Raw genomic sequence first — 56,402 nt, 5'->3', positions numbered from 1 at the left:
CTGGAAGAAAAGCCTGTTCGGTGACATGCATGCCTATGGGGAGGAGGGCGTGCGCTTCTACACCAAGCAGAAATCGATCATGCAGCGCTGGTCGGAGAGCATTGAGCAGGGGGCCGAGTTCGCGATGCCTGTCTCCAAATAACCTGAGTTTCAAGCTTTACCGCCTGCGCCGGGAGTGGGCTTTGCCCTTCTCGGCGCAGGGTAAAACAAGAATAAAAAAGGACGTGCCATGAGCGCTGACATTGAAAAACAAGTGACGAACAAAATCTTCTGGCGGCTGTTGCCGTTGCTGATTTTGCTCTACATCGTTTCGTATCTCGACCGTGTCAACGTCGGTTTCGCGGCGCTGACCATGAACGCCGATATCGGTCTGAGCAGCGCGGTCTTTGGATGGGGGGCCGGGTTGTTTTTCATTGGCTATTGCCTGTTCGAAGTGCCCAGCAACCTGATGATGATCAGGGTCGGTGCGCGGCGCTGGATTGCCCGTATCCTTTTTACCTGGGGGCTGATTGCCACCTGCATGGTGTTTGTCGAGGGGCCCAGAAGCTTCCTGACACTGAGGTTTTTGCTGGGGGTGGCGGAAGCCGGATTCTTCCCTGCGGTCATTCTTTACCTGACCTTGTGGTTCCCGGTACGTTATCGAGCCCGCATTATCTCGACCTTCATGTTGTCGATCCCGATTTCCCTGGCAGTCGGCGCGCCGATTTCAACCTTGCTGCTGGAGCTCGATGGCCTCCTGGGCCTCAAGGGCTGGCAGTGGTTGTATATCGTCGAGGGGACCCCGGGCATTCTGTTGCTGGGTGTGGTGCTCAAGTGCCTACCGGATTCGCCACGGCAGGTGCATTGGTTGAATGATACGCAGCGTGAATGGCTGGCCCGTGAACTGGCAAACGATATCAAGGCCAATCCCCCCAGGCTCGATAGTAAGAATTCACTGTGGGAGGTGTTTCGCAGTCCCGCCATCCTGGTGTTGTGCACCCTGTATTTTTGCGTTGCCGCAACCAATCTCGGGCTTTCGATGTTTTTGCCGCAGATCATCAAACAGCAAGGCTACAACGGCATGGCGATTGGTTTCGTCGCGGCCATTCCTTATGTCGTGGGCTGCATCGGCATGGTCACCATCGGCCTGCTTTCCGACCGTCTCAACAAACGCAAACGGTTCCTGATCATCGCGCTGCTGTTCCTGGCCGGTGGCCTGGCAATGGCGGGGTGGATGCCCGGCAACTATCTGGCAATCCTCGGCATGTGTGCCGCAACCATTGGCATGATGGGCTTCAAAGGACCGTTCTGGCCGTTGCCGTCGCTGTACCTGAGTGGCAGCAGCGCGGCAGCCGGTATCGCATTGATCAACTCCGTGGGCAACCTCGGTGGTTTCTTCGGCCCCGGGCTGGTCGGCATGGCCAAGGACATGACGGGTAATTTCGAGAGCGGGCTCTACCTGCTGGCGGGGCTGGCGCTGTGCGCCTTGTTTCTGACCGTTGTTTTTGTCTCGGACCCTGATGAAGTCGCGCGACAGAAGGCCTCTGCCGAGTTGGTCTTGCCCAAGCCGTGAGTGTGGCGGCGATGCGGGTGGAGAAATACCCAATAAGCGCGGTGTAGGCCTCATTTGGCGGTCAGGTCAGCGCCGGCCAGCCCCGCAGATATGGGCAACAGGACTCTGAAATATTTACTGGATCACCGCGCTGAGCAGCTATTTGATCTAACCTCTTGATGCCACCGTATGAGGACAGCTCTACCACGCTCGGTCTTCTTAGCGTTGCGGTTCCTACCGAAGGTGGGCAAATCTGTCTAATAGAATCGGCTGCTTGACGGGTTGCATTTGTTTTTACTCCGAGCGGTTTAACGTGGATGGGTTATTGCAATGATGCCGGTTAACGATCAAGGAGATTTCAGATGCCTCAAGTAAAAGCAATCGGCAGTCACGCGGTGGCATTGGTAAAAGATGACGTTGTTTTTGAGGACGTCTCAATATTTTTTATTATTGCCCACGGCATAAAAGTTGAAGGAAAGTTTATCAGTAATTTCAGTATTTACTTTCCATGGGGGGTTGATAATTTTGGCTGGTATGACACGGACAATGGGTTCCCCTTGCAAGAGATCTATAGAAATCTGCGTCAAGGTCGGCCGCAGGGGCTAACACCGAACCTGAGTTTAAAGTCGGAGCTGGCACCGACTCAAAGTCCACTCGACATCTTATTGTCAGGCATCTTGCCGACAAAGACATCTGTTCGTGCCTCATGGGAAGAACCCTTGCTGACAAGAACGATCTGTGAAGTACCTAATATTAATTTGACGCCAAAGGATCTCACACCGGTTTTTTGCGAAAAAATGTTGTTGAAGTATTATCTGGATGGTGGGACGGAGGACGTCGGTATTGTCTGCCTTAAAAAAGATGAAAAATTAGATGACGTATTAAGGCTTCTCGGCGTAGCGCTGAAAATGGACAAGTACTCGGACGTGTTGGCGATTTGCCTGTGTTGTAGTGTGGCGTCTGGCGACGAGGGCAATGCCCACAACAGAGCAGATGGTTATGTCCAGGTTCTTGATTAAACACGATCAGCGCCATGGCAGCCCCCCGCCCAAATGGCAACCAAACCTTGCGAGAGCCAATCGGACCCCGGCGGCTTGCTGCTTTGTGGCGCGCGGCCAGATCGGCACGTAGTTGTGGTGTGCCGATGGCGCTCATGCGGGGGCAACTTTGCCTGTCGGTCGTTGAGTTTCAGTCGTTCAAGGGCTGAGGAAGTCCTGATAGTTGGCCTTGGTAATGAGCTGATAAGGAATGGTCAACTGTGCTGTATAGGGTTCTTTGCGGACCATCTTCAGTGCTAAATCAATGGATCCGACGGCCTGGCGTTTGTTGTCCTGGTAGACGGTTACCACCAGTTGATCCCTCTTGATTGCATCGAGGCCGGCGGGGCCGCCATCGCTGCCACCCACCAGGATGTCCTTGCCCGGGCGCATGCCGGCTTGTTTGATGGCCATCGCCGCGCCAATGGCCATTTCGTCGGCATTGGCGGCCACGGCATCTATTTTTTTCCCCGACAGAATCCAGTTATTCATCAGGTCCATGGCCTTGCCACGCTGCCATTCGGCGCTTTGCTCCTCGACCACGTGGATGTCCGGATAGCTTTTAAGCACTTCCTTTACACCCTGGGTACGGCTGTGGGTGGCGTCGTTGGAGAGCAGGCCGAGCATGATCGCCAGATTGCCTTTGCCGCCCATTTTTTCCGCCAGGTAGCGCATTTGTATTTCGCCGGCCTTGATTTCATCCGAGCCCACATAGCCGACGCCGGGTGGCAGTTCAGCCAGGTCGGGGCGGCGGTTGACATAGACCAGGGGGACACTGGCCTTGCGCGCCTGGTCGGTTATTTTTTGTGTGGCGGCGGTATCCACCGGATTGACAATGATCGCGTCCATGCTCTGGGCGGTGAAGTTCTGTACCTGATTGAGCTGGCGTACCACATCGCCCTGGGCGTCTTCGAATTGCAGGGTGACGCCGGGCAGTTCCTTGGCGTGGGCGGCCATGTAGTCGCGCATCTGCGCCAGGAATACATCATCGACCTGGGCAATGCTGACGCCGATACGGATATCGGCCAGTGCCAGCGGTGTGAAGACAATGGCAAGCAGGAAGGTCAGAAGTCGTTTTTTCATGGTCGCACTCCGGTTTTGTTGTTGTTTTTGGATCGTTTGGAAACAGGGTCAGGCCTGGCGTTTGGCATGCATTTGCGCCACGCGCTCGGCAAAGGTCGCGTAGGGCCAGCGTTCGTTCAGCGCTTGCCACATCAGTTGTTGCCCGGTCTGCGGGGCCAGGCCGTGCAGGGGTGGGTCGGTGTCGAGGTTGCTGGGAAAGGAATAACCGTCGGCGCAGCTGGCGATCACCGCAGCCAGTCCGGGTGCGTCTAGTACTTGATCCGCCCACTGCTGCAGCAAGCAGGGGTAGAGCGCGAGCATCATGCGTTCGCGGTTCACAGTTTCCATGGGCTTGCCGAAGGCCGAGGAAATCTGCAGCAGGTTGGCCATGCGTTGGCGATCCGGCGTGAGGTTGCTACCAGCGGCGTGGAACAGCGCGGGATTGAAGAACAGCAGGTCACCCTTGCTCAGCGGCAGTTGCACCGCCTGCTTTTGGAAGTAGTCGATGAACTCGGCGCGGCGCCAGGCCAGGTAACCCAGCGCGTACTGTTGGGAAAACGGCAACAGCAGGGTCGGGCCGGTGTCCAGCGGCATGTCGGAGTGGGCCACGGCGCCCTGCAATGTCAGGTACTGGGACAGCACCTGCAAGGGCAGAGGAAAACGCTCGACTTCAGCGACCGTCTGGAACCCCAGGTGGTAATCACGGTGGGGTTGCTGGGCCTGTCCACCGGGGTGCACCACGTTGACCTGGGCGGTGACCTGGAAGTGCGGACCCAGCCAGGCTTCGGCAATCAGCCCCAGCAGTGGGTTGGCGTAGTACTCGATGAAGGACGATGGCGAGTGCAGGGCGGCCTTCTGCAATGAATTCCAGATACGTCCGTTGCTGCCGGCCTTGGCGAAGTGGTCGCTAGCCACGCCCTGGGCGGCCTCCTCGGCGAAGATCGCCTCGAATACCCGGCTGTGGCGATCAACCACCCCCAGGTCGCTATAGCCCTGGCGCACCACCATGACCCCCGGGCCGTCGCGAAACAGCCGGTGCAACTCGTTCAGCAGCGCGTGGCGGTCAGCGTTGCGCAAGGCCTGCGCCTGATAGATCGGCACATTGCCCTGCACCTCGCTGCAGTGGGGGTAGTCCTCGGGGCGGGCCTGTTGTTCGCACAGCCGGGCGAAGTCGTGCAGTTGCACGGAGTCGGCCCGGACAAAGGCTGACAGGGGCTGATTCATCGGGTGTTCTCCGGCAAGCTCAAGGGCTGCCCCGGGCGCGGCGCGCTGTCGTCGCCGCAGCCGATCACGCCTTGCTCCAGATCGATCACCGTGCCGGTCATCATCCCCGACTCGCGGGACAGCAGGAACGCGACGCTTTGGGCGACCTCCTCGGGCTTGAGCAGGCGGCCGAAGGGCTGGGCGTGCTCGGCCTTCGCCAACCAGCCGTCTTGGGCACCATGGTAGCGGCGCTGGATCTCATCCTCGTGGGGGGTGTCCATCCAGCCGATATTCAGGCCATTGACCCGGATGCGGTTGCGCAGGGCGCTGAAGGCGACGTTTTTGGTCAGGATCGCCAGCGCGCCCTTGGAGGCCGAGTAGGCTGTCAGGTAGGACTGGCCGCCGTGGCCGACGATGCTCTGGATATTGACGATGGCGCCTTCCACGCCCTGGCTGATCATCAGCTTCAGCGCTTCCTGCATGAGGAAGAACGGCGCTCGTACGTTGACTGCGAAGAGGCGATCGAACAGTTCCGGAGCCGTGTCCAGGATGCTCCCGCGATCCGACATGCCGGCGCAGTTGACCAGCCCGTGCAGGGTACCGAAGTGGGTGCGGGCGGCATCGATGACCGCGCGGCAGTCGTCGATCTGCTCCAGGTCGGCCTGGACAAAGAACGCCTGGCAATCCAGTTCCGCCAATTGGCGCACCTGTGCCTGACCCTGTTCGGGGCGTCGCCCGCAAATGATCAGGCCGGCCGCACCGCGGCGGGCCAGGGTGTGGGCCACCGCGGCACCGAGGCCCTGCGTGCTGCCGGTGACGACAAAGTACTGGCCATTGAACGAGGTGGCGAGGTTGCTTTCAGACATGCGCTTCTCCTGGTTTTTGTTGTTATCAAGGTACCGGCTCGACGCTCGGCGAAATTGAGACTAGCATCGTGCTGACCTCGATAACGCCCGAAAAGACCTCAAAAAAACCTCAGGCTGAAACCATGATCGAACGCGCCAAACACTTCTCCATCAAGCAACTGGCCACCCAGGCGGGGGTCAGCAAGGCTACGGTCGATCGCGTACTGCACCAGCGTGGCAGCGTGCATTATCAGACCCAGCGCCGTATCGAGCAGGCCTTGATTGAGCTCGAAGCCCAGGAAAAGAACGGCCTGGCGGTGGGGCGCACCTTTCATATCGATGTGATCATGCACACGCCGCGCCGCTTCAGTGCGGCGGTGCGGGCGGCGATCATCACCCAACTGGCGAGCCTGGCGCCGTTTCGCATTGCCCCACGTTTTCACCTGTTCGAAGAAATCGAACCCCAGGCGATGCACGACCAGTTGTTGCGCTGCCTCGATATGGGCAGTCAGGGCGTGGTGCTCAAGGCCGCCGACGAGCCGGCGGTGAACCTGGCGGTCAAGCAGTTGGCCGCGGCCGGGATTCCGGTGGTGACCCTGGTGACCGACCTGCCCCACAGCGAGCGCATCGGCTATGTCGGCATGGACAACCGCACCGCCGGACAGACCGCCGCGTACCTGTTGTCACGCTGGCTGGGGCCGCAGTCGCAGGAGGTGGCGGTGGTGATCGGCAGCGAGCTGTTTCGCGGGGAGGAAGAGCGCGAAATGGGCTTTCGCATGTGGCTGCGTGGCCGCGCCGCGCATTTGCGCGTGCTGGACATCAGCGGTGGCTACGGGGTGTACGAACGCACCCTTGAACGAGTGACCGAGGCGCTGAGGCAGCATCCCGACCTCAAGGCGGTCTACAGCGTGGGGGGCGGTAACCGGGCGATCGTCGATGCGTTCGCGGCATCGGCGCGGCCGCTGGAGGTGTTTATCGGCCACGACCTGGATGAGGAAAATCGCCAGTTGCTGGCCGAGGAAAAAATCGCCGCGATCATCGACCACAATCTGCAGATCGATGCTCGCCATGTGTTCCTGCACATCCTGCAATTTCATCGGCTGTGGAAGGACGGGCCGATCGCACCCTCCCAGGTGCAGATCGTCACGCCGTTCAACCTGCCTTACTGAGCGGCATCCGTGCAGTCCATGTTGTCTTACTGTGGACGAACGCCATCGAACGCATCCTGCAGCAGTTGGCGAATCGCTGCTGCCTCGATGGGCCGTGGGTTCCAGTAAGGATTGGCGAGGGCAATGTCCGTGGCGCGATCCAGGTCGGCCTTGGTCAGGCCCAGATCCTTGAGGCGTGTCGGCGCCCCCAGGGAGCTGGAGAGGTCGAACAGGGCGGCCGCGGGGCTGCAATCGTCGACGTTCAGCGCCCGGCAGATACGCGACAAGCCTGGCGCCGCGGACTGGTTGTAGGCGATGGCGTGGGGAAGCACGATCGTATGGGTCTGCGCATGCGGCAGGTTGAAGCTGCCGCCCAGGGTGTGACAAAGCTTGTGATGCAGGGCCATGCCGACGTTGCCGAGCACGGTGCCGCACAGCCACGCGCCATAGAGGCAATCGCCGCGGGCATCGAGGTCGGTCGGGTTGCGATGGATGCGTTTCATGCCTTCGGCCAGGGCCCTGATGCCTTCTTCGGCCATCAACGACATGACCGGATTGCCATCCTGGGCGTACAAGCCTTCGGCCGCGTGGGCGATAGCGTTCATGCCGCTGGTGATCGACATCTCGAGGGGCAGGCTGACGCTGAGCTCCGGGTCGTAGATCACCGTCTTGGGCAGCACCCGCGGATCCTTGCCGGTACGCTTGAGGCCGTTCTCGGTCAGGCCGAAGACCGGGGTCATCTCGGAGCCGGCGTAAGTGGTCGGGATGGCCAGGATCGGCAGCCCGGAGTCCATGGCGATGGCTTTGCCCAGCCCGGTGGTTGAACCGCCACCGATGGCCACGGCGCAGTCGGCTCCCAGTTTGCGTGCGACTTCACGGGCTTCCCGTGCCGTCTCGATAGGAACGTGCATGACCGCCTTGTCGAAAATATCGGCGGCCCGGCTGCCGAGCAATCGAACGATGTTTTCCGCCTGGGCGCGTTGTTCCGGCGTGCAGAGGACCAGCGCCCGCTTGGCGCCTAATCGATCGATTTCCGCCTCCAGTTGCTGCAGCGAGCCTTTGCCAAAAATGACGCGCGACGGCTGACCGTTATAGATGAAGGGGGGCGTTGACATTGGGCAGGTCTCCTGGGGTGGATGCAGGTGCTGGACGCTGGACGATAGGCGTGGGTTGATAGGCAAGTAGCTGCCAATGCGCTGCCGTCTTGAGCCAGACGCTGAGGGTTCGGTTATTGAGGGTTTTGGCCACGCCGTGGGAAACGATATCGGCGGACATTTCGCCAAAGACCAGGGCGGTATCGCCGACAGTGCGCACTTCCTGCACGACATGTTCTATTCGGTGATAGAGATAAAGACCGTTGCGACATTTATTCAAGTAACTGGCCAGCGTGTCCCGGACACCATTGGAGTGCACATAAACCAACTCGTTATGGGCCAAACGCTGGAAAGCTTCGAGGTCGCCTTGTTGCATCGCCTGGTAGCGTTGTTGTTCTAATGAGCTGATTAAAGCGATAAGGGACACGTTGTCGTTCATGCTGACCTCGAAACGGGAAATAACCATGCGCTTAGCTGACCGCATCCTTCGCCAGGACGAAATCGAAGGCCAAGCTATAAAACGGATCGCGACTCAGTGTGCCGGCCGGGGTCATGCCGGCGTCCTGTCGTTGCCATTCGGTAATGAGTGAAGAGCGCACACCAAACACCGCATCTGAATCCAGATAGGGGTCACCCTCGCGAAATACCTGGGTGGTCAAGCGTTGATAGCCGGCGGCGCTGACGGTGAATTCCAGGTGGGCCGGCCGCCAGGCATGGCGGTTGAGAGCGCTGAGCAGCTGGCCGACAGGGCCGTCATGGGGGATACGTTGGCTGTTCGGTATCGCCGTGCAGAAGTGGTATTGGCCACGTTCATCGGCCTGTAGCAGGGCGCGTTCGGCCAGGCTGGCGCCAGCGGCCAGACTGATTTCCAGGGCCGCGTAGGGGATGGGATTGCCCTTGGCATCACGGACGGAGCCATGCACGTAGCCTTTCGGGCCATCCAGTTCCCCGCTGAGGTCGGCGCCCAGGTCGTGGACGCTGGGCTCGTGCTCGGGCAACACGTGGAACGCCGCGGCCTCGGTGCAGCCGGCGGGTTTCTTGTCGTTCTGTGCGAGCACCAGGGTCGATAGCCCGAGGACGTGGGATAACAGCACAAACTCCTGGTGGTCGGCCGAACAGGTTTTGCCGACCTGGCTGAGAAAGTCGATGCCGCTCTGCCACTCTTTTTCCGTCAGTTTGATATCACGGGCAAAGGCGTGCAGGTGTTGCACCAGGCTGGTCATGACGGCGCACAGGCGCGCATCGGCCGTACCACTGTTATTGGCCAACACCGCCTGGGTGATGGTCATTTCGTCCAAATTGCGCATCTCGACTCCCTGAACTTTTCCGGCCCATCGGCACCGCGGCATTTTTTGCGATGTCGGTAACTTCACTTCTCAGGCCACTGCGCCGCACGTTATAGTTCCGCTGGATGTAAGAAAAGTCCGTTTCTGGAATTCTTTATTTCATATGTGAAAAAATAAGAAGGGAGCACACCTTGGATCGACTGACCGAACTGGAGCTTTTTGTCTTGACCGCGGAAGTCGGCACCTTGAGCAAAGCCGCGGAAATACTGGGCTTGTCCAATGCCGCCGCGAGCCGGCACCTGGTGGCGCTGGAGCAGCGTCTCAATGTCCGTCTGATCGACCGCAATACCCGGCGCCTGGCCTTGACCCACTCGGGCCATCAGTTCTACACCAGTTGCAAAAGCCTGCTGGGGGAATTGAAGGAGGCCGAAGCGTCACTCAGCGAGTCGTTGGTCCAGCCGGTCGGCACGCTGACCATTACCGGCTCGATCTCGTTCTGCATGTTGCACATTGCCCCGCTGATCCCGGCCTTTCGGAAAATGTACCCACACATCACCGTGAAGGTGCTGGGTGAGAACCGCTATTTCGACATCATCGACAGCGAAATCGACCTGGCGATCAGAACCCGCGAGTACGAGCCCGACTCCAATATCACCATTCGCCGCCTGGCCGAAACGCGCCGGGTGTTGGCGGCGTCGCCCGGTTATCTGCAACGCAAGGGCACGCCGAAAACCATCGCGGATCTTTCTCAGCATGACCTGTTGATCTACAGCCATGCCAACCAGCCACGGGTGATGCGTTTTACCAAAGGTGCGGAGGAGGTGGCCCTGAAGGTCGAGCCGATACTGGAAACCAACGATGGGCAGATTGTCCGCGCCGCCGCCCTGGCTGGCGGCGGTATCCTGGTGCAGCCCAAATACATCATCAACGCCGATCTGGTGGCCGGGCGCTTGATTCCAGTGTTGGATGATTGGGATCTACCGAGGTTGACCATCAATATGGCCTTTCAAAGCCGTCGTTATATGCCTGCGAAGTTGCGCGTCTTCATCGACTTTTTGCTGGCCGACTTTAACCAACATGAGTACGAACGCTACTGGACACGCTAAGGCGGTTTTCCGCTGGGCGGAATTCACATTTATAGTTTTGCTGGGTATTCACTGCAACTTTCAGGTCCTATGATCCGTGGCGCTGGTGCTGGAGGACTTTTATGTTCGACACGGCCCCGGCTTCCTTTGAACGATTATTAAGTTGGCATTATTGAGCCCGGCTTCAATTCGCCTGCGCGTTAACAACAAGACTAACAATAAGGAAACGTCACGCCATGAAAAACTTTGCCAAGTGCACGGTTGCGGTCAGCTTTTGCCTGCTGATTCCCGGTTTTGCCTGTGCCGCCGATGAAGCCTTTGCCCAGGACTCCCGCTGGATGACCGGTGACTGGGGTGGGCAGCGCAGCAAGTGGCTGGACCAGGGTGTCGATATCGAGTTGGGCTACACCGGAGAAATGGCCGCCAATGTTCACGGTGGCTATGACAAAAACGTCACCGCCCGCTGGACCGAGCAATACGCCGTCGGCTTCAAGGCCGACCTGCAAAAAATCCTCGATTGGGAAAACACTCAGTTTCAATTCACGGTCACAGAGCGCGATGGGCGCAACCTGACCAACGATCGGGTGGCCGATCCGCGAGTCGGCGCTTATTCGTCGTCGCAGGAAGTGTATGGCCGGGGGCAGACCTGGCGGTTGACCCAGATGTGGATGAGTAAGGCCTGGCTTGATGGCGCCCTGGACATCAAGGCCGGTCGCTTCGACGAAGGCTCGGATTTCAACAGCTTCCCCTGCGACTTTCAGAGCACGCCATTTTGCGGTGCTCAGGCGGCCAACTGGATCGGCGACATCTGGTACAACTGGCCCGTCAGCCAATGGGCCCTGCGCACCCGGTATCAGTTCACCCCTGAGGTGTACGCACAGATCGGCGTCTTTGAGCAAAACCCTTCCTATCTGGAGAGTGATAACGGCTTCAAGCTCAGCGGCAGCGGCACCAAGGGCGCGGTGATCCCCATTGAGGTGGTCTGGAGTCCGAAGGTCAACGGGCTGGCGGGTGAATATCGGCTCGGCTATTACAAGAGCACGGCGAAGGCCGACGATGTACTGGATGACGTCAACGGTAACCCGCAGCCCCTCAGTGGCGATGCCTTCCAGCAGCATTCCAGCCGGCATGGCTACTGGCTGGTCGCCCAGCAACAACTGACCGCCCGGGATGGCGACAGCCGCCGCGGCCTGTCGGTATTTGCCAACCTCACCGCCCACGACAAGGCCACCAGTCGCGTCGACCATTTCATCCAGGCGGGGATCGTCTACAAGGGCGTTTTCGACAGTCGTCCCCTGGACGACCTGGGTGTCGGAATCGCCGAGGTCCATACCAACCCCGCCTATCGTGAGCGAGCCCAGTTGCAGAACCAGCAAAACGGTATCAGCGACTACGACAATCCGGGCTATCTGCCGGTGCAGTACAACGAAATCAGCAGCGAGATTTACTACGGCGTGCATGTCAGCAATTGGCTGACCGTACGCCCGAACCTGCAATACGTGAAAAACCCTGGCGGCGTACGTGAGATCGATGCGGCGCTGATTGCCGGCCTGAAGGTGCAGGCCAAGTTCTAGAGCCTCGGACGGCTATCACCGCGGACAAAGCGAGCGCCGCCAGCCGGTGGCGCAGTTTTCCACCCAGCGGAAAACACATTTGCCATCCAGGCATTTGTTTTCCGATTCAATCGCAGTAGTCTCACTTCCACTGAGCGTACACATAATTTCAATAAAGGTTGACCTCATGTCGAATCACCACACTGCCGGTAGTGCATCGTCGAAAATTCTCTGGCGTATCGCTGCCATCACCACCATGGGCTCGCTGGGGTTCGGTTATGACACCGGGGTCATCTCTGGCGCGCTGCCGTTCATGGCGCTCGATGCCGGTCACGGCGGACTGGGCTTGAGCCCGGTCTCCGAGGGCCTGGTGGCCTCGGCGCTGATTTTCGGCGGCGCCTTTGGTGCGCTGTTCGCCGGGCAACTGTCCGACCGCTATGGTCGCCTGGTGGTGCTCAAGGCCCTGGCCATGCTCTTTGCCGTGGGCGCCTTGGGCACCGCGGTCGCGCCGACGCTGTGGGCCATGGTTGCCACCCGCTTCGTGTTGGGCATTGCGGTTGGCGGCGCATCCTCTACCGTGCCGGTACTGATCGCCGAGCTGGCGGCACCACGGCACCGTGGACGGTTGGTCTGCCAGAGCGAATTGATGATCGTCTCCGGGCAGTGCCTGGCCTATATCGCCAGCGCCGGCCTGGCGCATCTGTTCGACAGCCCGTCGATCTGGCGCTACATGCTGGCGATCGCGCTGATACCCGCCGTGCTGCTGTATATCGGCATGCACTTCGTGCCCACCTCGCCACGCTGGCTGGTCAGCAAAGGGCGCATCGCCGAGGCGAAAACCACGCTGACTGGCATTCGCGATACCTCCCTGGAAGTGGACCGTGAGTTGCAGGCCATCATCGCCCAATGTGCGGTGGAGCAGCGCCACGCCAGTGTCCTCAGCACACTCAAGGAGCCTTGGTTGCTGAAGTTGCTGGCCATTGGCATCGGCCTGGGCTTTGTCATCCAGTTCACCGGCGTCAATGCCTTCATGTATTACACGCCGATGATTCTCAAGGAAACCGGCATGGGCACCAACGCGGCCCTGATCGCGACCATTGGCAATGGCCTGGTGTCGGTCATCGCCACGTTGATCGGGATGTGGCTGATCAATCGCATGGGCCGCCGTTCCATGCTGCTGATGGGGCTGACCGTGGTGGTCATGGCGCAGATCTTCCTTGGCTTGGTGATCAACTTCATGCCGCACTCGCTGCTGCAAAGCTACCTGGCTTTGTCCGGTGTCCTGGCGTTCCTGTTCTTCATGCAAATGTGCATCGGCCCGGTGTACTGGCTATTGATGTCGGAGCTGTTTCCGACCCATGTCCGGGGTTTGATGAATGGTATTTCCGTCAGTGTGTTCTGGGTGTTCAACGCCATTGTCGCCTTCCTTTTCCCGGTCCTGCTGAGCACGTTGGGGGGCATGACCTTCTTCCTCTTCGCGGTGATCAATATCGGTTCGATCATCTTCTGCACCCTCTGGCTGCCAGAGACCAAGGGACTGACCCTGGAAGAGATCGAACAGCACATGAAACAGCGTTTGAGCGGCCGCCCATGGCGGGCCGGCGAAGCCACCGCGTACTGACCGCCGACCCGGCGTTCGGCTTTGAAACCTGCACGCCGGCTTTCAAGAATAACGATCAAGGACATCAGCTCATGACTGCGCACCTGGATACCGCCACGCCTATTGGTGGACTCTTCGAGGAACAACGCTCCGCCGAAATCGTCAACGCCCGGATCAGCGCCGATGCCGATCCGCGCCTGCACGAGGTCATGGCGGTGCTGACCCGGCATCTGCATGCGGCGATCAAGGAAATCGAGCCGACCCACGACGAATGGTTCAAGGCCATCGAATTTCTCACCCGGACCGGGCAGATGTGCACCGACTGGCGCCAGGAATACATCCTGCTGTCGGACGTGCTCGGGGCCACCATGTTGGTGGATGCGATCAACCACCGTCGGCCCCAGGGCGCCACGCCCAATACCATCCTTGGCCCGTTCTATGTCGCCGATGCGCCTCGTTACGCGAATGGCGCGAACATCTGCCTGGACGGCAAAGGCCAGCCGACCCTGGTCAGCGGTCGGGTGCTGGACACCGCCGGAAAGCCGATTGCCGGGGCGACGCTGGACATCTGGCAGACCAACGACGATGGCTTCTACGACGTGCAGCAAAAAGGCCTGCAACCGGACTACAACCTGCGCGGGTTGTTCACCACGGATGCCGACGGCTGCTATGCCTTTCGCACGGTCAAGCCGCGGCATTACCCGATTCCCGCCGACGGCCCGGTGGGCAAGTTGCTGGGGCAGTTGGGGCGGCATCCGAACCGCGCCGCGCACCTGCACTTTATCGTCACGGCCCGCGGTTACGACCAGGTCATCACGCACATCTTCACCCCCGACTGCCCGTACCTGCACGAGGACACGGTGTTCGGCGTGAAGAAAGAACTGATTGCCGAGTTCACCACGCAAACCGATGCGGCCACGGCCGAACGCTACGACTTGCCGGTACCGTTTTTGGCCGTCAATTGGGACTTTGTCCTGGCCCCGGCCTGATTGATCGACCCTTCGTTCCCTTATTGGATGAGTGACTGTCATGCCCGATAAATCTATTGAACTGCTTGCCGCTTACTGGACCCTCGCGGGTGACACTTACCCTGGCGCGCCCAGCGAGATCAGCCCGTTCTCGCTGCAGGCCCGGGCCGAAGCGGCGGCCAAGGCCGGCTGGCGCGGCATGGGCTTCGTGCATGCCGACCTTGTGCACAATGTCGCCAAGCTGGGTATTGCCACGGTCCGCAATATTCTCCAGGACAATGGCATCAAGCATGTGGAAGTCGAATTTCTCGTCGACTGGCACCTGGACGGTGCCCCGCGTGCGGCCTCCGACAAGATCCGCGATGAATTGCTGGAAATCGGTGGGGAACTGGGCGCCCGCAGCCTGAAGGTGGCCGGCGGTTTGTTCGAGGAAGGGCCGCCGGATGTACCGCGCATGCGCGAAACCTTTGCCATCCTCTGCGATCGTGCCCAACCCTTTGGCGTCAATGTGGTCATCGAATTCCTGCCATTTTCCAGCGTGAACACCATCGACCGGGCGATTGCCGTGGCCCAGGACGTACGCCCCAACGGTGGCTTGCTGGTGGACACCTGGCACGTGGCGCGCGGCGGCATGAGCTTCGATGAAATCGCCAAGCTGCCGCTGGAGCTGATCAAGTCGATCGAGCTGGATGATGCCAACCACGCCATCGTCGAGTCGCTGTTCAACGACTCGACCCACCACCGCAAGTGCTGCGGCGAGGGCGAACTGGATGTTCCGGCGTTTATCCAACAGGTGGTCAATGTCGGTTACCGGGGACCGTGGGGCGTCGAGCTGATCAGCGCCGAGTTGCGCAAGCTGCCCCTTGAGGTGGCCGCCAAGAAAGCCTTTGACACAACGATTGCACAGTTCGAGCACATCAGGTTCCAGGCTTGATAGCTGGCTGCACAGTGACGTTTTTTACCGCTAAAACAACGAATAATTGAGTTCAGGAGATATGAATATGGTGGGTATCGCAGTGCTGGGCGCAGGTCGTATCGGCAAGATCCACGCCGCCAACGTGGCGGCCAGCAAGTTCGCCAAACTGGTCGTCGTCGCCGACCCGTTCGCCGACGCCGCGGGCAAATTGGCCGATGAACTCGGTGCCGAGGCCATGACCGACTGTGAGGCGGCGATTGATCGGGCCGATGTTCACGCGATCGTGATTGGCACCCCGACGCACACCCATATCAACCTGATGCTGCGCGCGGTGCGCCAGGGCAAGGCGGTGCTGTGCGAGAAGCCCATCGACCTGGACATGGCCAAGAGCCTGGCGGCCGTGGAGGAGGTCGAGCGGCTGAACGGACGGGTGATGCTGGCCTTCAATCGCCGCTTCGAAACCACCTTTGCCGAAATGCGTGCGGCCATCGACGCCGGCGATATCGGTGAGGTTCGCCAGGTGATCATCACCAGCCGCGACCCGGGCCTGGCGCCGGAGGATTACATCCAGCATTCCGGCGGTATTTTCCGCGACATGACCATCCACGACCTGGACATCGGCCGCTGGCTGCTGGGTGAGGAACCGGTCGAACTGAGCGCCATCGGCAGCCGCCTGATCGACCCGGCCATGATGGAAAAGTACGACGACTACGACACCGCGATGGTGCAGATGCAAACCGCCTCCGGCAAACAGTGCCACATCAACAACTGCCGTAACGCGGTCTACGGTTACGACCAGCGCATCGAAGTATTTGGCTCCAAGGGCATGCTGCAGATGGACAACCTGCGTCCGACCACCATTCGCCGCTGGAGCCAGGACGTCACCGACGCCCGCGAACCGCTGCTGAACTTCTTCCTCGAGCGCTATCAGCAAGCCTACAAGTCCGAACTGGATGCCTATATCGACGCACTGGCGCATAACAAACCTATGCCGACCACCGTGCAGGATGGGCTCAAGGCGCTGCAGCTGGCCGATGCCGCCGTGGAGTCGGTCAAGACCGGACGCGCCGTCAGACTCTGACGCAGGCTGAGTGGTTTGGATTTTTGGACAAGTACACCAGGAGAATCGTTATGTCCTACAAGCTTGAGCAGGGTATCCGCATCGGCGTGGCCTGCCTGGGGATTACTCACCCGCACACCTCGGGCCGGGTCAAGGCCTTCCAGCGCATGGCCGACGTGGAGTTTCTCGGCGCCTATGACGACAGCCCGTTGCTCGATCCGTTCTGTGATGCACTGGGCCTGCAGGCCCGCAGCAAGGCAGAGATCCTGGCCGACCCGAATGTGCACGTGGTGCTGGTGCATCCCAAGAGCTACCTGATGGCCGACTGGGCGATCGAAGCGCTGCAGGCCGGCAAGGCCGTGCTCTGCGAGAAGCCGGCGGGCCGTGGCACCCAGGACACCCGGCGCATCGTCGAGGCCGTCGAACGCACCGGCGGCTTGTTCCAGGTCGGCTACTGCTGGCGTTACGCGCCGTCGGTGGAAAAGATGCAGCAGGTGCTCAAGAGCGGCGAAATCGGCAAGGTCTTGCAGGTTCGCGCGCACGCCGGTTGCTCCCACGATGAGGCCGATACCAACCATATGAAGCAGCCCGGCGACCGAGGCGGGGCGTTTTATGTGATTGGTTGCCATACCATCGACCGGATCCTGCTGCACTTCGGCAAACCCAAATCGGTCAACGCACGGATCACCAAATTTGCCGGGCAGATGAGTGACTCGGCCCGCGAGGACGCGGTGGGCGCGGTGCTCAACTACGACGACAAGCTGGTTACCATCGACTTTATGTCCTGGGACCCGATGCCCTGGACCGAGAGCTGGGACATCACCGCCTATGGCACCCATGGGGTGATGCATTCCACGCCGATGCCAGCTTCGTACAAGCTCTACCACGACGGCAAGAACGGCCACCAGCAAGGTTGGACGCACTGGAACGAGAACAGCTTCCCGGAGATCTGGGCGGTGCGCAAGACCGTCTACTCCCCGGAAATCGCCGAGATCGGCAACCCGGTGTATTTCGATCGCGAGGCCGCCGCGTTCGTCACCTCGTTGCGCACCGGTAGCGCCTCGACGGTGCCGGCCACCCAGGCCCATGACATCAACGTCATCCTCGAAGCGCTGTTCGAGTCCGCCGATGCGAACGGCCAGGAAGTCCAGCTGGCGTTGTAGATAACCCGCAGTCCCGATAGGCGAGGAGACCCGTTCGGCTCAGTCGTTTTGAGCCGAAAGGGACTCTGCGTCCCTGAGAAATGACAACAACAATAAAGAAGAGGGCGTTATGCACACGATTATCAAGGTTGCCGCAGCGGTATTGTTGGGGTTGGCGATCAGCGCCTGCTCCAAGCAGGAGACCAGCAGCAAAGGCACTATCGGCATTGCCATGCCGTCGAAAACCGAAGCCCGCTGGGTGTCTGATGGCAGCAATATCGTCGACTCGTTGAAGAAGCTTGGCTACGACACCGACCTGCAATACGCCCAGTACGAGGCGCCGACCCAGCTGTCGCAGATCGAGAACATGATGGTCAAGGGCATCAAGGGCCTGATCGTCGCGCCCATCGACGGGACGACCATGACCGCCGTGCTCAAGCAGGCCAAGGAAAAAGGCATCAAGGTCATCTCCTATGACCGGCTGATCCGCAACTCCAAGGACTTCGATTACTACGTCACCTTCGACAACTACCGCACCGGCGTGCTGCAGGGCCAGTCGATCGTCGACTCGCTGGCGCTCAAGCAGGGCAAGGGCCCGTTCAACCTGGAGATCTTCGCCGGCTCCACCGATGACAACAACGCCCATGTGGTCTATGCCGGCGTGATGTCCCAGCTCAAGCCCTACATCGACAGCGGCAAGCTGGTGATCCGCAGTGGCCAGCAAGCCATCGATAAGGTCGCCACCCCGAACTGGGACGGTGCCCAGGCCCAGGCGCGCATGGATAACCTGCTCAGCGCCTTCTATGGTACGGCCCACCTCGACGCGGTACTGGCGATGAACGATCAGATCGCCACCGGTGTCGTGTCATCCCTGCGCGGTGTGGGTTATGGCAGTGGCAAGCTGGCCATGCCGATCGTCACCGGCCAGGATGCGGAAATCTCCAGCATCAAGTCGATCATTCGCGGCGACCAGTCTTCGACCATCTTCAAGGATACCCGGGCTCTGGCCGGCGCGGCGGCACAGATGATGGACGCGACGTTGAGCGGCAAGGCGGTAAGCGTCAATGACACCACGTCCTACGACAACGGCTCGATGATCGTGCCCACTCAGTTGCTGACCCCACAACTGGTCGATGGCAAGAACTGGCAGAAAGTCCTGGTCGACGACACCAAGTTCTACACCCCTGAGCAGTTGCGCTAGTCGCTTGTGATTGTGCCGGCGGCTGCGCGGTTCGGCAGCCCGCCTGGCAGGAGAGAGAAAATGAGCAAAACGATTCTCGACATGCGTGACATCCGCAAGTGCTTTGGCCCGGTCAAGGCGCTCAGCGGGGTCAACCTCCAGGTTGGCGATGGGGAAATCCATGCGATTTGCGGTGAAAACGGTGCCGGCAAATCGACCTTGATGAAAATCCTCAGTGGCGTGTATCCCCACGGCAGCTACGACGGCGACATCGTCTTCGACGGCGTGCCGCGGACCTTCCACGGCCTGCGCGACAGTGAGGCGTTGGGGATCTGCATCATTCACCAGGAACTGGCGCTGGTGCCGATGTTGTCGATTACCGAAAACCTGTTTCTGGGCAACGAGATCTCCCGGCACGGGGTGATCGACTGGGACGAGGCGCACCTGCGGGCCCGCGAGCTGCTGGCTCGGGTTGGCCTCGACGCCCGGCCGCAGACGCTGGTGGGCAACCTCGGCATCGGCCAGCAACAGATGGTGGAAATCGCCAAGGCGCTGGCCAAGGATGTGCGCTTGCTGATCCTCGACGAGCCGACCGCGAGTCTCAACGAAAGGGACAGCGACACCTTGCTCAAGCTGATGCTCGAACTCAAGGGCCGTGGCATCACCTCGATCATCATTTCCCACAAACTCAACGAGATCGGCCGGGTCGCCGATGAGATCACCGTGATCCGTGACGGCAGCACCGTCGACGTCATCGATTGCCGTGTCGAGAAGATCGACGAGGGTCGCGTGGTTCGTTCCATGGTCGGCCGCGAGTTGTCGGACCGCTACCCGTCGCGGGTGGCCGAGATCGGTGAGACCTTGTTCGAGGTCGAGGACTGGTCGGTCGGCGACCCGGAGCGTCCAGGCCGCGATCGTATCCGCAATATCAATTTTCATGTACGCCGGGGCGAAGTGGTGGGGATCGCCGGGTTGATGGGCGCTGGCCGCACCGAGTTTGCCATGAGTGTATTCGGGCGTTCCTATGGCGTGAACATCCGCGGCAAGGTGCGTATCGAAGGGCGCGAAGTCGACCTTGGTACGGTGCGCAAGGCCATCGATCAAGGCCTGGCCTACGCTACCGAAGACCGCAAGGGCGCCGGCCTGGTGCTGGGGGAGAGCATCACCCGCAATACCTCCATGGCCAACCTGGCCGCCGTTTCCAAGCGCTGGATCATGAACGAACTGGGCGAGACGGCGGTGGCCGTCGATTACCGCGCGCGCCTGCGGATTCGCTGCCCGGACGTGAGCCAATCGGTGGAGAAACTTTCCGGTGGCAACCAGCAGAAAGTCGTGTTGGGCAAGTGGCTGTTCTCCGATCCCAAGGTACTGATCCTCGACGAGCCCACCCGCGGTATCGATGTGGGGGCCAAGTACGAGATCTATGGGGTGGTCAATCAAGTGGTCAGCGAAGGTCGTGGCGTGGTCATGATTTCCTCGGAAATGCCGGAGTTGCTCGGCACCTGTGACCGTATCTATGTGATGAACGAAGGACGCTTTGTCGGCGAGTTTCCGATCGCCGAGGCATCGCAGGAAAAAATCATGCACGCAATCATGAAAAACGAGGTGATCCAGTGAGCGAAGTCAGCATGCCTCTCGCATCCAACAAACCCAATGCCCTGACATCCTTCAAGCGTGGCGCCCGTGAATACGGTCTGTTGGCCTCGCTGATCGTCATCATGGTGTTCTTCCAGATGGCCACCGGCGGGGCATTGATGCAGCCGCTGAACCTGACCAACCTGCTGCTGCAGAACAGCTACATCGTGGTGATGGCGCTGGGTATGTTGATGGTGATCGTCTGCGGGCATATCGACCTGTCGGTCGGTTCGGTGGTCGGCGTGATCGGTTCGATCGCGGCGGTGTTGATGGTCCAATATCGCCTGGATTTCTTCAGTGTGACCCTGATCTGCCTGCTCTGTGGTGGGCTGATCGGCGCGGCGCAAGGCTACTGGGTCGCTGTCTGGGGCATGCCCTCGTTCATCGTCACCCTGGCCGGTATGTTGATCTTTCGCGGCGCTACTATTGCCATCTCCCAAGGGCAGTCGATAGGGCCGTTTCCGCCGGCGTTCTCGGCGATCAGTTCGGGCTTCATCCCCGACGTCTTCGCCAATGAAAACCTGCGCATTACCTCCTTGCTGCTGGGTATCGCGGTGGCCGTGGCCTTCTGGGTGGTTGAATATCGCAGTCGCGCGCGCACCCTGAAAAGCGGCGGCAGCGCTGCGCCCCTGGCCCTGTTTGCATTGAAGAACGGCGTGGTGGCGGCCCTTATTGTGTACTTCTGCTACCTGCTCTCGACCTACCGCGGCATCCCCACAGTGCTGGTGATCATGAGCGTGCTGATCGGGGTGTACACCTTCGTCATGAACCGCACCGTGATCGGTCGTTGGATCTACGCGGTAGGCGGCAATCTCAAGGCGGCCAGGCTGTCGGGTATCAACACGGCGCGGGTGACCTTCTTCGCCTTCGTCAACATGGGCGTACTGGCCGCCGTGGCCGGACTGATCTTCGTCGCCCGCCTCAACAGCGCGACACCGCGTGGCGGCACCGGCTTTGAACTGGACGTCATTGCGGCCGTGTTCATCGGCGGCGCGTCGGCCTCCGGCGGCGTCGGCAAGGTGGTGGGCGTGGTCATTGGCGCGTTCATCATGGGTGTATTGAACAACGGCATGTCGATCATGGGCATCGGCATTGACTACCAACAAATGATCAAGGGCGCTGTGCTGCTCGCGGCGGTATTCGTAGATGTCTATCAGAAAAGCAAGGGTTGATATGTCAGGCCGGGATGACACCGCACGGAGACCGCGATGATCAAACATATTGTGATGTGGAACCTTGCGGGGGAGACGCCGGAGAGCAACCGCCAGGCGTGCCAGTTTCTCAAGGAACGCTTCGAAGGGTTGGCCGGATTGATTCCGGGGCTGCTGAAGATCGAGGTCGGCGTCGATATCAGCCGGATCGATTATGCCTGTGACGTAGTGCTCTATACCGAGTTCGCGTCCGCTGAAGCGCTTGAGGCTTATGCCACGCATCCTGAGCACCTGAGGGTACGCAATGACTTGGGCAACTCACGGATCGCCAGGCATCAGGTGGATTACGTCGTCCAGTAGTGGCAAGCGTCCGACTCAGCTGATTCGGACGCGTCAATCAATGCTCTCAGCGCTTTCACAAAAGCGTTACTCAATCGAGTGGCGCTTTTGTTTATGCATTTTTATCTATGCTGTTTGCCGAGTTGAGTGATCAGTTGGACGGTGGACTGCATGACCCCCTCTCGGTATTGCACCGTAATCAACAACTGTTGCAGATGCCTCAGAAAGCTGGCTTCTAACCGATTATTTTCCGGATAGCCTTGGCGGGCGGCTATTCGTGGCAAACCCGCAGGGTAAGGCATGCCAGACACTCGAGTCTATATCATTACCTAGGTGCCATCACCGTAGACGCTTCTGTAGCTCTGCTCTGAGAGGCTGGCTTTTTTGCAGGCCAACGGGGGGCTTGCCGCTGCTCATGGCCACTTCGGCCAGGCGCAGTTTTACAATGATTGGTTCGGGCGGGAAGCTTTTTGCGTGGCCTCTTGTGTTGCGCCTTTCCCGGGTTGAATTCTCTCCTTCAACCTGGACTCGAAACAACCGGTCGCGAACGCTGCTCGATCCTCGACCGGTGCAGTCGGTTGCACCCGACTTGAAGCGGACCTTCGATTTTTCGAATCGGCCACAATATTTGCGTTTCTGAAACGTCTTCAGGCGTATTGAGCCACTTAATTGCGCACACGATGACCGAACGATACAGAGACATCACTGCAACCGTGGTGCGTGAGCGCGCCAGGCTCGCCAATTTTATCCGGCGTCGAATACGCGATCCGGGCGACGCCGAGGACATCCTGCAGGATGTATTCCATGAATTCGTGCAGGCGTACCGACTTCCAGCTCCGATCGAGCAGGCGAGTGCGTGGCTGTTTCGCGTTGCGCGAAACCGCATCATCGATAGCTTTCGCAAGAAGAAAGAGCAGCCGCTGCCAGAACTGTCTGGCGACGAGGGTGACCCTGGCAGTGAGTATCGCTTGGACCTTGCCCTGCCTGCACGAGACGGTGGTCCCGAGGCCGCCTATGCGCGAGCGCTTTTGCTCAAGGCATTACAGGATGCGCTCGAGGAGTTGCCGCCGAATCAACGTGAGGTATTCATTGCGCACGAGCTAGAGGGGCAGTCCTTCAAGGATATGGCGGTGGAAACCGGTGTCACGCTCAATACGCTGCTTGCGCGCAAACGCTACGCAGTTCTGCATCTGCGCAAGCGGCTGCGGGCTATTTACGACGAACTGGGATTTTAGAGGAGTTGACGGATGAAATTTCGAATCAGATTGGTGGGTAAGGCGTTTCTGGTGGTGTTGGCTATAGGCGTGCTCGGCTGGGTGGTCATGGTTCTATGGAATTGGGTGATGCCGGGGCTATTCGTCGGAGCCCGGGAGATCGACTTCGCACATGCGTTGGGCTTGCTGCTGTTGAGCCGAATTCTGTTTGGCGGATTTCGCGGACACGGCGGCCGGCGCGAACGACGTCACTGGCGCAAATGGGAATCCATGACGCCCGAAGAGCGGGAGCAATTTCAGACGACCTGCCGATCGGACCGGGGTCGGCACGTGGGAGATCGAACATGACCGAGAAATCAAAGACCAATTGCAAACAGCAGCCGGGCGTGATTGCGCCAATCGTCGACCTGAAGCGTTGTGAAGGTAAGGGCGATTGTCTCGAGGTCTGTCCCGAGAATGTGTTTGAGATTCGGCGCATCGACGAGGTCGACTACCTTGACCTCGGCTTGATGCACCGTCTCAAACTACGAGTGCATGGAATGAAAGTCGCGTACACGCCTAACGCGGATGCCTGCCGGTCGTGCGGCCTTTGCGTGACGGCATGTCCCGAAAGCGCGATCAAGCTCGCCAGAACAGCATAGCTGTCGCACGTTCACCTCTGATGAAGGAAGGAGAACTCTGGCCGGTAGATACTCGCGTTCTTTGCATACCGGGCTGATATACAGGAACGTCTCCCGAGCTTATGGATAACGCCGCTACACCATTCGTCGCCTCTAAAAACCTGGCGCGCAATACACGACCCTCTCTGGCTTGCGGCTTGCAGAGGACGGTCGTAGCAGCCCCAGAACGACGTAATTCTGACGCGGCGGCAATCACATCAACGCTTCAGGACTCCAGCGATACGCTTGGTCAGTCACCGGGAGATGTACCGTGTCAACTCTCAATGAAATCGCAGCGAACCACGCGAGAATGGCCAAGGCAAAGGAAGAAGAGTCGACCGGACTGAGTGAGCTACACCTCCAGATAGTGTGTAGCTTCGAAATCCCATCCAGTGATGCTCAACAGCATATTCCGCTGCACCTCATCTCTGGAGCGCAGGACAATCAGCTCGGGCAAGCAGCCAGCGGCTTGCTCTGACTGCGCCAGGCGGAGCCAGTCGCCGGCTTGATCGAGCTGATCATTGAGATTGCCCGTCAGACCATTCGCAAATGGGGTAATGGAGTGTTTGTGTGAGCATCAATTTAATAAATCGTAGTTTATCAGACTGATGCGGGTATTGGGGTCCCCCCCCCAGGCGTGGTCCAAATAAGCGGAAATAAAGTCTCTGTGCTCTAACGCAGCACAACGGATGGGCATTGACAAAAATGGCCATCATGTCCGGAGGTTCTATGCCAAATGGCGTCGAGAATCTTGGGCTTAAACCTGGTTTTTAGAAAGGCCCTCCACTAAGGCCTGGAAAAATTAGAGCGAGCCGTTGACGCGCATTGATGAGGTGTGTCTAAATGTCTGCATATGGAAAATTGCAGGAATGGCTCGTTGCTTTTATAGCCTTTTCATGTACAGGGAGTTGTGAGGTGATGTTGTTAAGCTGTAGTTCTTGCGCCTTTAATACCCCGCGCGCTTATCCTGTTCGAGGCGCATTGTTCGCCTCAAGCTTCGAATTGATCGTCGGTCCGCTACAGTTGCGCTGATGGGGTCGGCCAATATTGTTTGAGTCGATCAGCGGCTGTTCTCGAGTCGTTTTTTCTTGCCCGTTATTTCACGATTTTATGTGGCTCATAATAGGGGTGTGTATGGAGGCATAATCCTGGTAATCGCTAGTTTATTAGGTATGGTTGAAAAGTGATATTTCCTGGTCGGCGCGCTCAGCAGGCATCTGTCAGGAGTAATTAATTAAAAAACTCACATCAATATAGGGAAATATATGAAGCGTTTATTTTTGTTGCCTCTCATGGCTTTGCTGCCTCTATCGTTTCAAGCATCGGCCTGCTTGACAATTAAGGATACCTACACTGGAACTATTCCTGCCAATGGGACAGTGATTGTTTATGGCCCATTCACGATTGGCTCGACCTGTGCCAAGGCTAATATAGCCTCTACTATCACAGCCTCTGGTGCAGGGAGTGCCCCGCAGTTGTATATTGACAAGCAGACTGGGGGGAGTTGGGTGCAGGTTGCAGGTAATACCGGTACTACCGCTTCGTATTTGGGAGCGCTGGGTACGTACCGAGTAAGGCACGTTAATAACACGACCGCCGCAAAAACTTATATTGGTACGACTTCTTACGGTCACTAGTTTTAGTGCGTTTGTAAAGGCGCGTCAGGTGTAAGGCGTGACGCGCCTTTATCATTGATTAGGCTCGCTAATTTTCTGAAAGAGTGCAATAAGGGCAGGTGCTCTACTCCGGGACCATTTCCCACACCTCTTCGAAGATCTTCCGCGGCTCTACCATGAAAACCGTCACGTCCTGAACATCCTCGAAGGTGCAACCTGCCGGCTTACCGAGGCTTCATGGCAGACAAGACGATTGATTCAATCAGAGGCTGAGTGGCGACGTCTCTCTGCCCGTCTGGTGTATTCCATGAGTTGTAGAGGACCGGGCCAGCATCGCTCATCAAAATATCGCCATCCTTCAGAATCCTGAACGCCCAGATTTCTGGCCATGCCTCTTTTCCCTGCTCATCCAGCGTGTGTTTGCGCAGCACCACGCGAGCGAATGTCCCGCTCCCCTCATTTGCATAGACCAGGTTGGCCCTGACCAGGCCAAAGTGGCCTTCAATCTGGAAGTAGCTCCCCGAGGGAATGGAAAAACTCACGCCAAACCGGCTCGCCGTTAATTCGAAAAGGCCGGAAAGACGGTTTCGCAACCCATCGGTGTGTCTGTTGACTTGCTCGATGTCCTGGACGACATGACCGATTCCGCTGAGGGATTCTTCGGTATAGGCAGAAAACAACATGGCCCGGCTCCTTGGATGATTGGAACCGCATTATGCCGCTCAGTCGGCGCCTTATTAATGTCCTGGCTCATTGGAAAGGCTTGACGCAGGTGAGGTCGAAAAGAAGGCGACTTTTCCAGCAGAAACGTATATCTGCTTGAAGTCCTGCCCGTCGCGTAACACGAACAAGGCATCCATGCCGCGCTCCTGAGCCAGGCGTGGACCTTCGTTTTCGCCCAGCACCATCAGGGCCGTGGCCCAGGCGTCGGCGAGCAGGCCGGTTGGCGCCACTACGGTGACGGCCGCGAGGTTGTTGCTCAGCGGTGCGCCGGTCGCCGGGTCCATGGTGTGGGCGTAGGATCGACCGGCCACATCGACCCACCGTCGGTAGTCGCCGGAGGTTGCAATGGCGGCGTCGCTGAGCTCCATCACCCCCATCACTTCACGTACGCCTCGGTTGGGTTTTTCCAGGGCCACGGCCCAGGCCCTGCCGTCGGGTTTGGCGCCACGGGCGCGCATTTCGCCGTCGATACCCACCAGGTACTGTGTGATACCAACGTCTTCCAGGCTGCGGGCCAGTTCATCCACGCCGAAACCCTTGGCGATACCGTTCAAATCAAGGTTGAGCGCGGCGCGCTTGCGCACCTGATTGCGTCGTGTATCGACCACCAGGGCCGCGCTGGCCGACAGGCGGGCCGGTGGCGGGCTGGTCGCGGACGGCGGTTGTGTGACCGTCTGTTCGCCTGGGCCGAATCCCCAGGCCTGCACCCGATCACCAACGGCGATGTCAAAGGCGCCATTGGATTGCTGGTTGATTCGCAGCGCCGCGGACAACACCCCGATCATCTCCCTGGGTACCGGCACCCATTCCTGTTCGGGGGCGGCATTGAGGCGATTGAGGTCGGAGTCGGCCTTCCAGGTCGACATCTGCTGGTCCACCCGGCCCACGGCGTGCGCCAGGTCCTGGCCAATGGCATCGGTATCGATCCCTGCCGCGGCGTAGAACAAGGCGGTGTAGCGGGTGCCCATGGTTTCGCCACTCAAACTGTAGCGTTGCAGCTCAGTAGACATCTTCACGGTAGCGTCCTTGGGCTTTCAGGGTCATCACGCTGAGGTCGAGAGGCGCGAGTACTTCATCCAGCGCCTGCATCACCGCCCTGGCCATTTCGCGACGGCCACACACCAATACCTGGGCGCCTTTTTCAATCAGCCGGCGCAGGGACAGCGCATCGTTGATCAGTCGGTCCTGCACGTAGCTGCGCTCCTGGGTTTGGGAAAAAGCCGCGCGCAAGGCCGTGAGGCGTCGGTCAGCCAGATAGCGCTTGAGCTCCGGTTCGTAGAGAAAGTCCGAGGCCGGGTGGCGTCCACCCCAATACAGGTGCATCGCGTTACGGTCCTTGTTGTTACGGATAAAGCCGGCCAGGGGACCGATACCGGTCCCGGCCCCGATCAGGATCACCGGCTGGCTGCCGGATGCCGGACGGAATTGCGGGTTGGGCTGGATAAAGACGTCGATCTGCGCACCGATGTCCAGATCATGCAGAAACCCCGAGCACAGGCCGTCTTCATGTTTACGGACGCAGATTTCCAGCACGCCATCCTCCGAACGACTGGCCAGCGAGTAGACGCGAGGTACCGGGCTGCCCGGGGGGAGGATCCCTACCAGGTCACCGGCCTGGAAACTCGGTAACTCGCCGACCGCCTTGAAACGCAGTATCTGGGTTGGCGCATTCACTTGTTCGCCGTAGACGATGCGCCCCGTCAATCGCAGTGCCTGGGTGCGCGGGCGCTCGGGCGTGTGAGTCAGTGTCAGGTCCTGTCCCAGTACTCCTCCCAGTGCGTATCCCCAGCGGGCAAACTCTTGGGAGGATTGGCGGTTGATGGTTTCCAGTGCCAGCAACGCCGAGCCGCCGGCTTGCAGCATCGCGTCCTGGATCTGATGGGCAAACTGGCAGAACCGGGCAAACTGTCGATCACCAAAGCCCAGCACGGCAAAGGGCTGGCCGGGGTTGAGGCCGGTCTCACGAAGCCGCGCCAGGAACTGTGAAGCGGAGGCGGGTGCATCGCCGTCGCCATGGGTCGCGGTGAGAATGAACAGACGCTTGGCGCCAGGGTATTGGCCAGTCCATTCATTCATCGAGGTGCTGTGTACCTGATGGCCGGCCTGGTGCAAGGCTCGATGTAGAGCCTCGGCAAAGCCCCAGGTGCTGTTGTTTTCGCTGCCGACCAGAATCACGCTGTCGGCTGATTGCGCGTCGCTGTTGTGGCTCAGCTCCGGACCGGCCTGGCGGCGGCGCCACCACAGCAGGACGCCGGTCACGCTCATCAAGGGAACGCAGAGCGCACAGGCACCGAGTGGCAGGCCCAGCCACCAGAGGCCTTCGCCCGTGTGCAACTGGTAAATCCATTCGTAAATCCTGAGCATCGCGTCATGGGGCTGATAGGACAGCCACTCGCCGCTGGCCGGATTCACGTAGCCGTCGCCCTGTGCCGTGCGCAGGGAAAACAGGTCCTGTGGGTTGTCGGGGCTGGGGTAAACCAGCTCGCGCAGATCATTCAGGTCGGTGGTTTGCAAGGCCCGCAGACTCGCCACGGGTAATGCCGGAGCAACATTGATCCCACTGGGGAAGGGCGGTTCATCCTGGCTGCCGTCGGCGATCAGTCCCAGGGTGCCGGCGGACATGTATAGCCCGCTCAGTGCCGACAGCAGCAGGCCGAGCAGGGCCAGGCGTCCGACTTCCGAATGCCAGCGCTGGCTGAACGTGCCCCGCAGCGGGCGCAGCAGATTGCGCCAGCCACCCAGGCGCCGCGCCAGCAATAGCGCGCCGGACACCGACAGCATCAGCATGAATAACGCGCCTGCGCCGGATACGGCATGGCCCGGTGTGCCGAGGAACAGTGAGCGATGCAGGTCTTTCACCCAGCGCGAAAAGGACGACGGTGCATAGGGCGCGAGGCCTTGGCCGGTCAATGGATCGACCGTTTCCATCGCGGCCTGATCGTTCTGGTTGTAGTAGACGATTACCGTTCCGGACGCGGTGCGGCGGATCTGCTCCACGCCTTGGAAATGCTCGGCAACGCGCCCGGCCAATTGCCCGACAGTGACCTGCCCGGTGGCACTCGGAACGCTGTGCAGGCGCTCGACGGCCGGGTCAATGGACAGCAGCGCGCCACTGATGGCCAGGAGCATAACCAGCAATGCAGCGATCAGGCCGGGCAGTGAGTGGAATTGGCGAAGCATGTTCAGCCTCCGGAAACAGCAGGTGTTACAGGTCGTAGGTAAAGGACTTGACGTAGGTATTACCGAGGGTTGTCTTGCCCGCCCCTTTGGCGGTCAGGGGCACGCTGACATCGGCACGGCCTTCGCGTTGGTTCTCCACGGCGCTGTCGATACGGATCTGGAACCCGGCATCGATCAACGTGTCCGCCAGCTCGACGCTGACCTTGAGGGTGTCGCCGCTGCCGACGCTGGCGCCGCTGATCCCATCAAATTCGGCGGGTCTTTGGCCGCTCCCCCGCGCCCAGTCGCTCAGATGCCGGTAATACTTGGCCTTGCGGCCGGCGACCCAGAGGGTTTTCTGGTACTGGCCGTTGCCGTCGGTGAGGTAGATCGCCAGATAGGCGTCGCTACCGCTGTAGTCCTTGAGCTGGGTGGTCAGGGTCACTTCACGGGCCTGTGCCAACTCCGGCAGGGCGAGGGCGCCGACGAGGCAGGTTGCGGCGATGAGGGTCTTCATGACGGTATCCTGTTTGAACGGTGTGGCAAGAGTCTGGACCTGCCGGCTGACAGCAACCTGAACCCTTGGAAACAGCTGCCGGAGGAGGTCTGCGTGGCATACCCTGGAGCGCATTCCTGACAATCACCTGAATCTTCAGGTTCACGTCAGCAAAGGCGTTTAAGGTGTGCCACGACAACCATCACGAGAGGTGCCGCATGCGGGTTTTGCTGGTCGAGGACGCCGTAGGACTGGGGGATGCCGTACGCGAGCAGATCGCCGACGACGGCCACGCCGTGGATTGGGTGCAGTGCCTGGACCATGCACGCAGTAGCGTGCGCACCACGCCTTACGACCTGATCCTGCTCGACCTGATGCTGCCGGACGGTCGCGGGCTGGACTTCCTGCGTCAGCAGCGCACGGCGGGGGATGTGACACCGGTGATCATCCTGACCGCCCAGGACCAGATATCCGAACGTATAGCCGGCCTCAATGCCGGTGCCGACGACTATCTGGTCAAGCCGTTCGATCTGTTTGAACTCTCGGCCCGGGTTGCCGCCGTGGCCCGACGGTACAGCGGCAATCCCAACCCGCAGATCAGACTCGGCGATCTGCAGGTCGATATGAGTGCCCGCACGGTGCAGCGCGGCGGCCTGATCGTGGACCTCACGGCCCGTGAGTGGGCGCTGTTCGAGGCGTTTGTCCAACGTCCCACGGCGCTGCTGTCCAAGTCACAGCTTGAGGAGCGGCTGTATGCCTTTGGCGCCGAAATCGAGAGCAATACCATCGAGGTCTATATCAGCCGCCTGCGTAAAAAGCTCGGCCGGGAGATGATTGAAACCGTGCGTGGCATGGGTTACCGGTTGATCTGCGAATGAAGCCGTCCGCAAGCCTGCAGAAACGCCTGGGCCTGGGCCTGACCCTGGGCCTGACCTTGCTGTGGTTGGGGGGCACTGTCGGCGCCTGGCTGGTGGTGCAGCATGAGCTGAACGAAGCGTTCGACAGTGCGTTGGAAGAAACCGCGCAACGCATCCTGCCGTTGGCGGTGCTGGAGATCGGCAGTCGTGACCGGGCGCCCGAGGCACAACACGTGCCCACCTTGAGAATGCACAAGGAATATCTGGCTTATCGGGTGCGCGATGCCGAGGGTGTAATCCTCATGCAGTCCCATGACGCCAGCCCGGAGATCTTCAGCAAACCGCCGAGCGAAGGCTTTTCCACCACTGAAAAGTACCGCCTGTACGGCGCCAGTGCGCGGCATGGAGCGGTGTTCATCGAGATTGCCGAGCCCCTGAGCCATCGTCGTGAAGCCGCGCGCGAAGCGCTGTTTGCCTTGTTGTTGCCGTTGCTGGCGCTGATTCCCATCAGTCTGCTGGGTACCTGGCTGTTGGTGCGGATCAGCCTGCGCAGCGTATTGGCCTATCGCCGGGCCGTCGAGGTTCGTGGCGTCGGTGATCTGTCGCCGATCAAGGTGGCACGCCTGCCGGCTGAAATCGATCCGCTGGCCGAGGCGGTCAATCACCTGCTGGAACGCTTGCGCAAGGCGTTGGAGACGGAGCGCAGCTTCACCGCCAACAGTGCCCATGAACTGCGTACACCGCTGGCCGCGACCCTGGCGCAGACCCAGCGACTGCGCCACGAAGCTCCCGAGGGTCCGTTGCGCGTGCGTGCGACCAAGATCGAAAGCTCCTTGCGGGAGTTGATCCGGCTCTCGGAAAAGCTTATGCAACTGGCCAAGGCCGAAGGGGGCGGGCTGCTGTCCGAAACGCCCCAGGACCTGATTCCCTTGCTGGCCCATGTGGTTGATGAGTGGAACCAGAACAGCGGTCGGCGGATCAACTTGCAACTTCCGGCGCGGGCCAGTGTTTGTGCGGCAATCGATCCGGACGCCTTCGGCATCCTGTTGCGCAACCTGATCGAGAACGCGTTGAAATACGGCGCTACGGATCAGCCGGTCGAGGTCAGTCTCACCAACCAGGGGCTACTGCGGGTGGTCAATGGTGGGGTTGCGGTGCCGGAGCCGGTGTTGCAACGCCTGACCGAGCGCTTTGTCAGGGGCAGTAGCGAGAGCAGTGGTTCGGGGCTGGGCCTGGCGATCGCAAAGACCATTGTCCATGGGGTCAAGGCAAGCATGACGCTAGCCTCACCTGCGCCGGGCAGGACAGATGGTTTCGAAGTTGCCATCCAATTTCATCTCGCGCCGACGCTGTCCGGTTGAGCGCCGCCATTTGGCTTCAAGCGCCAGCACTCAAGTTTGAGGATGGCGCTGCTTTTCTGATTTTGAGTCGGTAGACAAGCGTCATTCATGTGAGCGGGGTGGTTTGAACAAATCACCCATGTGCCAATAAAGTAAAGAGGTATGTCATGCCCCACGAAACAGTCGTCCAACGTTACGCAAAAATATCGATAATTTTGCATTGGCTAATGCTGGCGCTCTTTGTCGGTGTTTATGCCAGTATCGAAATCAAGGGGTTGATTCCTCGTGGTGATGCCTTGCGCGGTTTCTTTCTCGGTACCCATGCAGTGTTTGGCATGGCTATTTTCGCCTTGGTATGGGTGCGCCTGTTAGGACGCTTGAAAGCAAGTCCGCCGATCTTGCCCAAGCCACCTGCCTGGCAAACGCTGTTAGCCCACATCACTCATCTGGCGCTGTATGGGCTGATGATCGCTACCCCACTACTGGCCTGGTTGATGCTCAGTGCTGCTGGCAAGCCGATCCCGTACTTTGACTTTATGCTCCCCTCGCCAATAGCGCTCGATCCTGATATGGCAAAGCAATTCAAAAGTTGGCATGAGTGGGTTGGGAATGCGGGGTACTGGCTGATCGGATTACACGCCTGCGCAGGACTTTTCCACCATTATTGGGTCGGCGATAACACGATGGTACGGATGATACCCAAACGTTTTCATTCCTGAGTCTGCAGTCATGCAATGAAGTGCTCTGGATAACGCTGGAAACGATCTGTGGTCTTGACCCAGGCTTCTCAGTGTTGCGGCTTGAAGGGGCTCAAGGATGAGCCTCCCATCAGCAGGGTATGGATTGCGTCGTTTAACGCGCTACTTCTTTAAGATAGAGGTTGCGGGCCGCCAAGGCATTAGGTGTGAAATCGGTAAACACACCGTCAACACCGGCTCGGAAAAAGGCCAGGTATTCTGCCGCTGGATCCCCCTTATAGACACCTGCCAGGTATTTCGCTTCGTTGCGGAAGGTGAATATATGAACGAACAGATTGGCCTTGTGGGCGTCGCTGATCAGGCGGGTTGGCTTGAGGGTGTCGACCTTGTCCAAGCTGGGGTTGGACGACGAATCTTGAGCCGCGGCGACGGTGAGCGACATTGCTTGCGGCTTCCATGGACCAATGCCGTCGGCGTAGGTCTTGACCTCGGCCAATCCTGCCGGCGTCAGCATCGCACCGAAGGAGCGTGGATCACCTGCTACGGTCCAGCTATAGGGGCGGCCGCTGACGAACGTATTGGGTTTGTCAGTGATGAAAATGGTTTCGCCCGTCTGGAAGTTTATTCCGTTTCCATCGACCAACTGAACGGCTTTGGATTTCAGGCCGATAGAGCGCAGGTATTTCAAGCTGCCCGGATCAAAGCTTTGCACAAAGACCGGGGCTTCCTTGCGATTGAGGTCGTTGTCGTTGAGGGTTTTGAGGAACGCCTTCTCAAACGGATGACTGCCCGGTACGCCGCAACCATTGGCAATGGCTTGGGCATTGTTCCAGATCGGATTTTTGCTTTCTGGATAGACCGTAATGACGCGACCTGTCGCTGCGCTTTTAGCCTTTGCAATGTCGATCACGTCCTGAAAACTCAGGATCGGCAACTTGCCGTTCAGTTCGGTTGGGCGCTGGTCGCGGGCATCGTAAGTGGTACCGCCTATCCATTGCCTGAGTTCGGCCATGGTGAAATCGCTGATTGACCAGTCGTTGGTGTGGTCTTCGCCATCAACGACCAGTGATTTCAATACTGATTTCGGATCGTTGGGGTTGGTCAAGTCACTCAGGTACTGTGCCGGACCATTTTCTGCCGTGGCGGGATATTTGACATTGACCAATACGCCTGGAACGGTGCGTTTACGGCGTGCAACTTCGGCGTTGGTCTTCGCGACTTCGCTGATGTTGGTGTTGTCGCTCAACCAGGGATTGTGTCGAGCCACCAATACGCAGTCCTTGGTCATGTGCAGATCCAGTTCGAGCGAATCTGCGCCAGCATCGGCGGCATGCTCGTAAGAGGCCCGGGTTTCTTCCGGATACAATCCCGGCAGGCCGCGATGCCCGATAATCAAGGGTGGCTTACCGTCGAGGGTTTTGAGCGAAGCAGATGCGGTTGACTGTGCGCCAGGTAAACTCCCGTTAGTACCGTCACAAGCACTCACTAACAAGCTGCATCCGAGAGCGATAAAGCGGGCAAGAGGCAGACCTGGGCGAGTGTACATGTGCAGTCCTTCAAGATGGGAAGAGCGGTTATCAACCAATAGTAATCACGGACACATGACAAAATCATGGCTCATCGGGTCCGCTCCCGGGCAAATCGCCCACAGGCCGTAGGCACACTTATCGTCCGGATAAACTTCTATTTCTTCTTGGCCGCAGCCTCAGCGGCCAGGCACTCAAGGGCAAACTGCTCGGTGTACGTCATCTGGATAGGAGTGGTTTCTCCCTTGACGGTCCTTTCGCCATCGAGGATGTAACGAATGCGCTTGTCGGTCACGCCGATGCGTTTTGCGATCCAGGAGGGGGTTTGTCCGATGCGCGAAATCAGCTTGTCGGCATATTCGGTGGACGGGTTGTAATGTTCTGCGTTGGGTGTCATGTGACGTCCAGATAAAAGGTGGGTCTGTGATGCATTGGTGGGGTAGGGGACACGGTGCACCAATTATTGGACGGTGTCGCGGCTTCAATGAAGAAGCCCCGGAATCCGGGGCCTTGTCGTTTCTACAGTTTATCAGCCTGGTATCAACTTGCTTTCGGTTTATCGCCAATCGCATCCAGTTCGGCCAGCGTGTCCGGCGTGAGCTGCAACTGCCCGGCCTTCAGGTTTTCGCGCAGGTGCGCGACCGAGGACGTGCCCGGAATCAGCAAGATGTTGGGCGAGCGGTGCAGCAACCAGGCCAGCGCCACTTGCATCGGCTGGGCTTGCAGGCGGGCCGCGATATCCGACAGCGCCGTTGACTGGATGGGCGTGAACCCGCCCAGGGGGAAGAACGGCACATAGGCGATACCCTGCGCCGCCAAATCGTCGATCAACCCGTCGTCCTCGCGGTGGACCAGGTTGTACTGGTTCTGCACGCAGACGATATCGGCGATCGCCTGGGCTTCCTTTATCTGCTCGGTGGTTACGTTGCTCAGCCCGATATGACGGATAAGCCCCTCCTGCTGTAACTGCGCCGTGGCCTCGACCAGATGGCCGATGCGGTCCTGAGTCAGGCCATGGCCAAAGATGCGCAGATTGACCACGTCCAGGGAGGCCAGGCCGAGATGGCGCAGATTGTCCTCGACCGCGCCGCGCAACTCTTGCGGGCTCTGGGCGGCCAGCCAGTCGCCCTTGTCGTTGCGGCGTGCACCGATCTTGGTGACCAGGGTCAGGTTGTCGGGATACGGATGCAGGGCTTCGTGAATGATCTGATTGGTGATGTGCGGACCATAGAAGTCGGAGGTGTCGATATGGTCGACGCCGGCGGCGATGGCTTCGCGCAATACGGCGATACAGGCAGCTCGATCCTTCGGTGGCCCGAATACCTGCGGTCCGGCAAGTTGCATGGCGCCATAGCCCATTCGCCGGACCGTGCGACCCGCGAAGCTGAAATGGGTTGGAAGGGCGGAAGTGCTCATATGGGTTTTCCTCTATCGGTCTGTTTCGATGCGAGTCGCAGCGCGTTCTGCGGCGGGGTTCGATGGGCCGAATATAGTTCCAATTGCGCTGTTTGATAATCAGGCATAAAGTTTACGGGCTGTTTAAATTAGTGAACAATTGTCATGAAATTTAACGATATGGCGGCTTTTGTCGCTGTCGCACAGGCGGGTGGTTTTCGTGAGGCGGCACGCAGCGGTGGCGTTTCCGCCGCCAGCTTGAGCGTAGCCGTACAGCGTCTTGAGGCGCAGCTGGATTTGCGTCTGCTCAACCGCACCACGCGGAGCGTGGCTTTGACCGAAGCCGGGCAACACTTGTTAACCCGGCTGGAGCCACTGTTTTCTGAAATGGAAGCGTCATTGGATGTGCTCAATGGCTTTCGCAACAAGCCTTCCGGTACGCTGCGGCTCAATGTGCCCACCAGCGCCGCGCGTATCGTGCTGCCTGAGGTCATTGCCGGATTTCTCGGACGTTATCCGGATATCCGCATCAAGGTCGTGGTGGAAGACGGATTTGTCGACGTGCTTTCGGTGGGCTGCGATGCGGGCATCCGTTACGACGAAAGGCTGGAGCAGGACATGATCGCGATTCCCATCGGTCCGAGGGTGCAGCGCTTCGTCACGGCGGCGGCGCCCGGATATCTGGACCTGTATGGCCGACCGGCCCATCCACGCGAGTTATTGACCCACTCCTGTCTTCGCTGTCAGTTCTCCGGCGGCAACAAACCCACCTGGAAATTCGAGCGCGATGGCGAGCAGATCGAGATTGATCCGCCCGAACGTCTGCTGGTGACGCCCAGTGGAGCCTTGGATCTGACGGTCAGTGCCGCGGTCGCCGGCCTGGGGGTGGTGCATCTGTTTGAAGACCTGCTGCGGCCGCAACTGGACAGCGGCGAGCTCGAACCCATCCTGGAGCCTTGGTGGCAGACGTTTTCCGGCCCGTTCCTGTATTACCCTGGACGGCGCCATTTGCCGGCGCCGTTACGTGCTTTTGTCGACTACCTGCACGAACTGTCGGCGACGCTGCCCTTGCGAGCCTGAGTCTGATTACAATCAGTGACTCAGCAATACACCCAACAAGAGAGTGGCTAACACCACCGAGTGATTCAGACCTTGATCGAACGACGCCAATTCAGTGGAGGCATGAAGGGGAAAAACCTCCGCTATCTGAATGAAAACCCCGGTGCGCCCGCGCAAATGGCCCGGACAGGCTTTTTGTTGCTCGAGCATTTCTCCTTGCCGGCATTCACCCAGGCCCTGGATACGCTGGTCACGGCGAACCTCCTGCGTCCCGGGTTGTTCTCTTCGCGAACCTTCGGTCTGCATGAAGGGGAGGTGATCAGTGACCTGGGCCTGGTGATTCGCCCCGATGCCCGTATCGATTCGGCGGCCATTCAAAGCCTCGACCTGCTGGTCATCTGCGGTGGCTACCGGACCGAGCTGAAGGTCGACGATGAGCTCATCAGCCTGCTGAGAGCGGCGTCAGACCAGGGTGTCAGCCTGGCCGGGTTATGGAATGGCGCCTGGTTCCTGGGCAGTGCGGGTTTGCTTGATGGTTATCGTTGTGCGATTCATCCCGAACATCGGCCGGCGCTCGCGGAGATCTCCAAGGCGACCCATGTCACCAGCGAGGCCTATGTCATCGATCGCGACCGGCTCACCGCGTCCAGCCCCTCGGGGGCTTTCCATATGGCGTTGGACTGGATCAAGGGTTTGCACGATAAAGCCCTGGTCGAGGGTATCGAGGACATACTGGCGTTCGAGGAGTCGCGCTATCGGCGTATCAAACCGGCGGAGAATGTGTGCGTGAGCGCACCACTGCGGGAGGTGGTCAAGCTGATGGACGCCAACCTCGAAGAGCCTCTGGAACTGGAGCAACTGGCGGCCTATGCCGGCCGTTCCCGCCGGCAACTCGAACGCCTGTTCAAGGAGCAATTGGGCACCACGCCGCAACGCTATTACCTGGAGCTGCGTATCACCGAGGCACGTCGTCTGCTGCAGCACACCGAGCTGTCCCAGGTCGATGTGCTGGTGGCTTGCGGGTTTGTCTCGCCGAGCCATTTCAGCAAATGCTACAGCGCGTATTTCGGCTACCGGCCGTCCAAGGAAACGCGCCTGGTTAAATAGCGTGAGCGGTTCAGGCACATTACGTTGCATCGAACCCTTTCCAAGGCCGTTCATCACCACCCTGGCTAACGAGGGGGCGCTTGAACTGCAAGCGATGCGGGCCCAGGATCTGACAGCCGCGTGGTTGAACGCCACGCTGGAAGATGGCGATATCCTGTTTATCGATTCCACGCATACGGTAAAGACAGGGAGCGATTGCCTGCAAATTTACCTGCGCCTGCTGCCGAAAATCACCAAGAAGATCTTTGTCCACGTGCATGATGTCTTTCTGCCCTTTGGCCTGCCGACGAAATGGCTGATTGATCATCAGATCTATTGGACGGAACAGTATCTGCTGCTGGCGCTGATGACGGATAACCCGCGGACGAAGCTGCTGTTTGGCAGCGCGTATCACGAACATTTCAATCATGATCTGTTGACCGCACTCATGCACGGTCGAGCCGAAAGTCACGGCGCCAGTTTCTGGTTCGAGTTTGATGGCCGGGGCAATGCCTAGTTTCTTCGGGCGCCAACCCTTGTAGTCCGCCAGCCAACACCAGCCCGCCAGCTTGCGTGCTGGTTTTCCCACGCACCCTGGGCGGCCCTCACAGGCCCGCCGAAGTCACTTCAAATACGAGCGCAGCGCCGACACCACTTCATCCACATCCTCGCGGCGCTGGGCCGGCGTGACATCGTCCGCGCCCAGGTGTTCGCGGATATGACCTTCCAGCACCTCGTTCATCAAACCATTGACCGCGCCACGGATCGCCGCGATCTGTTGCAGCACGGCGGTGCACTCGACTTCCATATTCAGCGCGTTTTCCAAGGCCTCGGCCTGGCCCTTGATGCGCCTGACACGGGTCAGCAGGCGCTTTTTATCCTTGATGGTATGCGGCATGGAATTGTCCCATTGTGTGTTATCTATACTGGGGTATAGTATGTTTCGACCTTGTCATCAGGACTGTAGCCCAATGTCTTCGCCCAATGCTACTCATCAGAACTGCCATTCGAAAATCCTCAACGATGGAAATCCCCTGGCGGAGGCCAACACCCGGCGCGCCATGATCCTGACGGCCATCATGATGGTCGCCGAGATCGCCGGCGGTTGGTACTACAACTCGATGGCGCTGTTCGCCGACGGATGGCACATGAGTTCCCATGCGTTGGCGCTGGGGTTGTCGGTGTTGGCCTATGGCGCTGCCCGGCGCCTGTCCAGTGACAACCGTTTTGCCTTCGGTACCTGGAAGATCGAAGTGCTGGGCGGCTACACCAGTGCGTTGTTCCTGGTGATGGTGGCGGGGCTGATGCTGTATCAGTCGGTTGAACGGCTGATTTCACCTGCGGCGATTCATTATGACGAAGCCATTGTCATCGGCATCGTCGGCTTGATGGTCAACCTGGCCTGCGCCTGGCTGCTCAAGGACGGCCATGCCCACGATCACCACCACGACCATCATCATGACCACGGCCATGAACATGCCCACGATCTGAACCTGCGTTCCGCCTACCTGCATGTGGTGGCCGATGCGGCCACCTCGGTGCTGGCGATCCTGGCGCTGATCGGTGGCAAGGTCTGGGGCGCGGCGTGGCTCGACCCGCTGATGGGGATTGTCGGCGCGGGGCTGGTGGCGAGCTGGGCCTATGGGCTGATCCGCCAGACCAGCCGTATCTTGCTGGACGCGGAAATGGATGCGCCGGTGGTCGAGGAAATCCGCGAGGTCATTGCGGCCAGCCCGATTCCAGCCAGCATCAGCGACCTGCATGTCTGGCGGGTCGGCAAGGGCCAGTTCGCCTGCGTGCTAAGCCTGGTGACGCACTTGCCGGCCACGCCGGACTACTTCAAGGCGCAACTGGCGATCCATGAAGAGTTGGTGCACGTCACGGTTGAGCTTCATCTGCTGGCGTGACGCTGGCCGTCTGTTCACCGGGTAAAGGCCGGCAAACTCATGATGGGCCCGTCACCCGGATATGGGCCTGCAGACACTCCACCAGCGCATCGAAGGTCGCCTTGCAACGGGGGCTGGTGCGCAGGTCCTCGTGCATGGTCACCCAGGTTTCCAGCTGGAAGGTGAACCGCTCCGGCAACAGCCGCACCAGTGCCGGCGTGCGGATCGCCAGGGCGCTCTGGCAGATGCCGATGCCGCAGCCGGCGCGGATCATCGCCAGTTGCGCCAGGGTGCTGTCGGTGCGCAGCGTGAAGGCCTCGCGATTCCAGCCGGGCACTTGTTTGCTGGCGGCACGGATAAAGGGGGTGGTGACATCGAAGCCGATCAAGGCATGGCTCGACAGATCGGCCATTGTGCTAGGCGTGCCGTGTCGTTGCAGATAGTCCACATGTGCATAAAGCCCCAGTTCCACCTGGCCGACACGTCGGGCGATCAGTTGATCCTGTTTCGGCACGGTCATGCGCACCGCAATATCGGCCTCCCGTTGCAGCAGGTCATGCATCTTGTCGGTGGCCAGCAGCTCGATTTTGAGTTGCGGATGGTCCTGGCGCAGCAGTGCCAGTGCCGGAGGTAGCACCTCGATGGCAATGATTTCACTGGCGGAGATCCGCACCGTGCCGTTCACCGTCTGACCCTGTCCAGTGGCGGCACGCTCCAGCGCGGCGGCGGTGTGCTGCATGGCTTCGGCATAGCCGCGTAGCGCCAGGGCGGTCTCGGTGGGCAGCAAGCCGGTCTGCGAACGGGTGAACAGCGGTTGCTTGAATGACGCTTCCAGCGCGGCGATATGTCGGCCCACGGTGGGTTGGGCAATGCCCAGCGCCCGTGCGGCGCCCGAGAGCGAGCCCTCCGTCAGCACGGCAAGCAAGGTTCGGTACAGCTCCCAACTCATGATCTGGTCCATGCATAAATGTATGGCGGATAGCTTGTGCTAGGCAATTTATTTCCTGAAGGGGCAGGCCCAGACTCTGTTCATCGTTACCTTCCTGGAGAATTGACATGGCAGCACAGAGCAACAAGGTTTTGGTACTGGGCGCCGGCGGTGGCATTGGCGGCGAAGTGGCGCGGCAACTGCGCGATGGCGGCTGGCTGGTGCAGGCACTCAAGCGTGGCCTGGCGACGGCGGCCGAACAGCGCGACGGTATCCAGTGGTTGCGTGGCGACGCCCTCAACCGTGACGACGTGGTGCGGGCGGCGCGGGGTTGCAGCGTGATCGTGCATGGGGTCAACCCGCCGGGCTATCGGCACTGGGCCGAGCAGGTGCTGCCGATGATCGACAATACGATTGCGGCGGCGCGTATTGAAGGGGCGACCGTCGTGTTGCCGGGCACGGTCTACAACTACGGCCCGGATGCCTTTGCCGAATTGAATGAACAGGCGGTGCAACGTCCGTTGACGCGCAAGGGGCGTATCCGCGTCGAGCTTGAGCACCGATTGCAGGATGCGACGCGGGACGGGGTTCGAGCGATTGTCGTGCGGTCGGGCGACTTCTTCGGCCCGCAGGCTGGTAACAGTTGGTTTTCCCAGGGGATGATCAAGCCCGGGCAGGCAGTGAAAGTGATCAATCTGCCAAGCGATCCGGGCGTCGGTCATCAGTGGGCCTATCTGCCGGACGTGGCGCGGACCATGGTCGAACTGGTGGTGCGTCGAGGTGACTTGCCCCCCTTCGCGACCTTTCATATGGAGGGCTACTGGGACGCCGACGGCACCCAGATAGCAGCCGCTATCAGCCGCGTGGTCGAGCGCGCGGGCGGCCAGACCAGGCTGCGGCGCTTTCCCTGGTGGCTGGTAGGACTGGCCTCGCCGTTGGTGACCACCTTTCGGGAAATGCTGGAGATGCGTTACCTGTGGCGTACGCCGGTGCGGATGAATAATGCCTATCTGTTGAGCGTGCTGGGGGCCGAGCCGCATACGCCGCTGGATCAGGCGGTGGAAGTAACGCTGAAGGGCGTGGGCTGTTTGTAGGGGGATCAGGCGCTCGAACCCTGACAAGATCAGGGCACAAAGGCCAGCACGGAGGCGGGGGAGCCGGATCCGTCCTTGAGTTTCAGGATCCCGATGACCAGCGTTGTACCGGTGGCGGGCAATTGATCCAGATGAGTCAGACACTCCAGGATGATTCCATTTTTCGCCAGGACTTGGTGGTTGGTGGAAAATGCCGTGTTCTGACCAGGATCGACCCCGTGGGTGTCGATCCCGATTCCGGCGACCTCACGCTCTTCGATCAGCAGCCTTGCCGCATCGGCGCCGACCCCGGGGAAGTGCAGGCCACCTTGGTCATCCTCATTGAAAAAGCGCTTGGGGTCGTTCCATAGCGCTTGCCAACCGGTATGGAAGAGCACGACGGAACCCTGGGCGATGCGACCATGGGCCTGCTCCCAGCGCTCGATATCTTGAGGGCTGATCACATAGTCGGGATCGGCCTGTGCCTGCGCCCGCACATCGATTACCACGGCCGGTCGTACCAGCGACTCCGGGGTGTAGGCATCGATCCCGATGCCATCGGGGTGAAAACTGTTGGGCGCATTCATATGGGTTGCGCTGTGTTCGCCCATGCTGAAACTGCGCAGGTAGTAACCGTCCTGTGCCTGTGAGGCCACCCCACTGAACGCGACGGGAGGGTCGTGGGGCCAAAGGGGGATGGACGGCGTAATGACGTGGCTCAGATCGATGATTCTTTGAAACTGGATGCTCTGCATTCCTTTGACTCCCGGGTCCTTGGCGAAAGGGTGGAGGATAGCGGCCCGTTTCCACAAGGCCTGTCGTTGCGGCGGCACACTTTCCGGGTGTGATGAATGGAATCGGCGTCACAGCGCTGACATTTTTTCGACTGGGGCCCGGTGTTCGCAAGCAATAAAAATTTACTCCCGGTGAAAGAAATGCGAAAAGCTTCTCAGCCTTTTCCATGGACTCGGATCCCCTCATGCCTCGATCAAAGTTGTTCACCAAACTGTTTGTCGCGCTGCTGGTCGGCGCCGGGCTCTGGTACATGTGGGTGATTACCAGCGCCAAGCTGGAGTGGGGCGGGAGCAGCCCGGACAAGCAGCAGATCGGCGCCGTGCAGGACACCCGTCAGCGCGCGATGACCCAGTACTGCACCGGTGTGGTGGTGACCCCGCAGGGCACCTGGCTGGTGGGGCGCCTGGAGGGGGACGCGAAACAGCTGCAGCCCACCGCCGACGTGGTGGACCTGGATGCCGTACTCCATGGCAAGCCGGTTGAGAATAAGGATCTGACGCCAGAAGACTCGGGGGCTTTCTCCGGCCTTCTCTCGGGCCGGGACAAGGAAACCTCCTTTATCTCGCGCCTGGACGCTCAAGGCCAGTTTCAAATGGTGGCCCATGTCAGCGACGCCGCCTGCCTGGTGGCCAGCCCGGATGGGGCCAGTGTTTTCCTGCTGACCGGGCTTGAGCGCCCCGAAGTCGCGGGCGCGAGCGGCGATGAGATCAGGCAGACCGTGATCTTTCGCAGCGACGATCAAGGCAAGCGCTGGACCTGGTTGAGCAAAGGCCTGTTCCCCAAGGCCGAGCAGTTGGCCTGGAACCTCAAGCCCTATTTTCATGGCCCGGATGAAGTCTGGGCCTGGGGCACCCCGAGCGGAACCGACAACGAGAGCGGCGAAGACAAGCCGGGTGCCATCTCCACCGGGGTGTTCTACTCCGCTGATCGCGGCGCGAGCAGCACCCCGATATTCGCGGCCGAGTCGCTGCTGGTGTCTACCGAGTATGCCCAGGGCAAGCGGCCTGACATTACTGAATGGCGCGACTCCGGCACTTATGGGGAAATCCAGACCTATGTCACTCAGTTGGATGCGCAACGGGCGTTTATCTGGGTATCCCAGCGTTTCTGGGGGAGCAATCCCGACGGTGAAAGCGGCAGCTTGGCGATCAACGTCACGACCCGGGCACCACTGCAGCGCAAAGCAGGGAAGTGGCAGGTCGGGGCTGTGCAGCGCGAGGAGGGGCTGTTTATCGACGCACTGGTGGAGAATGGCAGCGGGCGGGTGATGGGCCTGATCGACCAGGGCGAGCATGGGCAAGATGTGGTGGCCGAGCTGGATACCGCCAAGCTGAGCTGGAAGCCGATGGGTGAGCTACCGAGTGTGTTCGCGCCGTTGGCGTCGGACAGCCAGTTGCGCGAGAAGAATTTCTGGGTGGGGCAGAACAGCCTGCTGATCAACACCTCAAGCGAACACCGGCCGCCGCGCTGGCTCTACTGGTGGTCGGATGCGCAAATTTCCGCGAACGGGGTGTTCTACTCCAAGGACTGGGGGCACTCCTGGCAACGGCTGGCGGTTGACGGTTACCTGGGGATCCTCGGCTTTCAAGGGGCGCAGGACCGGGTGATCTGGGCCAAGGGCAACTGGTACAACAGCAATGATGCTGGGGTTTATTCCTATGGTTTGCAGTGAGGGTTGGGTTGTCTTGTACCTATCTTGCAAGACGGCTCGCTTTCCATTGAGTGAAATTTCCTAGAAACTTCTACCCTGTTGCTCCTGGCAGAACCGGTGGCTAGTCTGCATCTTGTCACCGCAAAAACGGTGATACGGACGTGCAAGTCCGGAATTCTGTTATGACGCACAACGTCCATGTCATGCCTGGGCGTTTTTGCAGTCCGCCTGTTTTATGGTGGCTGTGCGTGGGAGACCTTCGGGTCTGCCGGGTGTCCTAACAGACCTGGTCTTGCACACCTGCGTACAGCTGCCACCCTCATTCGTGTGCAAGCGAGAAGGTGTCGGCTCCTTATCTCTGTTAGGAGTTTCAGACATGTTCAAGATCACGCCCAACCCTCCTGTGTCACTGCGCGTCGAAACCATCGATCCGCACATCGTCGACCGTGCATTGGCTTATTACAATTTGCCGCAAGGTACGAGTCCGAAGCGATGCGGCGCCAATTCAACCCGCAAGATCAACGCCGAACCTGAAAGTCGTGAAGAAATCCTGGTCGACGCCAGTGCGATTCTGGAGTCAGCGGCGGCCACCGCTTACGAACATGCCGATAATCTCACTGGCCCTGAGCGCAAGGTGGCGATGGGCGTGGTGCGTCTGATCGAGCTGGCGCAGGGGCGGGTGGATTCGGTGTTGGAGGATGAGTTCACCAGCGGCGTTAGTTGATCAATGAGGGGGCGGCGACACAGTCCTTCATTTGGCAGCCAGCGATTGTGATGCAATATTCGCCGACGCCTTCGCCGACAAGCCAGGCTCCTACGGGACGGCGCCGGACACAAATCTGGGGTACGGCATAAACCTGTAGGAGCAGGGCTTGCCCGCGAAGCTTTTGGCGATCTCACGGGCCCCTTCGCTGCTGCGTCATCGCCCCTCATGCTGCCGCCGATAAGCCCCCGGCTGCACCCCGAGCGCTTTGGCAAACGCCCGGGTAAACGCCGCAATCGACTGATACCCCACCGCCGCACACACCTGTTCCACGGTGTTATTGGCCCGCAGCAACCGACTGGCATGGCGCATCCGCAACGCCAGCAGCACCTGCCCCGGTGACTGCCCGGCCAGTTCGTTGAAGCGCTTGAAAAACGCCGAACGCGACATCCCGGTACAAGCCGCCATGCTCTCCAGCGACCAACTCTCCCCAGGCCGTTCGATCAACTGCTCCAGCAATGGCGCAAACCCCGGATGCCGGGCCAGTGCCACTAATCCACCCAGGCTCCGGTTCTCCGCCACCTGCTGGCGCAGCACATACAGAAACAACAAATGACTCAAGCGTTCCAGCAGCGCCGAGGAGGGCGCCGGTGGCCGTTCGCACTCGGCCAGGATCAACCCGAACAAGGCCCGCGCGGCGCTCAACGACGGATCGCCCGCCCGCAGCACAATCCAGTCCGGCAACCCGTCGATAATCAATGACGACAGCCCGGACTTGAAATGAAAGAACCCGCACACCAGCCCCACGCCATCCTGCGCAGCGCTGTCTAGCCCGGTCATCGCCTGGCGCGGCAAGCGTTGCGCCTCTACGCTGTTTTGAGCACTCGACAACCGATAATCCAGGTCCCGCAGCAAAAACACCGCATCCCCGGCCTCCAGCCGCAGGCTTTCTTGCTGTCCATCAATATGCAGCCAGCAGTGACCCTGCACGATCAGGTGGAAGCTCGCCCGCGCCAAGCCATGGGTGCTGGCGTGCCAGCCGCCGCAATAACGGCCCACATGGAACAGGCTCGCATCCAGTTCCAGGCTTTCTAATAACCAATCAACCAGCGGACTCGACGAAATCATCTAATGGAAACACTCAGAAGCAAGGAATCGCTACTTTTGAATATGGATCGGAATTCTTATAACCAACAGACTTGTCGGACTCACCCTACAACAGGAGTCCACTCCATGTCGCGCGTCACTCTCCATACACTGCAAAGCGCTCCCGAAGCGGCCAAGCCTTTCCTGGAAAACGCCCAGAAGAATTCCGGGTTTATCCCCAACCTGCTCGCCGTCCTCGCCAATGCACCGGCGGCGCTGGAAACCTACGTTACGGTATCGGCACTCAATGGCAAGGCCGAGCTGAGCCTGGCCGAGCGCGAAGTGGTGCAACTGGTGGCCGCCACCACCCACGGTTGCGACTTCTGCGTTGCCGGGCACACGGCGGTGGCCCTGAACAAGGCCAAGTTGCCGGCCGAAGTGGTCGACGCCTTGCGCGGACAGGACGAACTGCCCCAGGAAAAGCTCGAAGTCCTCGCCGCTTTTGCTCGGGAAGTGATCGCCACCCGCGGCAATGTCAGCGACGCGGTGTTCAGTGAGTTCCTCGCCGCCGGCTACACCCAGGGCAACGCCCTGGAAGTGATCCTCGGGGTAAGCCTGGCCACACTGTGCAATTTCGCCAATGTCTTTGCCCGCACGCCGCTCAATCCTGAGCTGGCGAAATATCGTTGGCAGTCGACAGATCAATGATTCATCGGCGTCGGCTATTATTCGACGTTGTCTTCAAGGAGAAAACGACATGCTCAATCCGGCACTGAGTCAATGGCTCGACGTACAAGCCCAGGCTCTGGATCTGGGGCAGTGCGACCCACAGGATGTGATTTCCCGATTGGCGACGGCCAAGGTGCTGCGCATCGGTGTTCCAGAGGCCCTGGGCGGCAGCGGCGGCACGGTGGCCGATGCGGTGGAAAGCATCGCCCAGGTGGCCAGCCATTCCCTGTCGGCGGCCTTTGTGTTCTGGGGCCAACGGGCTTTTATCGAGTACCTGCTGCACAGTCCCAACACGGCATTGCGCGAGCATCTGCTGCCGTCGTTGCTCAGCGGTGAACTGGCCGGCGCCACCGGACTGTCGAATGCCATGAAGTTCCTCTCGGGCATCGAGTCGCTGCAACTGCGGGCCCGCGATCAAGGTGATGGCTGGTGCCTGGATGGCCGTCTGCACTGGGTGACCAATCTGCGCAAAAGCGGTTTTGTGGTGGCGGCCGCCATTGAGCGGGAGGAGGGCGGCACACCCTTCGTGCTGGCGATTCCGGATGCCCTGAGTGGTCTGCAACGCTCGGACGACTTGCAACTGATGGGCCTGCAGTCGAGCAATACCGCCGCCCTGGACTTCAAGCGGGTGGAAGTCAGCCGCGACTGGTTGCTCCACGACGATGCCCGGGTCTTTCTGCCGGCGGTGCGCCCGGCTTTCCTCGGCCTGCAATGCGGCATGGCCATCGGCCTGGCGCGCCAGGCGCTGAAGGAAGTGGACGGCCATCTGCAAGACACCCGCTCGATTCTGCGCGAACCCTTGCTGGAACAGCGCCACGCTCTTGAGCAAACGGTGGAGGAACTCAAGAACGGTCTGCACGACGGGCGCTTCCTGGCCCAGCCGAGCGCCTTGTTCCAGATCCGCATCAGCCTGGCCGAGTCGGTCGCCCAGGCGGTGCAACTGGAGTTGCAGGCCAGCGGCGGCAAGGCCTATCTGAATGAATACGGCAGTGGCTTCGCCCGGCGTTGGCGCGAGTCGGCGTTCGTGCCGATCGTCACCCCGAGCCTGGTGCAATTGCGCGCCGAGCTGCAACGCCAGGCCCGGGATACCGCGGCATGAGCGGGCCGTTGCTGGAGGCCCGGCAGATCAGCCTCGGTTACCCCCGCGAACAGGGCTGGCAAACGGTGCTGGAAGGTTTCGACCTGCAACTGCAAGCCGGCGAGGTGGTGTCGATCCTCGGCCCCAGCGGCGTCGGCAAATCTAGCCTGTTGCGGGTCCTGGCCGGCTTGCAGACGGCTCACGCAGGCCGCGTGCATTTCCTCGGCGACCCCCTGGACGGCCCGCACCCGCGGGTGGCGGTGGCCTTTCAGGACCCCAGCCTGCTGCCCTGGTTGAGCCTGGAAAAGAACGTCGCCTTCGGCCTCGACTTCGCCCGCCAGCCGCACCTGGATGCCCAGGAGCGCAAGGCGCGGATCGACCACGCGATTGCCGCCGTCGGCCTGCAACACGCCCGGGGCCAGTACCCGGCGCAGTTGTCCGGCGGCATGGCCCAGCGCACGGCGTTGGCCCGCTGTCTGGCCCGCCAGCCGCAGGTCTTGTTTCTCGACGAGCCTTTCGGCGCCCTGGATGAGGTGACCCGCGCCGATATGCAACAACTGCTGCTCAAGGTGATCGCCGAGCACAACACGGCGGCGGTGTTGATCACCCACGACATTGATGAAGCCCTGCTGCTCTCCGAGCGGATCCTGCTACTGGGCCACAGCCCGGCGCGGACCCTCGGCGAGTGGCGTATCGACCTGCCTCAGCCGCGTGCCGAGCTGGTGGAGGAACTGGGCACCCTGCGTATCGAGATTCTCAAGACCCTTCGGCGGGCCAGCCGCACCTCACCCCCTCACTCTTTGCTCGAAACGTCGGAGATGGCTCATGTGCCTGGATGACTTCACCCATACACGTCGTGACTTCCTCAAACTCAGCGCCTTGCTGACCGCCGGCGGTGCCTTGCCGCTGCTCAACAGCCTGCAGGCCCGTGCCGCGTCGGAGCCCAATGCGCCGGTGCGCATCGGCTACCTGCCGATCACCGATGCCACGCCGTTGCTGGTGGCCCATAACAACGGCCTGTTCGAGGCCGAAGGCATCCAGGCCGAGCGCCCGGTGCTGCTGCGCAGTTGGGCCCAGGTGATCGAGGCGTTTATTTCCGGGCAGGTCAACGTGATCCACCTGCTGTCGCCGATGACCGTCTGGGCGCGCTACGGCAGCAAGGTGCCGGCCAAGGTGGTGGCCTGGAACCATGTCGGCGGTTCGGGCCTGACCGTGGGGCCGGGTATCACCGAGGTCAAACAACTGGGCGGGCAGTCGGTGGCGATTCCGTTCTGGTACTCGATCCACAACGTGGTGGTCCAGCAACTGCTGCGCGACAACGGCCTGCAACCGGTGAGCAAGCCCACCAGCAGCGTGCTGGCCGCCAACGAGGTCAACCTGGTGGTGCTGCCGCCCTCGGATATGCCGCCGGCCCTGGCGAGCAAGCGCATTGCCGGCTATATCGTCGCCGAGCCGTTCAATGCCCTGGCCGAGGAACTGAAGGTCGGCCGGGTACAGCGCTTCACCGGCGATCTCTGGCGCAATCACGCCTGCTGCGTGGTGTTCATGCACGAGCAGGACCTGAACAACCGGCCCGAGTGGTCGCAGAAGGTGGTCAACGCCATCGTCAAGGCTCAGCTCTGGACCCGCGACAATCGCGCCGAGGCGGCTAAATTGCTGTCCAAGGACGGCACCAATCGCTACACCCCCCACACCACCCAGGTGCTCAATCGGGTGTTGGTGCCCAGTGCCGCCGATCGTGATGCCTACCTGGCCAGCGGGGCGATCCAGCACGGCAACTGGGACGAGCAGCGCATCGACTTCCAGCCGTATCCGTTCCCCAGCTACACCGAGGAACTGGTCAAGCGCCTGAAGAACACCCTGATCGAGGGCGACAAGGGTTTCCTCGCTGGCCTCGATCCGCAGCAGACCGCCCGTGATCTGGTGGACGACCGCTTCGTACGCAACAGCCTGGCGGCGGTGGGCGGGCTCAAGGCCTTCGGTTTGCCGGACAGCTTTGAACGCAGCGAGGAGTTCGGCATTTGATCGGCAAGCCTTCCTCATCGCTCCTGCATTGGGGGCTGGGCCTGGCGGGGTTGTTCTGCCTGCTGCTGCTCTGGTGGCTGGGCGTGCACCTGTTCGGCAGCCCCGACGGGCTGTCGGCGCGCTTCTCGCCCGAAGCGACACTGACCAGCCTGGTGGAGCTGCTCGGCCGTGCCGAGCTCTATGAAAACGTGCTGGTCAGCCTCAAGCGCATTCTGATCGGGCTGTTGCTGGCCCTGTTGGTCGGCGTGCCGCTGGGGCTGCTGATTGGCAGCTATCGGCACCTGGAGGCGGCGACCACCCCGGCGTTCCAGTTTCTGCGGATGATCTCGCCGTTGTCCTGGATGCCGGTGGTGGTGATGCTGATGGGGGTCGGTGACCAGCCGATCTATTTCCTGCTGGCCTTTGCCGCTGTCTGGCCGATCCTGCTCAATACCGTGGCCGGGGTGCGCCAGCTCGACCCGCGCTGGTTGCAACTGAGCCGCAGCCTCAGCGCGACCCGCTGGGAAACCCTGCGCCAGGTCATCCTGCCCGGTGTGCTCGGCCATGTGCTGACCGGCGTGCGGCTGTCCATCGGGATTCTCTGGATCGTGCTGGTGCCCTGCGAAATGCTCGGGGTCAGCGCCGGGCTCGGCTACTTTATCCTTGATACCCGTGACCGCCTGGCCTATTCGGAGCTGATGGCCATGGTGCTGTTGATCGGCGTGCTGGGTTTTATGCTTGATGCCCTGGCGCGCGGCCTGCATCGGCGTTGGGCGCATTCCTGACGCTAACCTGACAAATTATGCGGAATATACATATCTGTAACATTTTGAAATGTATACTTCCGCCCTGAGCCATACCCCCCACGTTTCAACCGCCACCCCCAGGAGATTCGAACTTGGACCCTGCCCATTCTCGGTAGGCCACGTAGCGGGATTTACAAAGGGATACCGCCGGTGCGCAGCCGTCGCCCCGGTATCCAGTCTGTAGCGTTCAGTACGTGGCCTTGCTTCGACGATTTTCCAACCACTTCTCCAGAATGTGCTGTGCTTAGACTGCCGGCACCGCAGCGCTTTGTGCGTTTGTATCCTGGAGTTCGTGGGCCTGTATTTCAGAACGCTGCTGGAATCATTGACGATGAATAAAGTATTACGCCATTACATCCCGGCCAGTACCCGGCGCTTGCTGCCCAATCGCTGGGACCTGATCGCGCTGCCGCTGGTGGTGGGTTTCCTGCTGTTTTTCTCGATCGGCGCGCGGGAAACCTGGGCCCCGATCTCGACCCTGCAGAGCCAGGTGATCTCCCTCGATCCGGCCAACCTGCCGGAATATGCCATACGCACCACCCTGCGCATGCTCGCGGCGATGGTCGCGGCGTTGATCTTCACCTTTCTCTACGGGACCCTGGCGGCCAAGAGCAAGCGCGCCGAGAAACTGCTGGTGCCGGTGCTGGATATCCTCCAGTCGGTGCCGGTGCTGGGGTATATCTCGTTCACCGTGACCTTCTTCCTCCTGTTGTTTCCGGGGCGGGTGCTGGGCGCCGAGTGCGCGGCGATCTTTGCGATCTTCACCAGCCAGGCCTGGAATATGACGTTCAGCTTCTACCAGTCGCTGCGCATGCTGCCGCGGGACCTGACGGAAGTCTCCGAGAGCCTGCAGCTGTCCGGCTGGCAGAAGTTCTGGAAGCTCGACGTGCCGTTCGCCATGCCCGGGCTGATCTGGAACATGATGATGAGCATGTCCGGCGGCTGGTTCTTCGTGGTGGCGTCGGAGGCGATTACCGTCGGCGACAAGACCATCACCCTGCCGGGCATCGGTTCCTACCTGGCCACCGCCATCGAACAGCGTGACCTCACCGCCGTGGGTTATGTGATCCTGGCGATGGTGGTGGTGATCCTGGTCTACGACCAGTTTCTGTTCCGTCCGCTGGTGGCCTGGGCGGACAAGTTCCGCATGGAAGACACCGCGGCCCAGGGCGGCGCGCCGGAATCCTGGGTGCTCAACCTGATCCAGCGGACCCGGGTCATCCAGCGTCTGATCCGGCCGATTTCACGTTTCTTTACCCGGATCGGCCATCTGCGCCTGAGCCTGCCCCGGGTCAAGTCCCGGGCCAGCGCACCCAACCCCTCGACGTCGCGGGTGGTTGATTGGGTCTGGGGTGTGTTCATCACCTTGCTCGCGGCCTATGCGCTGTACCACATCGCTATGTATGTCAGCAGTGAAGTGACCCTCTCCGATGTCGGCGAAGTCATTGGCCTGGGGGCAATCACCCTGGTCCGGGTGACCTTGCTGATCGCCGTGGCTTCGCTGATCTGGGTGCCGCTGGGGGTGATGATCGGCCTGCGTCCGCACTTGGCCGAGAAGATCCAGCCCTTGGCGCAGTTCCTCGCGGCGTTCCCGGCGAACCTGCTGTTCCCGGTGTTCGTCATCGTGATCCTGCACTACAACCTGAACCCGGATATCTGGCTGAGCCCGCTGATCGTGCTGGGGACCCAGTGGTACATCCTGTTCAACGTGATTGCCGGGGCCAGCGCCTTCCCCAACGACTTCCGTGAAGCCGCCGCGAACTTCCATATCCGTGGCTGGCAGTGGTGGCGCAAGGTCATGTTGCCGGGGATCTTCCCGTATTACGTGACCGGTGCGATCACCGCCTCCGGTGGTGCGTGGAACGCCAGTATCGTTTCCGAGTTCGTTTCCTGGGGCCAGGACAAGGTCGTGGCCCATGGCCTGGGGGCTTATATCGCCCAGACCACGGCCGCCGGCGATTTTCCGAAAATCACCCTGGGCGTCGTGGTCATGTCGGTCTTTGTGGTGGCCTTCAACCGTCTGCTCTGGCGGCCGATGTACGCCATCGCCGAAAACAAACTTCGTCTGAATTAATCCGAGCCGCTCTTATGAACAGTCATATCGAATACACCAGCAGCGCCCGCGAAATCTACTCGCTCACCAATGTGAGCAAGGGCTTTGGCAACGGCAAGGATGAGCGTCAGGTACTCAGCGAAGTCGACCTGCACCTGCACGAAGGCGAAGTCGTCGGGCTGCTGGGGCGCTCGGGCTCCGGCAAGTCGACCTTGCTGCGGATCATTGCCGGCCTGATCCAGCCGACTTCCGGCGAAGTGCTCTACAACGGCGAAGCCCTGGACGGCCCGGCCAAGGGCGTGGCGATGGTGTTCCAGACCTTCGCCCTGTTTCCCTGGCTGACCGTGCTGGAAAACGTTGAAGCCGGCTTGCAGGCCTTGCAGGTCGAGCCTAAGGAAGCGCGCAAGCGCGCACTGGCGGCCATTGACCTGATCGGTCTCGACGGTTTCGAGAACGCCTATCCGCGCGAGCTGTCCGGTGGCATGCGCCAGCGCGTGGGTTTTGCCCGCGGCCTGGTGGTCAACCCGACCCTGCTGCTGATGGACGAGCCGTTTTCCGCCCTCGACGTGCTCACCGCGGAAAACCTGCGGACCGACCTGTTGGAGCTGTGGAGCGGCGGCCAACTACCGATCAAGTCGATCCTGATCGTGACCCACAACATCGAGGAAGCGGTGCTGATGTGCGACCGCATCCTGGTGCTGTCGTCCAACCCGGGGCGCGTCGTGGCGCAGATCAAGGTGCCGTTCGCCCACCCGCGCAACCGTCTGGATCCGATCTTCCGCAAAATGGTCGACGATATCTACGCGCTGATGACCAACCGTCGCAGTGCCGACGAACGCACCGGCAAGGCTGAGCTGCAACTGGGCAGCCGCCTGCCGGAAGTGCCGACCAACCTGATGGCCGGTCTGATCGAAGCCCTGGCGGCCGAGCCGTACCATGGCCATGCCGGTTTGCCGAACGTCGCCGAGCGCTTGCTGCTGGAAGTCGATGACCTGTTTCCGGTGGCCGAGATGCTCGAGCACCTGGGTTTTGCCGAACTGCGCGGGGCCGATATCAAGCTCACCGATGCGGGCAAGCGTTTTGCCGAAGACGGTACCCAGGAACGCAAGGTGATGTTTGCCGAGCATCTGCTGCGCACCGTGCCCCTGGCGGCGCGGATTCGCCAGGTGTTGCAGGAGCGTAACGGGCACTGGGCGCCGCGGGTGCGTTTCGAACAGGAACTGGAAGACTCCCTCAGCGAAGACTTCGTCGAGCAGACCCTGGAAAGCGTGATCAGCTGGGGCCGCTACGCCGAGATCTTCTCCTACAACGACACCACCGAAACCTTCAGCCTGGAAGACGTGGAAGGCGAGATCTGATAACGCAACCCCTGTAGGAGCTGGCTTGCAGCGATGAGGCCCTTGAGCCTTGCGCTGTCCATTCGGACGCCATCGCCGGCAAGCCGGCTCCCACAGGTTCTGCGGTGTGCAGGCCTGTTTGTACCTGACTGCGAACCCCTCGCAGATCCGGGATATCCGAAGTTTTCACCTGACCGTAACGGATCGGGTACATGCCGAGGATCAATCTCTCCCTTGCCTCCGGTTGTTTCGCAGGCGGGCCAGTTTGAAGGGTCGAGACAGTAAGTAGTGAACCGTGCTCCAGTCCAAGTCATGGCCGGGCACGTCTGCTGATCCCAACTTAAGGAGAGTCCGATGTCCATCGGCGCAATTCCAGCTGCAAACCCAGTCTCTGTGCGTATTGCCGGTCAGTCCCAGGCGACCCCGACACCTGCACAGAAAACTTCCACTACCGCCACCACCACCGCCAGCATCGTCGCCGACGCCTTGAAGGAAGCGACCGAAACCGCGGCACAAACCGCACAGGAAGCCAGTCATGGCGACCGCGTAGCGCAGAAGTTGGTGCAAAAGCACCAGCATCACACCGCCACGGCCACTGCGGCACCGAAAGCCGTTTCCAACGGCAGCGGTCAGCCGATCGGCGAAACCATCAGCACCAAGGCGTAAGCTGCGGTCACAGGGTTCCATCAGTCAGCCCGGCCGGTACCGGGTTGACTGAGGTCGGGCGTTATCGTTTCAGATATGCAACGCGGCCAGGCCGCCGAGCACCACGCTGACACCCGCCGCGGTGTAGGCCAGGCGCTTGAGCCATTCCTTGCGGGTCAGCAAGGTGATCGCCGCCAGCGAAATGGCAATCTGGATCGCCGTCATCGCCTGGGCCCAGCGATGGTGCTGGTGCAGGACCTGCTCGGATTTGTTATCCCACTCGCGACTCTTGGCTTCCAGGCCTTCGGCATTCTGCCGCACGACTTCCTTTTCCTTCTTGTAGCGCTCGACCTCAGCGGTGTAATGCGCGGCGTCCAGGCCCGGGATATGGCTGGCCATCTCCGAGAGGTTCTGCCGGCTGGACTTGGCCTGGTAGTAGTTCCACTGGTTGGCGGCTTCGGTCTTGAGGATCGCGGCGTTGTTCTTGTCCATCGCCGCTTCGCTTTCCGTGGAGCCCGCCTGGTAGCTGAGCATGGCGCCAATCGTGGCCATGATCGCGGTCATCACCGCGATCCGGCTGGCAAAGCCGTCTCCACGGGCATGGGCGTGTTCGGTGGTGTGTTCGACGTGTTTTTCGTGAGGGCTTGGGACTTCGAAGTTTTCGGTCATCAGGGACGGATCTTTGGGTGAAGAAGGGCGGGGACAAAGTGTAAAGCGAGTGCTGGCGGATGGCTCTCTCTCATTGATGAATATTCGAATATACCGAGGCGGGGGAGGCGTTCGCCGCAGGATGCTCGTCTTGCATATGGATGGTTTGCAGGGGGATATCCAGGGTGAACAGGGCGCCCCTGCCCGGGCCGTCACTGTGCACGTAGAGGCGGCCGTCCATCTCGAGCGCCGCCAGGGCGCAGCTGTGCAAACCGAAGCCGTGACCGTCCTTGCGGGTGGTGAAACCATGGGTGAAGATCCGCGCGAGGTTTTCCGGCGCAATGCCTTCGCCTTCATCCTTGACGCTGATGCGCAGGGTCTTGCCGTCGACCACCCGCACGCCCAGGGTGATGTCCCGGTCGCGGTTGGTCAGGTCCGACACCGCGTACTTGGCGTTGCTGATCAGGTTGATCAGGATCAGCAGCAGCCGGTGCTTGTCGCCGAGAAAGGTCGGGACCGGGTGGTAGTCCTTGAGCACCGTGACCTTGTGCCGGTTCAGGGCCCCCGAGTTCATGCGCAGGGCATCTTCGAACAGGTCGGTGATGTTCACCGCTTCCAGCAGCTTGGCCGCGCCGGCATAGGATTGCTGGGTGGCGACGATTTCCTTGATGTGGTCGACGCTTTTACTCAGTTGCGCCAGTTCCTGGATGATCTCGGTCTGCTCGGTGGCGACGGCCGCGGCCAGCTGGTTGAGGTAGGCGGGCAGCAGCTTGCCTTTTTCGTCACGGCTGACAAAGTCCCCCAGGTCGTCGGCGTGCTCGTTCATCAACTGTACCGCCTTGGTCAGTCCCTGGGCCTTGCTGGAGCGGATCTTGCGGGTCACCAGATCGGCGGAGATGTTCACGCTGTTGAGCACGTTGCCGACGTTATGCAGGACGTTGGTCGCGATTTCCGCCATGCCGGCCGTGCGCGCGGCGTCCATCAGCTCGCTCTGGGCTTCCTTGAGTTCGCGGGTGCGTTCTTCGACGCGTTGTTCGAGGCGGTCGTTGGACAGCTGCAAGGCGCTGTTCATCTGATTGATCAGCGCATAGCTGCGCAACTGGCGAATGATCAGGTAGAACACCAGCACGGCCATCAGCGCCGCGCACACGCTGAGATAGATCAGGTACTGGCGGTCCTGGAGCTCGGCGCGGCGCTGGATTTCATTCAACAGTTCGTTGATGCCGTCGAGGCTGGCGGCCACCGGGATAAAGCCGATGCGGTCCAGCAGGTCATTGACCTGGGGTTGTTCGCTGACCACCACATTGGCCTGGGCGA

Annotated in this window: 56 protein-coding genes and 1 pseudogene (2 of these 57 cut by a window edge); 37 read left to right on the top strand and 20 right to left on the bottom strand. The window is 60.3% G+C overall.

The window, feature by feature from the left end; genetic code table 11:
* From M5C01_RS14280 to M5C01_RS14270, 3 genes are all read left to right on the top strand, one after another.
* Window positions 1–142 carry the final stretch of a CoA-acylating methylmalonate-semialdehyde dehydrogenase gene (locus tag M5C01_RS14280; protein ID WP_152739859.1) on the top strand. Its footprint begins 1,358 nt before the window's first position, so 142 of the gene's 1,500 nt are visible here — the last part of the coding sequence; the start codon falls outside the window, past its left edge; the stop codon is at window positions 140–142.
* A gap of 87 nt (window positions 143–229) precedes the next feature.
* Window positions 230–1,552, top strand: coding sequence for an MFS transporter (locus M5C01_RS14275; protein WP_152739860.1), 1,323 nt, complete (start codon window positions 230–232; stop codon window positions 1,550–1,552).
* Between the two features lie 341 nt (window positions 1,553–1,893).
* Window positions 1,894–2,550: a hypothetical protein gene (locus tag M5C01_RS14270; RefSeq protein ID WP_152739861.1), complete on the top strand. Its 657-nt coding sequence runs from the start codon at window positions 1,894–1,896 to the stop codon at window positions 2,548–2,550.
* A 177-nt stretch (window positions 2,551–2,727) separates the two neighbouring features.
* On the opposite strand, the gene M5C01_RS14265 is transcribed toward M5C01_RS14270, so the two are convergent.
* From M5C01_RS14265 to M5C01_RS14255, 3 genes are read right to left on the bottom strand one after another with little or no spacing between them, the layout of a single operon-like run.
* Entirely contained in the window at window positions 2,728–3,651 is a 924-nt protein-coding gene (locus M5C01_RS14265; RefSeq protein WP_152739862.1) for a sugar ABC transporter substrate-binding protein, read from the bottom strand.
* Window positions 3,652–3,699: 48 nt separating this feature from the next.
* Window positions 3,700–4,854: a phytanoyl-CoA dioxygenase family protein gene (locus M5C01_RS14260; RefSeq protein ID WP_152739863.1), complete on the bottom strand. Its 1,155-nt coding sequence runs from the start codon at window positions 4,852–4,854 to the stop codon at window positions 3,700–3,702.
* On the bottom strand, window positions 4,851–5,699 hold the full coding sequence (locus M5C01_RS14255; RefSeq protein ID WP_152739864.1) for an SDR family oxidoreductase: 849 nt from the start codon (window positions 5,697–5,699) through the stop codon (window positions 4,851–4,853). The genes M5C01_RS14260 and M5C01_RS14255 overlap by 4 nt, the downstream gene beginning before the upstream one ends.
* 122 nt (window positions 5,700–5,821) lie before the next feature.
* Here M5C01_RS14255 and M5C01_RS14250 point away from each other — a divergent pair, with 122 nt between their 5' ends.
* A complete protein-coding gene (locus M5C01_RS14250; RefSeq protein ID WP_152739865.1) occupies window positions 5,822–6,847 on the top strand; it encodes a LacI family DNA-binding transcriptional regulator in 1,026 nt (341 codons plus the stop codon).
* A gap of 26 nt (window positions 6,848–6,873) precedes the next feature.
* Here the strand turns inward: M5C01_RS14250 and M5C01_RS14245 are convergent, their stop codons facing one another.
* From M5C01_RS14245 to M5C01_RS14235, 3 genes are read right to left on the bottom strand one after another with little or no spacing between them, the layout of a single operon-like run.
* Window positions 6,874–7,941, bottom strand: a complete 1,068-nt coding sequence (locus M5C01_RS14245; protein ID WP_152739866.1) for a maleylacetate reductase — start codon at window positions 7,939–7,941, stop codon at window positions 6,874–6,876.
* The gene (locus M5C01_RS14240; RefSeq protein ID WP_152739867.1) at window positions 7,916–8,359 is read right to left on the bottom strand and encodes a nuclear transport factor 2 family protein; all 444 of its coding nucleotides are present in this window, start codon (window positions 8,357–8,359) and stop codon (window positions 7,916–7,918) included. The genes M5C01_RS14245 and M5C01_RS14240 overlap by 26 nt, the downstream gene beginning before the upstream one ends.
* Before the next feature lie 31 nt (window positions 8,360–8,390).
* On the bottom strand, window positions 8,391–9,227 hold the full coding sequence (locus tag M5C01_RS14235; protein WP_152739868.1) for a dioxygenase: 837 nt from the start codon (window positions 9,225–9,227) through the stop codon (window positions 8,391–8,393).
* Window positions 9,228–9,397: 170 nt separating this feature from the next.
* On the opposite strand from M5C01_RS14235, the gene M5C01_RS14230 reads away from it, so the two are divergent.
* From M5C01_RS14230 to M5C01_RS14160, 15 genes are all read left to right on the top strand, one after another.
* The gene (locus tag M5C01_RS14230; protein WP_152739869.1) at window positions 9,398–10,312 is read left to right on the top strand and encodes a LysR family transcriptional regulator; all 915 of its coding nucleotides are present in this window, start codon (window positions 9,398–9,400) and stop codon (window positions 10,310–10,312) included.
* Between the two features lie 215 nt (window positions 10,313–10,527).
* Entirely contained in the window at window positions 10,528–11,865 is a 1,338-nt protein-coding gene (locus tag M5C01_RS14225; RefSeq protein WP_152739870.1) for a carbohydrate porin, read from the top strand.
* Window positions 11,866–12,031: 166 nt separating this feature from the next.
* A complete protein-coding gene (locus tag M5C01_RS14220) occupies window positions 12,032–13,465 on the top strand; it encodes a sugar porter family MFS transporter (protein ID WP_152739871.1) in 1,434 nt (477 codons plus the stop codon).
* A gap of 71 nt (window positions 13,466–13,536) precedes the next feature.
* A complete protein-coding gene (locus M5C01_RS14215) occupies window positions 13,537–14,433 on the top strand; it encodes an intradiol ring-cleavage dioxygenase (RefSeq protein WP_152739872.1) in 897 nt (298 codons plus the stop codon).
* 40 nt (window positions 14,434–14,473) lie between these two features.
* Window positions 14,474–15,346 (top strand): TIM barrel protein, encoded by an 873-nt coding sequence (locus M5C01_RS14210; RefSeq protein WP_152739873.1) that lies wholly within the window; start codon window positions 14,474–14,476, stop codon window positions 15,344–15,346.
* 67 nt (window positions 15,347–15,413) lie between these two features.
* Window positions 15,414–16,409, top strand: a complete 996-nt coding sequence (gene iolG / locus M5C01_RS14205; RefSeq protein ID WP_152739874.1) for an inositol 2-dehydrogenase — start codon at window positions 15,414–15,416, stop codon at window positions 16,407–16,409.
* A 50-nt stretch (window positions 16,410–16,459) separates the two neighbouring features.
* Complete coding sequence (locus tag M5C01_RS14200; protein WP_152739875.1) at window positions 16,460–17,551, top strand: Gfo/Idh/MocA family oxidoreductase; 1,092 nt, start codon at window positions 16,460–16,462, stop codon at window positions 17,549–17,551.
* A 109-nt stretch (window positions 17,552–17,660) separates the two neighbouring features.
* The gene (gene chvE, locus M5C01_RS14195; RefSeq protein ID WP_152739876.1) at window positions 17,661–18,731 is read left to right on the top strand and encodes a multiple monosaccharide ABC transporter substrate-binding protein; all 1,071 of its coding nucleotides are present in this window, start codon (window positions 17,661–17,663) and stop codon (window positions 18,729–18,731) included.
* Between the two features lie 60 nt (window positions 18,732–18,791).
* Entirely contained in the window at window positions 18,792–20,327 is a 1,536-nt protein-coding gene (gene mmsA, locus M5C01_RS14190) for a multiple monosaccharide ABC transporter ATP-binding protein (protein WP_152739877.1), read from the top strand.
* Complete coding sequence (gene mmsB / locus M5C01_RS14185; protein WP_177103687.1) at window positions 20,324–21,517, top strand: multiple monosaccharide ABC transporter permease; 1,194 nt, start codon at window positions 20,324–20,326, stop codon at window positions 21,515–21,517. The genes mmsA and mmsB overlap by 4 nt, the downstream gene beginning before the upstream one ends.
* 36 nt (window positions 21,518–21,553) lie before the next feature.
* Window positions 21,554–21,856, top strand: a complete 303-nt coding sequence (locus tag M5C01_RS14180) for a Dabb family protein (protein ID WP_152739879.1) — start codon at window positions 21,554–21,556, stop codon at window positions 21,854–21,856.
* Window positions 21,857–22,515: 659 nt separating this feature from the next.
* Window positions 22,516–23,070: a sigma-70 family RNA polymerase sigma factor gene (locus M5C01_RS14175; protein WP_152739880.1), complete on the top strand. Its 555-nt coding sequence runs from the start codon at window positions 22,516–22,518 to the stop codon at window positions 23,068–23,070.
* A 12-nt stretch (window positions 23,071–23,082) separates the two neighbouring features.
* Window positions 23,083–23,397, top strand: a complete 315-nt coding sequence (locus M5C01_RS14170; protein WP_152739881.1) for a hypothetical protein — start codon at window positions 23,083–23,085, stop codon at window positions 23,395–23,397.
* Window positions 23,394–23,690 carry a ferredoxin family protein gene (locus M5C01_RS14165; protein ID WP_152739882.1) on the top strand — a complete coding sequence of 99 codons (297 nt, stop codon included), beginning with the start codon at window positions 23,394–23,396 and terminating at the stop codon, window positions 23,688–23,690. The genes M5C01_RS14170 and M5C01_RS14165 overlap by 4 nt, the downstream gene beginning before the upstream one ends.
* Window positions 23,691–23,979: 289 nt before the next feature.
* A complete protein-coding gene (locus M5C01_RS14160) occupies window positions 23,980–24,186 on the top strand; it encodes a hypothetical protein (protein ID WP_152739883.1) in 207 nt (68 codons plus the stop codon).
* 1,265 nt (window positions 24,187–25,451) lie between these two features.
* Here the strand turns inward: M5C01_RS14160 and M5C01_RS14155 are convergent.
* The 5 genes and pseudogenes from M5C01_RS14155 to M5C01_RS14135 form a co-directional block, all read right to left on the bottom strand.
* Window positions 25,452–25,544: pseudogene (locus M5C01_RS14155) on the bottom strand (RidA family protein); the annotation flags it as partial.
* A gap of 4 nt (window positions 25,545–25,548) precedes the next feature.
* Entirely contained in the window at window positions 25,549–26,007 is a 459-nt protein-coding gene (locus M5C01_RS14150; RefSeq protein ID WP_103495287.1) for a hypothetical protein, read from the bottom strand.
* Between the two features lie 54 nt (window positions 26,008–26,061).
* Window positions 26,062–27,057 carry an FAD:protein FMN transferase gene (locus M5C01_RS14145; RefSeq protein ID WP_152739984.1) on the bottom strand — a complete coding sequence of 332 codons (996 nt, stop codon included), beginning with the start codon at window positions 27,055–27,057 and terminating at the stop codon, window positions 26,062–26,064.
* Complete coding sequence (locus tag M5C01_RS14140; RefSeq protein ID WP_152739884.1) at window positions 27,047–29,227, bottom strand: PepSY domain-containing protein; 2,181 nt, start codon at window positions 29,225–29,227, stop codon at window positions 27,047–27,049. Before M5C01_RS14140 ends, M5C01_RS14145 begins: the two co-directional genes overlap by 11 nt.
* 25 nt (window positions 29,228–29,252) lie before the next feature.
* Window positions 29,253–29,723, bottom strand: coding sequence for a DUF2271 domain-containing protein (locus M5C01_RS14135; protein WP_103495284.1), 471 nt, complete (start codon window positions 29,721–29,723; stop codon window positions 29,253–29,255).
* Window positions 29,724–29,920: 197 nt separating this feature from the next.
* Between M5C01_RS14135 and M5C01_RS14130 the strand changes: the two genes are divergently transcribed.
* The 3 genes from M5C01_RS14130 (at window position 29,921) to M5C01_RS14120 (ending at window position 32,618) form a co-directional block, all read left to right on the top strand.
* On the top strand, window positions 29,921–30,580 hold the full coding sequence (locus M5C01_RS14130) for a response regulator transcription factor (protein WP_103495283.1): 660 nt from the start codon (window positions 29,921–29,923) through the stop codon (window positions 30,578–30,580).
* A complete protein-coding gene (locus tag M5C01_RS14125; RefSeq protein ID WP_152739885.1) occupies window positions 30,577–31,920 on the top strand; it encodes an ATP-binding protein in 1,344 nt (447 codons plus the stop codon). The genes M5C01_RS14130 and M5C01_RS14125 overlap by 4 nt, the downstream gene beginning before the upstream one ends.
* 146 nt (window positions 31,921–32,066) lie before the next feature.
* The gene (locus M5C01_RS14120; RefSeq protein ID WP_103495281.1) at window positions 32,067–32,618 is read left to right on the top strand and encodes a cytochrome b; all 552 of its coding nucleotides are present in this window, start codon (window positions 32,067–32,069) and stop codon (window positions 32,616–32,618) included.
* 133 nt (window positions 32,619–32,751) lie between these two features.
* On the opposite strand, the gene M5C01_RS14115 is transcribed toward M5C01_RS14120, so the two are convergent.
* From M5C01_RS14115 to M5C01_RS14105, 3 genes are all read right to left on the bottom strand, one after another.
* Window positions 32,752–34,143: a glycerophosphodiester phosphodiesterase family protein gene (locus tag M5C01_RS14115; protein ID WP_152739886.1), complete on the bottom strand. Its 1,392-nt coding sequence runs from the start codon at window positions 34,141–34,143 to the stop codon at window positions 32,752–32,754.
* Window positions 34,144–34,280: 137 nt separating this feature from the next.
* Window positions 34,281–34,520, bottom strand: a complete 240-nt coding sequence (locus M5C01_RS14110; RefSeq protein WP_100940111.1) for a hypothetical protein — start codon at window positions 34,518–34,520, stop codon at window positions 34,281–34,283.
* Window positions 34,521–34,663: 143 nt separating this feature from the next.
* On the bottom strand, window positions 34,664–35,539 hold the full coding sequence (locus M5C01_RS14105) for an aldo/keto reductase family oxidoreductase (protein ID WP_152739887.1): 876 nt from the start codon (window positions 35,537–35,539) through the stop codon (window positions 34,664–34,666).
* Window positions 35,540–35,683: 144 nt separating this feature from the next.
* Here M5C01_RS14105 and M5C01_RS14100 point away from each other — a divergent pair, with 144 nt between their 5' ends.
* The 3 genes from M5C01_RS14100 (at window position 35,684) to M5C01_RS14090 (ending at window position 38,180) form a co-directional block, all read left to right on the top strand.
* Entirely contained in the window at window positions 35,684–36,598 is a 915-nt protein-coding gene (locus tag M5C01_RS14100) for a LysR family transcriptional regulator (RefSeq protein ID WP_152739888.1), read from the top strand.
* Between the two features lie 72 nt (window positions 36,599–36,670).
* On the top strand, window positions 36,671–37,684 hold the full coding sequence (locus tag M5C01_RS14095) for a GlxA family transcriptional regulator (RefSeq protein ID WP_178129874.1): 1,014 nt from the start codon (window positions 36,671–36,673) through the stop codon (window positions 37,682–37,684).
* Window position 37,685: 1 nt separating this feature from the next.
* On the top strand, window positions 37,686–38,180 hold the full coding sequence (locus tag M5C01_RS14090; protein ID WP_152739890.1) for a hypothetical protein: 495 nt from the start codon (window positions 37,686–37,688) through the stop codon (window positions 38,178–38,180).
* Between the two features lie 105 nt (window positions 38,181–38,285).
* Here M5C01_RS14090 and M5C01_RS14085 read toward each other — a convergent pair whose 3' ends face one another.
* The gene (locus tag M5C01_RS14085) at window positions 38,286–38,561 is read right to left on the bottom strand and encodes a metal/formaldehyde-sensitive transcriptional repressor (protein WP_103495275.1); all 276 of its coding nucleotides are present in this window, start codon (window positions 38,559–38,561) and stop codon (window positions 38,286–38,288) included.
* Between the two features lie 73 nt (window positions 38,562–38,634).
* Between M5C01_RS14085 and dmeF the strand changes: the two genes are divergently transcribed.
* Window positions 38,635–39,570, top strand: a complete 936-nt coding sequence (gene dmeF, locus M5C01_RS14080) for a CDF family Co(II)/Ni(II) efflux transporter DmeF (protein ID WP_152739891.1) — start codon at window positions 38,635–38,637, stop codon at window positions 39,568–39,570.
* Window positions 39,571–39,607: 37 nt separating this feature from the next.
* On the opposite strand, the gene M5C01_RS14075 is transcribed toward dmeF, so the two are convergent.
* Entirely contained in the window at window positions 39,608–40,510 is a 903-nt protein-coding gene (locus M5C01_RS14075) for a LysR family transcriptional regulator (RefSeq protein ID WP_152739892.1), read from the bottom strand.
* A gap of 95 nt (window positions 40,511–40,605) precedes the next feature.
* Between M5C01_RS14075 and M5C01_RS14070 the strand changes: the two genes are divergently transcribed.
* On the top strand, window positions 40,606–41,571 hold the full coding sequence (locus M5C01_RS14070) for an NAD-dependent epimerase/dehydratase family protein (protein ID WP_152739893.1): 966 nt from the start codon (window positions 40,606–40,608) through the stop codon (window positions 41,569–41,571).
* Between the two features lie 29 nt (window positions 41,572–41,600).
* Here M5C01_RS14070 and M5C01_RS14065 read toward each other — a convergent pair whose 3' ends face one another.
* Window positions 41,601–42,305 (bottom strand): cyclase family protein, encoded by a 705-nt coding sequence (locus tag M5C01_RS14065; RefSeq protein ID WP_152739894.1) that lies wholly within the window; start codon window positions 42,303–42,305, stop codon window positions 41,601–41,603.
* Between the two features lie 224 nt (window positions 42,306–42,529).
* Between M5C01_RS14065 and M5C01_RS14060 the strand changes: the two genes are divergently transcribed.
* Together M5C01_RS14060 and M5C01_RS14055 are read left to right on the top strand one after the other, a co-directional pair.
* Entirely contained in the window at window positions 42,530–44,017 is a 1,488-nt protein-coding gene (locus M5C01_RS14060) for a hypothetical protein (protein ID WP_152739895.1), read from the top strand.
* 355 nt (window positions 44,018–44,372) lie between these two features.
* Window positions 44,373–44,720 (top strand): hypothetical protein, encoded by a 348-nt coding sequence (locus M5C01_RS14055; protein ID WP_152739896.1) that lies wholly within the window; start codon window positions 44,373–44,375, stop codon window positions 44,718–44,720.
* Window positions 44,721–44,915: 195 nt separating this feature from the next.
* Here the strand turns inward: M5C01_RS14055 and M5C01_RS14050 are convergent, their stop codons facing one another.
* On the bottom strand, window positions 44,916–45,827 hold the full coding sequence (locus M5C01_RS14050) for an AraC family transcriptional regulator (RefSeq protein WP_152739897.1): 912 nt from the start codon (window positions 45,825–45,827) through the stop codon (window positions 44,916–44,918).
* A gap of 105 nt (window positions 45,828–45,932) precedes the next feature.
* Here M5C01_RS14050 and M5C01_RS14045 point away from each other — a divergent pair, with 105 nt between their 5' ends.
* The 8 genes from M5C01_RS14045 to M5C01_RS14010 all read left to right on the top strand — a co-directional run bounded on the left by M5C01_RS14045 (window position 45,933) and on the right by M5C01_RS14010 (window position 54,458).
* Entirely contained in the window at window positions 45,933–46,493 is a 561-nt protein-coding gene (locus tag M5C01_RS14045) for a carboxymuconolactone decarboxylase family protein (RefSeq protein WP_152739898.1), read from the top strand.
* 49 nt (window positions 46,494–46,542) lie between these two features.
* Complete coding sequence (locus tag M5C01_RS14040; protein WP_152739899.1) at window positions 46,543–47,613, top strand: acyl-CoA dehydrogenase family protein; 1,071 nt, start codon at window positions 46,543–46,545, stop codon at window positions 47,611–47,613.
* Window positions 47,610–48,431 (top strand): ABC transporter ATP-binding protein, encoded by an 822-nt coding sequence (locus M5C01_RS14035; protein WP_152739900.1) that lies wholly within the window; start codon window positions 47,610–47,612, stop codon window positions 48,429–48,431. Before M5C01_RS14040 ends, M5C01_RS14035 begins: the two co-directional genes overlap by 4 nt.
* Entirely contained in the window at window positions 48,418–49,617 is a 1,200-nt protein-coding gene (locus tag M5C01_RS14030; RefSeq protein ID WP_103499681.1) for an ABC transporter substrate-binding protein, read from the top strand. Before M5C01_RS14035 ends, M5C01_RS14030 begins: the two co-directional genes overlap by 14 nt.
* Window positions 49,617–50,381, top strand: a complete 765-nt coding sequence (locus tag M5C01_RS14025) for an ABC transporter permease (protein WP_100940315.1) — start codon at window positions 49,617–49,619, stop codon at window positions 50,379–50,381. The genes M5C01_RS14030 and M5C01_RS14025 overlap by 1 nt, the downstream gene beginning before the upstream one ends.
* Before the next feature lie 352 nt (window positions 50,382–50,733).
* Complete coding sequence (locus tag M5C01_RS14020; RefSeq protein WP_152739902.1) at window positions 50,734–52,476, top strand: ABC transporter permease subunit; 1,743 nt, start codon at window positions 50,734–50,736, stop codon at window positions 52,474–52,476.
* 14 nt (window positions 52,477–52,490) lie between these two features.
* A complete protein-coding gene (locus M5C01_RS14015; protein ID WP_103495575.1) occupies window positions 52,491–53,813 on the top strand; it encodes a nitrate/sulfonate/bicarbonate ABC transporter ATP-binding protein in 1,323 nt (440 codons plus the stop codon).
* A gap of 333 nt (window positions 53,814–54,146) precedes the next feature.
* Entirely contained in the window at window positions 54,147–54,458 is a 312-nt protein-coding gene (locus M5C01_RS14010) for a hypothetical protein (protein ID WP_152739903.1), read from the top strand.
* A gap of 69 nt (window positions 54,459–54,527) precedes the next feature.
* On the opposite strand, the gene M5C01_RS14005 is transcribed toward M5C01_RS14010, so the two are convergent.
* Entirely contained in the window at window positions 54,528–55,106 is a 579-nt protein-coding gene (locus M5C01_RS14005) for a DUF4337 domain-containing protein (protein ID WP_152739904.1), read from the bottom strand.
* Window positions 55,107–55,176: 70 nt separating this feature from the next.
* Window positions 55,177–56,402: the 3' portion of a DAHL domain-containing protein gene (locus tag M5C01_RS14000; RefSeq protein WP_103495572.1), read on the bottom strand. It continues 634 nt past the right edge of the window; only the last 1,226 of its 1,860 coding nucleotides appear in the window; its start codon lies off the right edge, out of view — the gene reads right to left on this strand; the stop codon is at window positions 55,177–55,179.

It is taken from the genome of Pseudomonas sp. MWU12-2319, from assembly GCF_023242525.1.
Lineage (GTDB): Bacteria > Pseudomonadota > Gammaproteobacteria > Pseudomonadales > Pseudomonadaceae > Aquipseudomonas > Aquipseudomonas gingeri_D.
The sequence above is the reverse complement of the archived record's forward strand: the minus strand, read 5'-3'. Positions and strand labels throughout refer to the sequence as shown.

Coding starts and splice junctions, on each gene's coding strand:
- M5C01_RS14275 (WP_152739860.1), top strand. CDS start 230: ATGAGCGCTGACATTGAAAAACAAGTGACGAACAAAATCTTCTGGCGG.
- M5C01_RS14270 (WP_152739861.1), top strand. CDS start 1,894: ATGCCTCAAGTAAAAGCAATCGGCAGTCACGCGGTGGCATTGGTAAAA.
- M5C01_RS14265 (WP_152739862.1), bottom strand. CDS start 3,651: ATGAAAAAACGACTTCTGACCTTCCTGCTTGCCATTGTCTTCACACCG.
- M5C01_RS14260 (WP_152739863.1), bottom strand. CDS start 4,854: ATGAATCAGCCCCTGTCAGCCTTTGTCCGGGCCGACTCCGTGCAACTG.
- M5C01_RS14255 (WP_152739864.1), bottom strand. CDS start 5,699: ATGTCTGAAAGCAACCTCGCCACCTCGTTCAATGGCCAGTACTTTGTC.
- M5C01_RS14250 (WP_152739865.1), top strand. CDS start 5,822: ATGATCGAACGCGCCAAACACTTCTCCATCAAGCAACTGGCCACCCAG.
- M5C01_RS14245 (WP_152739866.1), bottom strand. CDS start 7,941: ATGTCAACGCCCCCCTTCATCTATAACGGTCAGCCGTCGCGCGTCATT.
- M5C01_RS14240 (WP_152739867.1), bottom strand. CDS start 8,359: ATGAACGACAACGTGTCCCTTATCGCTTTAATCAGCTCATTAGAACAA.
- M5C01_RS14235 (WP_152739868.1), bottom strand. CDS start 9,227: ATGCGCAATTTGGACGAAATGACCATCACCCAGGCGGTGTTGGCCAAT.
- M5C01_RS14225 (WP_152739870.1), top strand. CDS start 10,528: ATGAAAAACTTTGCCAAGTGCACGGTTGCGGTCAGCTTTTGCCTGCTG.
- M5C01_RS14220 (WP_152739871.1), top strand. CDS start 12,032: ATGTCGAATCACCACACTGCCGGTAGTGCATCGTCGAAAATTCTCTGG.
- M5C01_RS14215 (WP_152739872.1), top strand. CDS start 13,537: ATGACTGCGCACCTGGATACCGCCACGCCTATTGGTGGACTCTTCGAG.
- M5C01_RS14210 (WP_152739873.1), top strand. CDS start 14,474: ATGCCCGATAAATCTATTGAACTGCTTGCCGCTTACTGGACCCTCGCG.
- iolG (WP_152739874.1), top strand. CDS start 15,414: ATGGTGGGTATCGCAGTGCTGGGCGCAGGTCGTATCGGCAAGATCCAC.
- M5C01_RS14200 (WP_152739875.1), top strand. CDS start 16,460: ATGTCCTACAAGCTTGAGCAGGGTATCCGCATCGGCGTGGCCTGCCTG.
- chvE (WP_152739876.1), top strand. CDS start 17,661: ATGCACACGATTATCAAGGTTGCCGCAGCGGTATTGTTGGGGTTGGCG.
- mmsA (WP_152739877.1), top strand. CDS start 18,792: ATGAGCAAAACGATTCTCGACATGCGTGACATCCGCAAGTGCTTTGGC.
- M5C01_RS14180 (WP_152739879.1), top strand. CDS start 21,554: ATGATCAAACATATTGTGATGTGGAACCTTGCGGGGGAGACGCCGGAG.
- M5C01_RS14175 (WP_152739880.1), top strand. CDS start 22,516: ATGACCGAACGATACAGAGACATCACTGCAACCGTGGTGCGTGAGCGC.
- M5C01_RS14170 (WP_152739881.1), top strand. CDS start 23,083: ATGAAATTTCGAATCAGATTGGTGGGTAAGGCGTTTCTGGTGGTGTTG.
- M5C01_RS14165 (WP_152739882.1), top strand. CDS start 23,394: ATGACCGAGAAATCAAAGACCAATTGCAAACAGCAGCCGGGCGTGATT.
- M5C01_RS14150 (WP_103495287.1), bottom strand. CDS start 26,007: ATGTTGTTTTCTGCCTATACCGAAGAATCCCTCAGCGGAATCGGTCAT.
- M5C01_RS14145 (WP_152739984.1), bottom strand. CDS start 27,057: ATGTCTACTGAGCTGCAACGCTACAGTTTGAGTGGCGAAACCATGGGC.
- M5C01_RS14140 (WP_152739884.1), bottom strand. CDS start 29,227: ATGCTTCGCCAATTCCACTCACTGCCCGGCCTGATCGCTGCATTGCTG.
- M5C01_RS14135 (WP_103495284.1), bottom strand. CDS start 29,723: ATGAAGACCCTCATCGCCGCAACCTGCCTCGTCGGCGCCCTCGCCCTG.
- M5C01_RS14130 (WP_103495283.1), top strand. CDS start 29,921: ATGCGGGTTTTGCTGGTCGAGGACGCCGTAGGACTGGGGGATGCCGTA.
- M5C01_RS14125 (WP_152739885.1), top strand. CDS start 30,577: ATGAAGCCGTCCGCAAGCCTGCAGAAACGCCTGGGCCTGGGCCTGACC.
- M5C01_RS14120 (WP_103495281.1), top strand. CDS start 32,067: ATGCCCCACGAAACAGTCGTCCAACGTTACGCAAAAATATCGATAATT.
- M5C01_RS14115 (WP_152739886.1), bottom strand. CDS start 34,143: ATGTACACTCGCCCAGGTCTGCCTCTTGCCCGCTTTATCGCTCTCGGA.
- M5C01_RS14110 (WP_100940111.1), bottom strand. CDS start 34,520: ATGACACCCAACGCAGAACATTACAACCCGTCCACCGAATATGCCGAC.
- M5C01_RS14105 (WP_152739887.1), bottom strand. CDS start 35,539: ATGAGCACTTCCGCCCTTCCAACCCATTTCAGCTTCGCGGGTCGCACG.
- M5C01_RS14100 (WP_152739888.1), top strand. CDS start 35,684: ATGAAATTTAACGATATGGCGGCTTTTGTCGCTGTCGCACAGGCGGGT.
- M5C01_RS14085 (WP_103495275.1), bottom strand. CDS start 38,561: ATGCCGCATACCATCAAGGATAAAAAGCGCCTGCTGACCCGTGTCAGG.
- dmeF (WP_152739891.1), top strand. CDS start 38,635: ATGTCTTCGCCCAATGCTACTCATCAGAACTGCCATTCGAAAATCCTC.
- M5C01_RS14075 (WP_152739892.1), bottom strand. CDS start 40,510: ATGGACCAGATCATGAGTTGGGAGCTGTACCGAACCTTGCTTGCCGTG.
- M5C01_RS14070 (WP_152739893.1), top strand. CDS start 40,606: ATGGCAGCACAGAGCAACAAGGTTTTGGTACTGGGCGCCGGCGGTGGC.
- M5C01_RS14065 (WP_152739894.1), bottom strand. CDS start 42,305: ATGCAGAGCATCCAGTTTCAAAGAATCATCGATCTGAGCCACGTCATT.
- M5C01_RS14060 (WP_152739895.1), top strand. CDS start 42,530: ATGCCTCGATCAAAGTTGTTCACCAAACTGTTTGTCGCGCTGCTGGTC.
- M5C01_RS14055 (WP_152739896.1), top strand. CDS start 44,373: ATGTTCAAGATCACGCCCAACCCTCCTGTGTCACTGCGCGTCGAAACC.
- M5C01_RS14050 (WP_152739897.1), bottom strand. CDS start 45,827: ATGATTTCGTCGAGTCCGCTGGTTGATTGGTTATTAGAAAGCCTGGAA.
- M5C01_RS14045 (WP_152739898.1), top strand. CDS start 45,933: ATGTCGCGCGTCACTCTCCATACACTGCAAAGCGCTCCCGAAGCGGCC.
- M5C01_RS14040 (WP_152739899.1), top strand. CDS start 46,543: ATGCTCAATCCGGCACTGAGTCAATGGCTCGACGTACAAGCCCAGGCT.
- M5C01_RS14035 (WP_152739900.1), top strand. CDS start 47,610: ATGAGCGGGCCGTTGCTGGAGGCCCGGCAGATCAGCCTCGGTTACCCC.
- M5C01_RS14030 (WP_103499681.1), top strand. CDS start 48,418: ATGTGCCTGGATGACTTCACCCATACACGTCGTGACTTCCTCAAACTC.
- M5C01_RS14020 (WP_152739902.1), top strand. CDS start 50,734: ATGAATAAAGTATTACGCCATTACATCCCGGCCAGTACCCGGCGCTTG.
- M5C01_RS14015 (WP_103495575.1), top strand. CDS start 52,491: ATGAACAGTCATATCGAATACACCAGCAGCGCCCGCGAAATCTACTCG.
- M5C01_RS14010 (WP_152739903.1), top strand. CDS start 54,147: ATGTCCATCGGCGCAATTCCAGCTGCAAACCCAGTCTCTGTGCGTATT.
- M5C01_RS14005 (WP_152739904.1), bottom strand. CDS start 55,106: ATGACCGAAAACTTCGAAGTCCCAAGCCCTCACGAAAAACACGTCGAA.